Origin of the sequence: Streptomyces similanensis (genome assembly GCF_039543625.1) — a bacterium.
In the GTDB taxonomy this organism is placed as follows: domain Bacteria; phylum Actinomycetota; class Actinomycetes; order Streptomycetales; family Streptomycetaceae; genus Streptomyces; species Streptomyces similanensis.
This window is the reverse complement of record NZ_BAABKC010000009.1, coordinates 1-56,069: the sequence shown is the minus strand read 5'-3', so window position 1 is coordinate 56,069 and position 56,069 is coordinate 1. Positions and strand designations below refer to the sequence as shown.

The window sequence follows — 56,069 nt, the reverse complement described above, 5'->3', positions numbered from 1 at the left end:
GTCGGACCCGCAGATCGCACTGGACGTGACGCGCACGATCACGTCGCCCGGGTGCTGGATCCTCGGATCGTCGACGTCCCGCACCGCCACCTCGAAGGGCTTCTCATAGACGACGGCTTTCACCTTCGGTCACCTCCGCGTCGAAGCACCGGCCTTCACGGCGACGACGGGCCGCTGCCAGGGGGGACGCGCGGTCGGGCGGGGGCCGCCGGACCGTGCCGTGACCCCGGGGCGGGCTCTCGCCGCACCGCCGGACAGTTCCAGGTAACGCCCCCGGGCGAAGGCCCGCAACCCACCGCCCCCGCCCTCCGGCACACGTGACCCATGTCACACCTGCACGACCGGCTCCCGGGTGAACAGTGCCCCCAGACCGGGTGCGTTGACGCGCCGGTCGGTCAGCCGCAGCGCCTCCCACACGGTCACCTGGTTCGCGGTGAGGACCGGCTTGCCCAGCTCCTTCTCCAGGTCGGCGACGTGGGAGGCGGTGTGCAGCGCCGTGCACGGCACCAGCAGCGCCTGCGCGTCCGCCGTGTCCGCCGCCCGCGCCAGCCCCAGCAGCTCCCGCTCGCCCCAGCCGGCCACCTCGGCCGCCGTGGCCTGTCCGGCGCTGTGCGCGGCGGTCACCTCGACCCCGCCGGCCCGCAGGAACTCCGCGAACCGGCCGGTCACGTCGTCCGTGTAGGGGGCGGCGACCGCGACCCGGCGCACGCCGATCTCCTGCGCCGCGTGCACGAACCCGAAGGAGGTGGAGGAGGCCGGCATGCCGGCCGCCAGGGCCAGCTCGCGCACCTGCGCGTGGGCGTCCGCCCAGCCCTGCTCGAAGCCGCCGCGGGTGTCCGCCCACACCACCGCCTCCGCGCCGGACAGCCGCAGCGCCTCGACGCTCCGCTCCAGCCACCCGGCGCGGTCGCCGGCGGTCCGGTCCAGGTCGTCGTCGGCGCCGATCAGATCCACCCGGATGTCGCTGCCCAGGAGCTGTTCGATGCGGGGGTAGTCGTCCTCGGCGAAGTGGCCCGGGTAGAGGATTCCGAGTGCGGTCATGACCAGCCTTCCTGCGCGTGGTTGCTGCGGCCCTGTCCGTTCGGGTACCCAGCGCGGCCGCGGATTTCCTCGGCATAACCCGAATGCGTCTGGGTAGCGGCGCGCTCATGCCTCCACCTCATGCACATGACGCACCTGGGAACGTCAGACGGACACCCGGGCCCCGCCCCGCCCGCCGGTCGCTGCTCGCGGGGGTGGCGGCGCTCGGCGCGGTCGGCGCGGCCGGCGCTGCGGGGTGCAGCCGGGTGGCCACCGCGTCCGCCGGCGGCGGCGCTCTCCTGGACCGGCTCAGGGCCCAGGGCGTCGTACGGCTCGGCATCGCGGGCGAGATCCCGTTCGGGTACATCGACCGGAACGGCGAGCTGACCGGCGAGGCGCCGGAACTGGCCCGGGTGATCTTCAAGCGGCTCGGCGTGCCCGAGGTGCAGCCCGTGCCGACCGAGTTCGGCTCCCTGATCCCGGGCCTCAACTCCCAGCAGTTCGACGTCGTCGCCGCCGGGATGTACGTCAACGCGGACCGCTGCGCCCAGGTGATCTTCGCCGACCCCGACTACCAGATGCTCGACTCCTTCATCGTCCGCAAGGGCAACCCGAAGGGCCTGCACGACTACCGGGACGTCGTCGCGAAGAAGGCGCGGTTCGCCACCGGCACCGGCTACGCGGAGATCCAGTACGCGGTGGACGCCGGGTACGCGGAGAGCGACATCCTGATCGTCCCCGACCAGGTGGCCGGTCTGAACGCCGTCGAGGCCGGCCGCGTGGACGTCTTCGCCGGCACCGCCCTCACCACCCGCGAGGTGGTGAGGAAGTCGTCCAAGGCGGAGGCCACCGAGCCCTTCGAGCCGCTGGTGAAGGGAAAGCCGCACGTGGACGGCGGCGCCTTCGCCTTCCGGCCCACCGAGACCCGGCTGCGGGACGCCTTCAACACCGAGCTGCGCAAGCTGAAGAAGAGCGGCGAACTGCTCCGCCTCCTGCGGCCCTTCGGGTTCACCGCGGCCGAGATGACGGACCTGACCGCGAAGGAGCTGTGCGCCGGATGACCGCCGGACTGTGGGAACTCGTACTGCGGGGCCTGTGGACCACGCTCCAGCTGCTGTTCTTCAGCGCCCTGCTCGCCACCGCCGTCTCCTTCGCGGCCGGCGTCGCCCGCACCCACCGGCTGTGGATCGTCCGCTTCCTGGCGGGCTTCTACACCGAGGTGTTCCGCGGCACCTCCGCGCTGGTGATGATCTTCTGGGTGTTCTTCGTGCTGCCGCCCGCCTTCGGCTGGCAGCTGGTGCCGATGTGGGCGGGCACCCTGGCGCTCGGTCTGACCTACGGCGCGTACGGCTCGGAGATCGTGCGCGGCGCGCTGAACGCGGTGGACCCGGCGCAGCGCGAGGGCGGCATCGCGCTCAGCTTCACGCCCTGGCAGCGGATGCGGCTGATCCTGCTGCCGCAGGCCGTGCCCGAGATGATCCCCTCCTTCTGCAACCTGCTGGTGGAGCTGCTCAAGGGCACCTCGCTGGTGTCGGTCATGGGCATGGGCGACCTGGCCTTCAGCGGCAACCTGGTGCGGCTCGCCCTCCAGGAGAGCGCCGAGATCTACACGTACCTGCTGATCGGCTACTTCCTGATCGCGTTCGCGCTGACCCGGCTGATGCGCGGGCTGGAGAAGCGGCTGAAGCGGGGCATCGGCAAGGACCCGCTGGACGAGGCGGGGGCGCGGGCGGTGAAGCGGGCCGCGACCAGCGGCGTGGCCGCGCGCACCGCGACGACCGCCGGTGCCAGGACCGCGCGCACCGCGGCCGGCGGCGTGGAGACCGCGGAAGGCGGTGCCCTGTGACCTGGGACTGGGGCGCCGTACGCGCCTTCATGCCGCACTTCTGGGACGGACTGCTGGTCACCCTCCAGGCCCTCGCGCTCGGCTCGGTGATCTCCTTCGCGCTCGGACTGGTGTGGGCGCTGCTGATGCGCGCGCCCACCCGCTGGGTGCGCTGGCCGGTGGGGGCGGCCACGGAGTTCGTCCGCAACACCCCGCTGCTGGTGCAGCTGTTCTTCCTCTTCTACGTGCTGCCCGAGTGGGGGCTGACCTTCTCGGCCCTGACCACCGGCGTCTTCGCGATCGGGCTGCACTACTCGACGTACACGATGCAGGTCTACCGGGCCGGCATCGAGGCGGTGCCGGCCGGCCAGTGGGAGGCGGCGACGGCGCTGAACCTGCCCCGGCGGCGGACCTGGACCGCGGTGATCCTGCCGCAGGCGATCCGCCGGGTGGTGCCGGCCCTCGGCAACTACGTCATCTCGATGCTCAAGGACACGCCGATGCTGATGGCGATCACCGTGCTGGAGATGCTCGGGCAGGCGCGGCTCTACTCCCAGCAGCACTTCCAGTTCACCGAGCCGCTGACCGTGATCGGCGTGGCCTTCATCCTCGTTTCCTCTCTGGCCTCCTTCCTCCTGCGAGCACTGGAGCGACGTCTTGTCCGTTGACACCGCCAAGAACCCCGACCACGCCCCCGTCCCCGCCGCCGGCCCGGAGCTGGTCCGCCTGGAGAACGTGACCAAGCGGTTCGGCGACCACACGGTCCTCGACGGGCTCGACTTCCGCGTCGACGCCGGCAAGCACGTCACGCTGATCGGGCCGTCCGGCTCGGGCAAGACCACGATCCTGCGGCTGCTGATGACGCTGACCACGCCGGACGAGGGCACCATCACGGTGGCCGGGGAGCGGCTGTTCCCGGCGCCGGCCAAGCAGGTCCGGGAGATCCGCAAGAAGATCGGCATGGTCTTCCAGCACTTCAACCTGTTCCCGAACATGACCGTCCTCAGGAACATCACCGAGGCCCCGGTCACCGTGCTCGGCCTGTCCCGGGACGAGGCGGCGGAGCGGGCGCGGGAGCTGCTGGAGCTGGTGGGCCTGGCCGACAAGTGCGACGCGCACCCGGGGCAGCTGTCCGGCGGGCAGCAGCAGCGGGTGGCGATCGCCCGGGCGCTGGCGATGCGCCCGCAGGTGCTGCTGCTGGACGAGGTGACCTCGGCGCTCGACCCGGAGCTGGTGGCGGGCGTCCTGGACGTGCTGCGGGACATCGCCCGCTCCACCGACATCACCATGCTCTGCGTCACCCACGAGATGGGCTTCGCCCGCGACATCTCCGACCAGGTGCTGATGTTCGACGCGGGACGCGTGGTGGAGTCCGGACCGCCGGAGAAGATCTTCGGCGACCCGGAGCAGGAGCGGACCCGGGAGTTCCTGAGCGCGGTGCTGTGACCCCGGCGCGGGCCGACCGCTTTCGGCCACTCCGTCCGGGCGCCGGTGCCGCTGGCGCCGGCGATCCGGCTCACGGGCGGGTGGTCACGAGCACCCCTGAGCACCGGGTAGTATTTTCTTCGTCGCCGACCGCGAGAGCGGACGGCGGGAGTCATGCGCCGCTAGCTCAGTTGGTTAGAGCAGCTGACTCTTAATCAGCGGGTCCGGGGTTCGAGTCCCTGGCGGCGCACAGTGACGATGGCCCTCGCGGAAGCGGGGGCCATCGTCGTATGTCACGGGCGCGCCCCGGACGGGGCGGGGCCTCACGGCATGAAGTCGTCCGTCGCCGAGAAGATCATGTGGGCGACGGCCATGAAGGTCAGACAGAGGGCGATGAACACACCGAGGAAGGCGAAGACGCAGCCCTGCTCGGCGGCGAGCCGACCGCGGCGCGCCGGGGTGTGCGCCGTCGCCTCCTCGGGGCGCTCGGCCCGGTAGTGCACGGTGACGACGTCGCCCTCCAGGACCGTCCCCGGCCCGCCCGTCTCCTCGAACCGCACCCCGCGCCCCTCGCGGGTACGGAACTCGTACACGTGGTGCAGCGTGGTGCTGACGGAGGTGTCCGCGCCGCCGCCGCTGGTCGTGGTGTACGTCCGCAGACACCGTGCCTCGGCCGTCAGGCCGCTGTCCCAGGCGCCGCGCACCCGGCGCGCCCGCCGGGCGGCCGAGACCAGTCCGAGGACCGCGAAGGTGATCATGAGCACGGGCACGGCGTAGAACAGCGCTTCCATGGTTCCCCCCGGAACTCCCCCGCCCGGCCCCGATCGGCCGGCGTGGCAGGAACCTACCCACGCCGGCCGTCCCGGCGGCTCAAGCAATGCTCAGAGATCGTTCCGGGCCGGGAGAGCCCGCCGGGTCAGAACGTGACGTCCGAGCAGGCGTAGAACGCGTTGCCCGTGTCGGCGATGGTCCACACGCCGACGATCACGTGGTGGCCGCTCAGCCCGGACGGCAGGGTGCCGCTGTGGCTGAGGGTGGCCGGCGGCTGCTTGCCGCCGTAGGGGACCGTCAGGAACGGGGTGGTGTTCAGGTCGGCCCGGGTCAGGGCGTGGTTCTGGTTCCAGCCCTGCTTGGTGGCGTAGTACTTGAAGTCGGTCGTGGCGTGCCGGGCCGTGAACTGCCAGCGGAAGGTGTAGCTCTGGCCGCCGGTGACCTTGGTGGTGGGCCAGGCGCCGCCCGAGGGGGCGGTCGGGCTGTTCAGGGAACCGAACTCGCTGTGGTTGCCCGAGCAGATCTGCCCGTCCGCCGGCCCGGACGCCGGGAAGCCCTTGGGGCCCTCGACGCTCTGCGGCTCGTACTGGATGGAGCCGCAGCCCTTCACCGTGCCGTTGGCGCAGAGCAGTTGCCTGCTGATGGGGAGGTCGGTGTAGCCGTGGCTGCTGGCGCCGCCGGTGGAGAGGACGAACGCTCCGGCGGTGGTGAGGCCCAGCACGGCCGCGTACAACTTGGCCTTGGTCCGCATGTGGTCGCTCCTGGTGAACGTGTGGGGAGGTTCGGTGAGCCGGACTGTGCTGCGTGCGGTGGTGCATGCGGTGCGATGCGGCGCTCGCGCGCGATGCTTGGTGCGCGATGCTTCGTGTGCAGTACTTCGTGCGCGATGGTCCGCATGTTGGTCTAGACCAAGTCTCAGATTATGAGCACTCTTTGAACATGTCCATACCAATCACGGGCTGGTTTCCCGGCGTCCGGCGCAGAACGCCACCGTCAGGTCCCGCACCAGGACCTTGCGCTCGCCGGCGTCGAGATCGACCAGCCCGCGCATGGTCAGCCGGGTCACCGTGTCCTCCACCGAGTCCACCACCGAGGTGAGCGCGCCGGCCCGGTCCCGGGCGTCCAGCGCGGCGACGCTGCGCCGGTGCATGGCGTCGGCGACCTCGGGGGCGTACTCGACGCGGGCCGGCCGCACCGAGTACACCTCCAGGCCGACCGCCGCCGTCTCCCGCGCCACCAGCCGGGTCAGCGCCTCGCCCGCCGCCTCCGCCGCCCCGCGCGAACCGCCCGGCGCCGCCACCCGCACCCGCGCGAGGGCGGCCTCCACGCACGCGCGCAGATACGCCTCGTGGTCGTCGATCCCGAGCGCGGCGCGCGCCGTGTCCCGCACCCGCCACACCACGAGGACCGCCACCCGCAGCGGGACGCCGTTGGCGTCGGCGGCCGGCATCGGCTCGCTGCGCCAGTGCCGCAGCCGTACGTCGATCCGGCGGCGCGGCGTCAGCGGGTTGATCCACAGCAGTCCGGTGCGCCGGACCGTCCCCTGGTAGCGGCCGAACAGCCCGAGCACCCAGGCCCGCCCGGTCCGGCCCTGGGCCAGCCCGCCGAAGCCGGCCAGGGCGAGCGCGCCCGCGCCGGCGTACGCCGCCCACTGGAGCGCTCCGAGACCGGCGCCCGCGCCCGGCGCGGGCGGCAGTGCGCCCGCCCACCAGGAGGTGGCCGCGCAGCCCGCCGCCCCGCACACCCCGGCGAGCACCCCCACCGCCGCCGGCAGCACCAGAGCCGGCCGCGCCGTCAGCGCCGGTTGAGGCTCCGGCGCCGCGTTGGCGGGCGCGGGCGCGCGGCGGCGGGGGCGCGCCTGCTCGCCGGCGCCCCGCCTGCTGCCCACCACGGCGGGCCCGAGGGCGATCGGGGCGGTCCGGGGCTCCCGGCGGCCGGGGTCGGGATCGTCGCGGAACAGGAGGTGGACGGGGATCTCGGTGGTGATCTCGTTCTGGATCAGCCGCGAGACGGAACGATTCGCCAGGTCGGCCGGGGCATCCATGCGATCCACGTCACACTCCATACGGACTTGTCCGGATCTGTGCACGGTGATCCGTGTCACAACGCGGCTGAGAATAAGCCTGTCTGACGACCAGAAGGACGTATCGGAGTCGCCTGGGGGGGGGGACGGACGCCGCGGCGCCCGCCTCCCGCTGGTCACGACCACCGCCCGCGGTCCGGTAAAGTTCTCCGTGTCAGCAGGCGCCGCTAGCTCAGTTGGTTAGAGCAGCTGACTCTTAATCAGCGGGTCCGGGGTTCGAGTCCCTGGCGGCGCACCGACAGCAAAGGCCCCTCGCGCGAGCGGGGGGCCTTTCGCGTGCCGCGGATCTCCGCCGTACGCCCCGCTCGCCGCCTCCCGCAAGCCGCCTCCGCCCCCGCTCGCACTCATGTGCGCCCTCGCGTCTTGCGTACATCTGGGCGGTTAGCTCCGCATTTCGTGTGTTGCGATCATGCTGGACACCGTAGAACCTTGGTTGCCAAGTTGCTTCCTGTTCAGGGTGGTTGGGGGTGCAAACGCCTCGAATGGCTGTTTGGGGATGACGCGTGACTACGACTACGAGCACTACAGCCGCCTGGCCGGACCGCTCACCCGGCCCGACCCCGACCGGCCCTACCGGGTGCGCTACCGCTCCCTGCTCTCCCAGGAACCGCACCGCCTGCGGGTCACGCTGATGCTGGCCGCCGCCCCGCTGCTCTCCCTCATCCTGCTGGGCTGGCTGATGCGGCCGGACCACTGGACCGAGCGCGACCACCCGGCGTACGGCTTCCTGCCGGCCCTCGACGTGGTGATGCTGGTCTCCATCGGGCTGATCGAACTGTTCCGCTGCCTGAACGTGCTGTCCAACGCGCACGCCACCCTGGTCGCCCGCGACCCCGTCCCGGTGGTGCCCGAGACCGGTACCAGGGTCGCCTTCCTCACCAGCTTCGTGCCCGGCAAGGAGCCGCTGGAGATGGTCACCCGGACCCTTGAGGCGGCCGTGCGGCTGCGTCACCGGGGCGTCATGCACGTCTGGCTGCTCGACGAGGGCGACGACGAGGAGGTGAAGGCGGTCTGCGCGCGCCTGGGCGTGCACCACTTCACCCGCAAGGGCGTCGCGCGCTGGAACCGGCCCGAGGGCCCGTACCGCGCGAGGACCAAGCACGGCAACTACAACGCCTGGCTCCAGGCGCACGGCGACGCCTACGATGTCTTCGCCTCCGTCGACACCGACCACGTGCCGCTTGCCAACTACCTGGAGCGGATGCTCGGTTACTTCCGCGACCCGGACGTCGGCTTCGTCGTCGGCCCGCAGGTCTACGGCAACTACGACACCTTCGTCACCAAGGCCGCCGAGTCGCAGCAGTTCCTCTTCCACGCCCTGATCCAGCGGGCCGGCAACCGCTACGGCGCGCCGATGTTCGTCGGCACCTCCAACGCGGTGCGGATCGCCGCCGTCCAGCAGATCGGCGGCCTGTACGACTCGATCACCGAGGACATGGCCACCGGCTTCGAGATGCACCGCACCAGGAATCCGGCGACCGGCCGCAAGTGGCGGTCGGTCTACACCCCGGACGTGCTCGCCGTCGGCGAGGGGCCGGCGGCCTGGACGGACTTCTTCACCCAGCAGCTGCGCTGGTCGCGTGGGACGTACGAGACGATCCTCACGCAGTACTGGAAGGGCTTCGGCACGCTGCCGCCCGGCCGCCTCCTCAACTACACCATGATGATCGTCTTCTATCCGATGTCCGCCCTCAACTGGATCCTGGCCGCCCTCAGCTGCGCGCTCTTCCTGGGCCTGGGCGCCTCCGGCGTCGACATCGACCCGACGGTGTGGCTGATGCTGTACGGCAACGCCTCGGCGCTCCAGATCGGCCTGTACGTCTGGAACCGCCGGCACAACGTCTCCCCGCACGAACCCGAGGGCTCCGGCGGGGTGGCCGGCATGATGATGTCGGCCCTGTCGGCGCCGATCTACGCCCGCTCGCTCGCCGACGCCGTGCTGCGCCGCCGCAGCCGGTTCGTGGTGACCCCGAAGGGCGACTCGGCGAGCCCGGACACGCTGTTCGGCACCTTCCGGGCGCACTGGTTCTTCGTCCTGGTCTTCGGCGGCTCGATCGCCGCCGGCGCCGCCCTCGGTCACCCGCACCCGGCGATGCTCACCTGGGCCTCGCTCGCGCTGCTCATCACCGCCTCGCCGATCCTGCTGTGGCGCTGGACGCTGCGCGGCGACCGGCGCGCCCGCGCGAGCGCCGCCCACGTCATGCGCCCGGGCGCGGCGGGGGGTCGTGAGGGATGAGGGGGCGGCAGGCCGGCTTCCGCCGGGCGCGCCGGGTCGGGATCGGCGCGGTGGCGGTGCTCGCGCTGGCCGGGATGAACGGGCCGTGGCTCTACCGCTTCGGCGCCGCGCGCTACCACCAGTACAAGATCAACGAGTCCGGGTACAAGGCCGCCAACGGCCACTGGGACATCGTGGAGTTCCCGAAGGAGTACCGGCAGGACACCATCCACGCCGTGCTGCTGCACACCGGCAAGGTGCTGCTGGTGGCCGGCTCCGGCAACAACCAGGCGAACTTCGACGCCCGGCGGTTCGACTCCCGGCTCTGGGACCCGGTCGCGGGCACGGTCGAGAGGGTGCCCACGCCCGACGACCTGTTCTGCTCCGGCCACACCCAGCTCGCCGACGGCTCCGTCCTGATCGCGGGCGGCACCAAGCGGTACGAGAAGCTGAAGGGCGACGTCACCAAGGCCGGCGGTCTGATGATCGTGCACAACGAGAACCCGGACCAGCCGGTCACCCTGCCCGCCGGCACGACGTTCACCGGCCGGGCCAACGGCAAGACGTTCGTCTCCAAGGACCCGGTGCTGGTACCGCGCGCCGAGAAGAACTTCGACCGCGGGACCGGCAGGTTCCTCGGCAACACCCCCGGCCTCGGCCGGATCTACGTCGAGGCGCTCAGGAGCGGCACGGCGTACGAGACCGGCGCCCAGGACAACTACCGGATCAGGGGCCTGACCGGCGCGGATGCCCGCAACACCTACGGCATCGCGCAGAAGCTCGCCCTGGACAAGAAGGACTTCCAGGGGATCAGGGACGCCTACGAGTTCGACCCGGTCGCCGAGAGGTACGTCAGGGTCGATCCGATGAACGAGGCCCGCTGGTACCCGACGCTCACCGCCCTGAGCGACGGCAGGGTCCTCGGCGTCTCCGGCCTCGACGACATCGGGCAGCTGGTCCCGGGCAAGAACGAGGTGTTTGACCCGAGGACGCGGAAGTGGACGTACACCCCGAAGACCCGTCAGTTCCCGACCTATCCGGCGCTGTTCCCGACGCTGGACGGCCGGATCTTCTACTCCGGTTCGAACGCCGGCTACGGACCGGCCGACGTGGGGCGCGACCCCGGCCTGTGGGACCTGGCGAGCAACCGGTTCACCAAGGTGCCGGGGCTCCGTGACGCGGCCCTGACGGAAACCTCGGCGACGGTGCCGCTGCCGCCCGCGCAGGACCAGAAGTACCTGGTCGTCGGGGGCGGCGGGGTCGGCGAGTCTAAACGGTCCAGCCCGAGGACCCGGCTGGTGGACCTGACGGCGAAGCACCCGCGCTTCACCGACGGCCCCTCCCTGGAGAAGGGCACCCGCTACCCGCAGACCTCGATCCTGCCCGACGACTCGGTGCTGGTCTCCGGCGGCTCCCGCGACTACCGGGGGCGCGGTGACTCCGACATCCTCCAGGCCCGGCTGTACGACCCGCGCGCCAACACGTTCACCCGCGTCGCCGACCCGCTGGTGGGCCGCGACTACCACGCGGGCTCGCTCCTGCTGCCCGACGGCCGGGTGATGTTCTTCGGCTCCGACCCGCTCTACGGCGACAAGGCCGGCACCAGGCCGGGCGTCTTCGAACAGCGCATCGAGATCTACTCGCCGCCCTATCTGTACCGGGGCCCCCGGCCCACGCTGTCGGGCGGCCCGCGCACCGTCGCGCGCGGCGCCTCGGCCACGTTCACCTCGCGGCACGCGGCGGCCCTGCGCACGGCCCGGCTGATCCGGCCGAGCGCCTCCACCCACGTCACGGACGTCGACCAGCGCTCCATCGCGGTGGCCTTGCGGACCTCGGGCGACCGGGTCACGGTGACGGTGCCGAAGAACCGGAACCTGGTCCCGTCGGGCTGGTACATGCTGTTCGTGGACGACGAGAAGGGGACGCCGAGTACGGCGCAGTGGGTGAAGGTGCCGTAGCGGCGGCCGGCTCGGGGCGTCGTACGGGGTACGGGGTACGGGCAGCAGGCGTCCCGAGCCGGTCGCCCCCTCGCCTACTCGCTCGCCGCCGCGAGCCCCAGCGCGTACTCCGCCCACCAGTCCCCCGCCTTCGGGCCGCCCTTGCAGGCGCCGTCGGACTCGCCGGGGCGTTTGACCCAGAGGTAGGCGTCCACGAGGGGGTCGGCGGTCCTCGTCGTGGGCGGCTCGCCGAGGGCGCGGCCGGGCGGGTTGCACCAGCGCTCGGCCGGATCGCCGTCCGTCCAGGGGCCGTTGCCGTTGCGGCTGGTGTCGATGACGAAGTGCTTGCCGCCGACCTTCGCGGACAGCCGCCTGCCGTAGGCGAGGGAGTCCTCGGTGGAGTAGAAGTTGGCGACGTTGACGGCGAAGCCGTCGGCCTTCTCGACGCCGGCGCGCCGCAGCGGTCCGTAGATCTGGTCCGGCCGGCCCCAGCCGGCGTTCCCGGCGTCCAGGTAGACCTTGGTGCGCGGCAGGGACTTGAGCCGGACGACGGCGCCCGCGAGCAGGTCGTAGCGCTCCTCCCGCACCTCCTGGGGGGTGCAGCCGTCCACCAGGTGCAGCACGGCGTCCGGTTCCAGGACGACGGTGGCGGCGCGGTCGCCGACGCCCCGGGCCACGCCGTCGATCCAGGCGCGGTAGCCGTCGCCGTCGGCGGCGCCACCCCGCGAGTACTGGCCGCAGTCGCGGTGCGGGATGTCGTAGAGGACGAGCAGCGCGGTGCGGCCGGCCTTCGCCGCGGCCTCGGTGAAGCCGCGCGCCTCCCGCTCGGGGTTCTCCGGGCCGATCCACTCGCCGGTCGGCTGCTCGGCGATCCGCCGGACGCGCGCGGCGTCGGCCGTCCGCCCGGCCTCGGCGTACGCGGCGAGCTGACGGGCCGCCCTGCTGTCCGGGTCGACCCAGTACGGGTCGCGGTCCCCGGGCCGCTGGGTGACGGCCGCGTTCACGCCGCCGCCGTGCCCGCCGTCGTCCGCGCCGGAGGAGGAGCAGCCGGTGAGCAGCAGGGCCGCGCCCAGGAGCGTCGCGGCCGCCCGCGTCGTGCCGTTCACGCCGTTCGTGCCGTTCGTGCCGTTCACGCCGTTCACGCCGTACATGCGGTTCCCCCCGTGCTGCGCTCGGGTGTGCGGCACGCGTTCATGCTGCCAGGCGGCGCCGGCTCAGGGGCCGGTTCCGATCAGGTGCACCGAGGCGGGTGACGGGGCGGCGGGCACGGGACGGGCGCGGGACGGTGCGGCGGGGGGCGTCGGCCCGGTCCGGTCGGGGCGGCCGGCGGCGGCCATGTCCCCGGTGGCCGGGCCGGCCGGGCGCTGCGGCACGTCGGCCCGCCGGCCGCCCCACAGCCACAGTCCGAGCAGCAGCACCAGCCAGGCGGTGCCGGTCAGGAGACGGCCGGCGCCGTACCGGCGTTCCTCGAAGCCGGGGGCACCGGGAATGCCGGAGGTGCCGGGCGTGTCGGGGGTGTCGGGCATGGCTGATCGCTCCCTCAGTCCGTTCCCCGGCGCGTCCGGCGCGTCCGGTCCCGGCCGACCGCCCGGGACAGCAGGACGACCGCGACCGCCGCGACCGCCGCGAGGACGAGTCCGGTCACCGCGTGCGCCGTGCCGGGACTCTCCGGCACGGCCTGCGCGGACGCGGACGCGGATGCCGACGGCGCCGGCCGGACCGGCGTCGGCACGACGGCGAGGCCGCCGCCGCTGGGGTTCGCTCCGGTGGGGCTCCCCCCGGTGGCCGGGGGCGACGAGGTCACCGCGGCCCGGCGGTGGCCGGCGCCGTCCGCCCGGTCCGCCGGGCCCGCGGCGCCGGCGGTGTCGATCACCGGGGCGACCGCGCCGGCCACCAGCAGCCCCGCGCAGACGGTCAGGCGCAGTGAACCCATCGTGAGACCTCCGCTGACAGGAGACCTCCCGCGGGCCGCCCCCGCATCCCGCGACGGCCCTCACTGCTCCGAACGAGTGAGCGACGGCGGGCGGCGGCGGCCGGGGCCGGGGCCGGAGCCGGGGCCGGTGCGGTCAGATCCGGTCGACGAGGTCCGCGATCGAGTCGATGACCTCGGAGGGCCGGAACGGGTAGCGGTCCACGTCCTTGGGCTGGGTCACCCCGGTCAGGACCAGGAACGTCCGCATCCCGGCCTCCAGACCGGCCAGTACGTCGGTGTCCATCCGGTCGCCGATCATCGCGGACGTCTCCGAGTGGGCGCCGATCGCGTTCAGCCCGGCGCGCATCATCAGCGGGTTGGGCTTGCCGACGAAGTACGGCTTGCGGCCGGTCGCCGCGGTGATCAGGGCGGCGACGGAGCCGGTGGCGGGCAGGTCGCCCTCGACGGAGGGGCCGACGTTGTCGGGGTTGGTGGCGATGAACCGGGCCCCGTCGTTGATCAGCCGCACCGCCTTGGTCAGGGCCTCGAAGGAGTACGTCCGGGTCTCGCCGAGGATCACGAAGTCGGGCTCGTGGTCGGTGAGGATGTAGCCGATCTCGTGCAGCGCGGTGGTCAGGCCGGCCTCGCCGATGACGTAGGCGCTGCCGCCGGGCCGCTGGTCGTCGAGGAACTGGGCGGTGGCCAGCGCGGAGGTCCAGATGTTGTCCACCGGCACGTCCAGGCCCATCCGCAGCAGCCGGGCGTGCAGGTCGCGCTGGGTGTAGATGGAGTTGTTGGTCAGCACCAGGAAGGGCCGGCCGGAGTCCCGCAGCTTCTTGAGGAAGGCGTCGGCGCCGGGGATCGGAACGCCTTCGTGGATCAGGACACCGTCCATGTCGGTGAGCCACGACTCGATGGGCTTGCGGTCTGCCATGTCTGTGCGTCTCCTGGCGTGCGTGCGGTCGTACGGGCGGGGGCGCCGGAACCACGGCGTACCGACGCCCCCCAGCCTAATCAGCGCCGCGGTCGAGCCGCCGGGCAGCCGCCGCGCTCGTCAGCTGCCGGTGGCGGACTTCCAGGACTCGACGTAGGACGGCAGGTTGGTCTCGATGTCCTTCCAGTCGGGCTGGAAGACCTCCACGCCGGTCATGAGCTTGGCCAGCGCGACGGCGTCGGCGTCGGTGGCCTTGACGTCCTGGCGGGCGCTGAAGCCGCCGCCGATCTCGCTGACCTGCTGCTGGGTGCGCCGGTCGAGCAGGAAGTCGAGGAGCTTCTCGCCGTTGGCGCGGTGCGGGGCCTTGGTGACCAGGCCGGCGGCGTAGGGCAGGGCGAAGGTGGTGCGCTTGCCGTCCGGGCCGGCCGGGAACCAGATGCCGAGGTGGGGCATGGTCTTGGACTGGGCGTAGTTCATCTGCACGTCGCCGTTGGCGACGAGGAGTTCGCCCTTGTCGACCTTGGGGGCGAGCTTGCCGGTGGAGGCGGACGGGCCGACGTTGTTGGCCTGGAGCTTCTTGAGGTAGGCGAGGGCCGCGTCCTTGCCGCCGAAGTCGTGGATGGCCTTGATCAGCACGGCGGTGCCGTCGCCCGCGACGCCCGGGGTGGAGTACTGGAGCTTGTTCTTGTAGGAGCCCGCGAGGAGTTCGTTCCAGGTGGCGGGGGCCCGCTTCAGCTCCTTCTTGTTGTAGACGAAGCCGAAGTAGTTGTTGACCAGGGCGGTCCAGGCGCCGTCGGCGGCCTTGTCGGCGGCGGCGACCTGGTCGGCGCCCTGGGGGGCGTACTTCTGGAGCAGGCCCTTGGCGTCGGCCTGCTGGATGAACGGCGGGAGCGTGACCAGCACGTCGGCCTGCGGGTTGCTCTTCTCGCGGACGGCGCGCTGCACCACCTCGCCGGAGCCGCCCTCCACGTACTTGACCTTGATGCCGGTCTGCTTCTCGAAGTCCGCGAAGGCGCGGTCGTACCAGCCGTCGCCGTTCTCGCCCTTGAGGCCGTCCGCGCTGTAGACGGTGACGACCTTGTCGTCGGCGGCCGCGGACTCGCCGCCGCAGGCGGACAGCAGCGGGGTGGCGAGCAGGGCGAGGGAGAGGGCGAGGGCGGGCTTGACGCGGTTTCCGGGCAGGGCGGGGTTCCTGGGCATGGCGGGACGGACTCCTTGCGGTGGAGAGGGTTCGGTGGTGCGGGGAGCGCGCCGGGTCAGCGGTAGGAGGCGCGGGTGCGGACGCGGGAGACGGCCAGCAGGACGAGGAGGGTGGCGGCCATCAGGACCACGGCGACGGCGGAGCCGGTGAACAGGGCGCCGCGGTCGGTGGCCGCGAAGATCAGCACGGGCAGCGGTGTCCAGTCGGGCGGGTAGAGCATCATCGTGGCGCTCAGCTCGCCCATGGACAGGGCGAAGCAGAGGCCCGCGGCGGCGGTGAGCGAGGGCAGCAGCAGCGGCAGCCGCACCCGCCACAGCACGTAGGCGGGCCGGGCGCCGAGGGAGGCGGCGGCCTGCTCGTAGCCGGGGTCGAGGCGGACGATAGCGGCCGAGACGGACTGGTGGGCGAAGGCGGTGACCAGCACGGTGTGGGCGACGATCACGATCGAGCCGGTGCCGTTGAGGAGCAGCGGCGGCTGGGAGAACGCCACCAGGACGGAGAGGCCGACGACCACCGACGGGACGGCGACCGGCAGCACGAACAGGGCGTCCACCACCCGGCGGTGGCGCTTCTTCAGGGCCGCCGCCGCGAGTGCGGCCCAGGTGCCCGCGGTCAGCGCGAGCAGGCTCGCGGTGAGCGCGGTGACCAGGCTGGTGGTCAGCGCCTGGAGCGCCTCGCCGCGGGTGGCGGCGCGGTAGTTGCCGGTGGTCAGGCCGGAGGGCAGGACGCCGGACCAGTGGGTGGCGAAGGACGCGCCGAGGACGACGAGCAGCGGAAGGGCGAACAGGGGCACGAAGAGGACGAGGAAGATGGCCCACAGGGCCCAGCGGGCCCCTCGGCTATGCACCAGCACGACGGCTCACCACCCGGTAGAGGCCGTAGAGGCCCACGGAGATCAGGACGTTGACGACGGCGACCACGCACGCGCCCGGATAGTCGGACTCCAGGATCGCCTTGCCGTAGACGAGCATCGGCAGGGTGGTGACGCCCTTGGCGCCGGTGAACAGCACGATGCCGAACTCGTTGAGGCAGAGCACCAGGACGAGGCTGCCGCCGGCCGCGAGCGCGGGCAGCGCCTCGGGCCAGATCACCTGCCGGACGATGCGCGGGGCGCGGGCGCCGAGCGAGCCGGCCGCCTCCAGCTGCGCGGTGTCCAGTTGGGCGAACGCGGCGAGCAGCGGGCGCATCACGAACGGCGTGAAGTAGGTGACCTCCGCGAGCAGGACGCCCCAGGGCGTGGTCAGGAACGCGAAGGGGCCGTCCGGGGCGCCGGTGGCCCCGGTCCACAGGCCGTTGGCGAGGCCGGTGCGGCCGTAGACGAAGAGGAGGGCGAGGGTGATGAGGAAGGAGGGGAAGGACAGGAAGACGTCGATGAACCGGGCGACCGCCCGCGCCCCGGGGAACGGCACGAACGCGATGACCAGCGCCAGCAGGAACCCGAGCACCAGGCAGCCGGCGGTCGAGGCGAGCGCCAGCCAGACGGTCGTCCACAGCGCCTCGCGGAACGCCGGGGAGGCGAACACGTCGGCGTACGGCTTCAGGGAGACGCCGCCGGTGTCGGGCTGGACGGACTGGCGGACGACGAGGGCGAGCGGGTAGAGGAAGAAGACGGCGAGCAGGGCGACGGGCGGCGCCGCCCACAGCAGCGGCGCCGCTCCGCGCAGCCGGCGCCCCCGGCGGGCTCCGGGCCGCGCCGCGTGGACGTCCGGAGTCGTCGTGGGGGCGGTGCACGGGGTGAGGTCAGTGGTCATCGCCGCCCACCCCCGCGGCCAGCAGCACCGCGTCCTCGGGGGCGAAGTGCAGGGCGACCTCGGCGCCGTGCGCGGGCGGGTCGCGCAGCTCGGGCAGGTCGGCCATCACCGGGTGTCCGGCCACCTCCACGTGCAGGCGGTGCGTGGAACCGCGCCACTGGATCTCGCGGACGGTGCCGGTGAGCCGGTTGGGGCCGTCGCCGAGGCCGACCAGGTGCGGCCGGACGCACAGGGTGGCCCGCGCGCCCGCCGCCGCGCCCGCGGTGTCCACCGTCAGCTCCGCGCCGCCGAGGGCCGCGCCGGAGGCGGTGACGGTGACCGGGAGCAGGTTGGCGTTCCCGACGAAGGAGGCGGTGAACGCGTCGGTGGGCGCCCGGTACAGCTCGCGCGGTGTGCCGCAGGCCCGCAGCCGGGCCTTGTCCATCACCGCGATCCGGTCGGCCAGGGTCAGCGCCTCCATCTGGTCGTGGGTGACGTAGAGGATGGACACGTCGGGCAACTCGCGGTGCAGGCGCGCCAGTTCGGCGAGCATGCCGGAGCGCAGCCGGGCGTCCAGCGCGGACAGCGGTTCGTCCAGCAGCAGGACGGCGGGCCGGACGGCGAGCGCGCGGGCGATGGCAACCCGCTGCTGCTGCCCGCCGGACAGCTCGCGCGGGTAGCGGCGGGCGTAGGCGGCCATGCCGGTCATCTCCAGCGCCTCGGCGACCCGCCCGCGGATCTCCGCCCTCGGGGTGCGGCGCGCCTTCAGGCCGAAGGCCACGTTGTCCTCGACCCGCAGGTGCGGGAAGAGGGCGTACTGCTGCACGACCATGCCGATGCCCCGCCGGTGGGGCGGCAGGTCCGTCACGTCCCGCCCCCCGAGCAGCACCCGCCCCGACGCGGGCCGCACGAACCCGGCGACCGCCCGCAGCGCGGTGGTCTTGCCGGACCCGGAGGGCCCGAGGAGCGCCATCACCTCGCCGGGCGCGACGGTGAGGTCGAGCGAGTCGAGGACGACGTTGCCGTCGTAGGCGACCGTGACGGAGTCGAAGCGGATGCTCATCTCATCGTTCTCCTCGGAGCAGGGCGGGAAGGGCGGCCACGGAGGGCAGGACATGGGTGGCGCCGGCGGCGCGCAGCTCGGGTTCGGCGTGCGCCCCGGTCAGCACTCCGGCGACCAGGCCCGCGCCGGCGCGTACGCCGCTGAGCGCGTCGTAGCTCGTGTCGCCGGCGACGGCGATCTGGTGCACGGCCTCGGCGGCCCGGGTGCGCAGCAGGGCGGTGAGCACCATGTCCGGGTAGGGGCGGCCGCGGCCGCCCGCGTCGGCCGGGCACAGGGTGAGCGGCACCAGGTCGCGCCAGCCGAGCGCGTCGAGGATGGCGTCCTGGGTGACCCGGGCGAAGCCGGTGCTCAGCACGACGGTGCGGCCGTCGGCCCGCAGCTCCTCGATCGCCGCGCGGGCGCCGGGGATCTCGGCGACGAGCCCGCCGTCCACGAGTTCGCCGTACGCCCGCTCGAAGGCGGCGTTCGCCTGCTGGGCCAGGTCCTCGGCGCCGAACAGGTGGCGGAAGACGGAGATCTTCGACTCGCCCATGGTGGCGCGGACGTAGGCGAGCTTGTCGGCGTGGTCGGCGGAGCCGGGCTCGACGCCCAGCTCGGCCGAGGCGGCGGCGAACGCCCGCTCGACCAGGCCGCCGTCGGCGACGGTGGTACCGGCCATGTCGAGGACGACGAGCCGGATGTCCCGCGCGTCGGGGGTGTCGGGGGTGTGCTTGTCGGTCATGTTCCTTCTCACCAGCCCAGTTCGTCGGCGGTCTGTTCGGCGATCGCCGGGGAGCAGGTCATACCGCGCCCGCCCGGCCCGGTGACCAGCCACACCCGGTCGCGCACCTGCTGCCGGTGCACCACCCGGGCGGGGTCGGTGCACTGCGCGTACACCCCCGCCCAGCGGCGGCGGACCTTGGGCAGCGGGCGGCCGAGCAGGGACTCGACGACCCCGGTGAGGTGGTCGTAGGGGTCCTCGACGGTGTCGAAGGCGAACGGGTGCTCGTACTCGTGGGTGTCGCCGATGGTCAGTCCGCCGTCGGCGCGCTGCACCATGAGCAGCTGCATCCGGTGCGCGGCGGCGGTCTCGGGCTGCGGCTGCGCCGCGTTCAGCTCGTCCAGCGCGCCGGAGGCGTACGCCGGGTAGTAGCGGAAGCTGTCGGCGTCCGCGACCGAGGTGGTCAGCGGCTCGCCCAGCGGGTCGGTCTGCATCATCTGGAGCCGCACCCGCCGCACCGGCAGGCCGGGGCCGGCCAGCTCGCGCACCAGGCCGCCGAGCCAGGCGCCCGTGCACAGCACCACCACGTCGGCGTGGTGCACGTCGCCGTGGTCGTCGCGGACGGCGCCCGCGCCGACCACCTCGCGGACCTCGCGCCCTGGCAGGAAGGTGTAGTTCGGATGCCCGAGCAGCTCGGCGCGCAGGGCGAGCTGCGCGGTGCGCGGCTCGACGGCGGCGTCGCGCTCGCAGTACAGGGCCGCGTCGAACGCGCCGCGCAGCGCCGGGTTGAGGGCGCGGGCCTCGGCCGGGGTCAGCAGCTTGTGGCCGCGGGCGGCGGCGTCCGGGCGGGCCACCGCGGCCTCGGCCACGGCCAGCTCCCGGGCGCCGCGTACGGGGGTGAGGGAGCCGTTGGCGCGGAAGCCCAGCTCGGGCACCCGGGCGCCGATCTCCTCCCACAGCTCGCGGGCCCGCAGCGCGGTCTCCAGCTCCGCGCCGGCCGCCCGGCCGCTCACCCAGATCTGGCCGAAATTGCGCAGCGACGCGCCGCGCGCCTCGGCCTCGCGTTCGATCTGCACGACCTCGTGGCCGCGTTCTATTGCCTGCCAGGCGTGCATGGTGCCCACCACGCCGGCTCCGACGACTGTCACTTTCACGACGGCAACGCTCCTCGCTCACGGAGAACCGGAAGAGTCCGGCTGACAACGAGAGCCTGAACGAGCCATCACGATTGGGCTAGACCCGTTACCTTTTCGTGATGCGATTCGCGGGGCGGGAGTGGCGTTTCTCTCAGCGATCGGGGGGAGCGGTTTCAGCCACGCAGATGGGCGCTGAAGGAGAAGCGGTCGCCCCGGTACAGGCTGCGCACCCGCTCCAGCGGCCGGCCGCCGGTGTCCCGCGAGGCGCGGTGGATCAGCAGCATGGGCAGCGCGGGCGGGGTGCCGATGAGCAGCGCCTCGCGCGGGGTGGCGAGCACCGTCTCGATGCGCTCGTCGGCGTCGCCGAAGGCCAGGCCGAGGCCGCGCAGATAGGCGTAGAAGGAGGAGTCGGGGTCGAAGTCGGCGTCCAGGCGCGGCACCCGGGCCACGGCCACGTAGGTGCTCTCCAGGCCGACCCGCTCGTCGTCCGCGAGCAGCACCCGCTCCAGGTGCCAGACCGGCTCGCCCCGACTGAGCCCCGTCTCGTCGGCGAGCGCGTCCGGGCACGGGAAGCGGTCCAGCGAGACCAGGGTGCGGCCGGGGGTGCGGCCCTGCCGCCGCACGCCCTCGGTGTAGCTGGCCAGCGACAGCGGCTGCTCCAGCTTGGGGCCCGCGACGACCGTGCCCCGGCCCTTGCGCCGCAGCTTGCCCTCCAGCACCAGCTCGCGCAGCGCCTGCCGCACGGTCTCGCGGGCGACGCCGTACTCCTCGGACAGGTCGCGTTCGGTGGGGATCGGGCGGCCCTCGCCCAGGGCGCCGACGAGGCGGTCGATCCTCGCCTTCACCGCGTAGTACTTCGGAATCCGGCCGTGCTCCGGGATGCCGGAGCGGACCGGGGCGCCGGGGGCCTGGTCGTTCGGGTAGTCCACCCGGGGATCGTCGCAGACCGGAGGCGCGGCACTCCAGTCGTGGCCGGTTCGGTCGTGGCCGGTTCGGCCCCCTGAGGACCCCGGTCACCTGGCGTTCTCCTCAGCCCTCGCCCCGTCCGAACACCGGCGCCAGCAGCAGCTGGGCGGCGCCCTCGGCGACGGTGCGGGCTCCGCCCGGTACGGCGCGGACCGGCACCGCGTCCCGCGGCAGCCCCTCGCGCACGGCCCGCGCGGCCACCCGCTCCCCCACCCCGGCCGCGAACACCCCGGGCGCCGCCGCGACCGTACGGCCGCCCAGCAGCACCAGGTCGATGTCCAGCAGCCCCACGAGATTGGCGGCCCCGACGCCCAGCACCCGCGCGGCCTCCCCGACGTCCCCGCGCGCCACGGCCGCCAGGCACAGCGCCTCCAGGCACCCCCGGTCACCGCATCCGCACGGCGGTCCGTCCAGCTGGATCACCTGGTGCCCGAACTCCCCGGCCCCGGTCCGCGCCCCCCGGTGCACGGCGCCGCCGATCACCAGTCCGGCGCCCAGTCCCGTACCGAGATGGACGTAGGCGAAGGAGCCGGCCCCGTCCTCGGCGGCGGTGAGCGCGAGGCCCAGGGCGGCCGCGTTGGTGTCCTTGTCGACCGCGACGGGCACGCCGAGCCGCCGGCCCAGGGCGTCGCGCAGCGGGAACCCGTCCCACTGCGGGAATCCGGTGACCCGGTGCAGCACCCCGCCGCGGTGGTCGAGCGGCCCGGGCAGCGCGACGCCGACGCCCACCAGGGACGCGGCCGCCGCCGCTCGCGGTGACTCCGCCCCGAGCACCTGGCCCACCAGCGCCTCGGCCTGCGCCGCCACCGCTTCGACGACCTCCTCGGCGCCCGCCCGCGCGGCCAGGTCCAGCGGCCGCGTCCGCTCCCCGACCACCGTCCCGTTCAGATCGGTCAGGACGGCCCGCACCTCGTCGCGGTCGAGGTGCACGCCCACCGAGTGCCCGGCCTCGGGCACCAGGCGCAGCACCGTGCGCGGCTTGCCCCCGGTGGACGCCCGCCGGCCCGCCTCGGCGGCGAGGCCGCGCTCGCGCAGCCGTGCGGTGATCTTGCTGACGGCCTGCGGGGTCAGCCCGGTGCGCTCGGCCAGCTCCAGCCGGCTGATCCCGTCGGCCCCCGCCCGGCGCAGCAGGTCGAGCACCAGCGCGGTGTTGTGGCTGCGCAGCCCGAGGAGGTTCACGCCGCGTCCCGCACGCGTCTCCGCCCCCGCACCCGCGCCCGCCCCTGATCCGGACCCGGCCTCTGTCCCCGATCCCGGCCCGGACCCGGTTTCCCCGGACCCGGTCCGCCCGGCCCCGGTCTCCGCCGTCACCGCGTCCACCCCGCCTTCCGCACCGCTCACTCCCTCACCTGGCCACCGGCGCGTTCACGCGTCCGCGCCGCCGCTCACTGCGTTCATTCTCCCCCGCGCTTGCACTTTGGCAACAGCGTTGCCAAAGTGGAGTGCATGACTGGCCCCAAGACCGGCACCGAGTCCGGTGCCCCCCTCCGCGTCGGCCTGATCGGCTACGGCCTCGCCGGCTCCGTCTTCCATGCCCCGCTGATCGCCGCGACCGAGGGCCTGGCCCTCGACACGGTCGTCACCTCGAAGGAGGAACGGCAGGCACAGGCCCGGGCACAGTTCCCGGACGTCCGCACGGCCGCCGACGCCGACGAGCTGTTCGCCCGCGCCGGCGAACTCGACCTCGTCGTCATCGCCTCCCCGAACAAGACGCACGTCCCGCTCGCCACCCGGGCCCTGGAAGCGGGCCTGCCGGTGGTCGTGGACAAGCCGCTGGCCGGCACGGCGGCCGAGGCGCGCACCCTCGCGGACCTCGCCGAGGAGCGCGCACTGCTGCTGTCCGTCTTCCAGAACCGCCGCTGGGACAACGACTTCCTGACCCTGCGCGAGCTGATCGCCAAGGGCGCGCTGGGCGACGTATGGCGCTTCGAGTCCCGCTTCGAGCGGTGGCGGCCGCGGCCCAAGGGCGGCTGGCGCGAGTCCGGCGACCCGGCGGAGATCGGCGGTCTGCTCTACGACCTCGGCAGCCACGTCGTCGACCAGGCCCTGGTCCTGTTCGGCCCGGTCACCCAGGTGTACGCCGAGGCGGTCGTGCGCCGCGCGGGCGCCGAGGCCGACGACGACACCTTCCTCGCGCTGACCCACGACAGCGGCGTCCGCTCCCACCTGTACGTCTCCGCGACCACCGCCCAACTCGGCCCGCGCTTCCGGGCGCTGGGCTCGGAGGCGGGCTACGTCAAGTACGGCCTCGACCCGCAGGAGGCGGCCCTGCGCGAAGGGCGCCGGCCGGGCGCCGAGGGCGCTGCCTGGGGCGAGGAGGAGGAGTCCCTGTGGGGCCGCGTGGGCGCGGGCGAGTCGCCGGTGACCGGCGGCGGCGACCCGGTGCCGACCCTGCCCGGCGACTACCCGGCGTACTACGCCGCCGTGGCCGCCGCCCTGCGCGACGGCGCGCCGAACCCGGTGACCGCCCGCGAGGCGGCCGCCACGCTGGACGTCCTGGAGGCGGCCCGCCGCTCGGCCCGCGACGGTGTGACGGTGACGCTGTGACGGCGCCCGGGGCCGCCCCCACGATCGAGGAACTCGAAGCACAGGAGGACCGCCTGGTCTTCGACCGCTTCACCCATGACGACGCCTGGGCGCTGGGCTCGCTGCTGGTGGAGCTGGCGCGACAGCGGCAGGCGCCCGTCGCCGTCGACATCCACCGCGCCGGCCAGCAGCTCTTCCACGCGGCGCTGCCCGGCTCCACCCCCGACAACGACGCCTGGATCGCCCGCAAACGCCGGGTGGTGGAGCGCTACGGCTGCGCCTCCTACCTGGTCGGCGCCCGCTTCCGGGCCAAGGGCACGACGTTCGAGGAATCCTCCCGGCTGGACGCCGACGCCTACGCGGCGCACGGCGGCTCCTTCCCGATCACCGTGGCGGGCGCCGGCGTGATCGGCGCGGTGACGGTGTCGGGCCTGCCCCAGGTGGCGGACCACCGGCTGGTGGTGGAGGCGCTGGAACGGTTCCTGGCGCGGTAGCTCCGCCGCGGCGCACGCGAGGGCAGCCCGGAAATACCGTCGCCCTCCCTCCGGTTGGGGTTGGCTGTGTACGCGACGATCAAGCGCGCGTGATGACCACGGCGACCCCGCCCGGAGGGATGGAACCGATGAGCGACACGGCAGCCCCACTGAAGGAGACGGTCGGCCGGTACGGCGTGTGGAACGCCGGCCTGCGCGCGGAGGACCCCGCACGACGCGGGGAGATCGCCGAGGCCGCCGCCGAGCTGGAGGAGCTGGGCTTCGGCGCCGCCTGGCTCGGCAGCAGCAGCGCCCCGCGGCAGGCGCTCCCCCTCCTGGAAGCGACGTCGACGCTGACCGTCGGCACCAGCATCCAGAGCATCTGGCAGTACGAGGCCGAGGAGAGCGCCGCCGCCTTCCATGAGGTGGACGCGGCGCACCCGGGCCGCTTCGTGCTCGGGCTCGGGGTGAGCCACGCCAAGCTGGCCGAGCACTACCGCCGCCCGTACTCGGCGCTGGTCGCCTACCTCGACGCGCTGGACGCGGCGAAGGTGCCCGCCGAGCGCCGGGTGCTGGCCGCGCTCGGCCCGAAGACGCTGGAGCTGTCCCGCGACCGGGCGGCGGGCGCGATCCCGTACCTGGTCACCCCCGAGCACACGGCCCGCGCCCGCGAGATCCTGGGCGCGGAGCCGCTGCTGGCACCGGAGTTCAAGGTGGTCCTGGAGGAGGACCCGGAGCGGGCCCGCGCGATCGCCCGCGACGTCCTGGCGATGTACCTCACGCTGCCGAACTACACCAACAACTTCCTGCGCCTGGGCTTCACCGAGGACGACGTCCGGGGCGGCGGCAGCGACCGCCTGATCGACGCGGTGTTCGCCTGGGGCGACGAGGACCGCGTCCGCGCCCGGATCGAGGAGTTCCGCACGGCCGGCGCGGACCATGTGGCCCTCCAGGTGGTGACGGGCACGGGCGACCACGACGAACTCCCCAGGGAGCAGTGGCGCCGCCTGGCCGCCGTCCTCAGCTGACCCGGGACGGGGTGGTGGGGGCGTGGCCGGTGTCCGGCCGCGCCCCCGCCCGCAGCACACGAAGCGGCGTCAGCAGATACGCTCCGCCTCGACGGGAATGTTGCTGAACGCGTCCAGCGCGGCCCAGGTGTTCGGGCCGACGATGCCGTCCTGCGCGAGGTTGAAGCAGCCCTGGAACTTGAGCACGGCGTTGTACGTCAGTCCGCCGAAGACGCCGTCGATCGCGAGGTCGGGGCCGGACATGTTCTCGTTGAGCTGGCACTGGAGGGCCTTCACCGACGCCCCGGTGTCGCCGTAGTCGAGCTCCGGCTCGGCAGAGCTGTACTGCCTGCCGCAGTACAGGTAGTTGGGGGCCGCGGAGGCGGCGCCGGCGCCGGCCACGCCCGCACCGAGGATCAGGGCGGCGGCGGTGACGAGGGTGACGAGTCTCTTGCCCATCGGGGGACACCTGTTCGTGCGAAGGGATACGGGATACGGAGAGGTTCAGCGGGTTCAGGCGGGGGCGCTCCGGGAGACACGCGGCGAAGTCCGCGCACCGAGCCGTGAGAGACGCCGGAATGTCCGGCTCCCCGCGTGGGGCCCGGGCCCGAGGGCACCGGGGGCGAGGGCGCCGGGTGCGAGGGCACCGGTCGCCGTCCGCGCTGTGGTCAGGACTGTTCCACAGCCGCGGTCCACGGGACAACAGCGCACCGTCCCAGGGTGGTCCGAGCAGCGTCCCAGGACTCTGACCTGCTGTTACTCCCGCGCTCGACGGTGATTCCGGGACGGTCGGCCCACACCACCGCGACCCGGCCCGCCGGACGACTCCCCTGCCCGCCGGACGACTCCCCTGCCCGCCGGCAGATGTGCCGCCCCGCTCCGCCGCGGGCGCCGCACACCGTCCCTTCTCTCCACTCAGCCGCAGGTCAGCGGCCTGGGACGTCCCATGGTGTCCCAGGCCGCCGTCCGGGCTGGTGGGACGGCGGCGTCGTGTCCAAGGATGGTCGTCGCCGGCCGGCACCCCCCACCACCCCATCCGTCCCTCCCCCGGGCATGTCCCGGGACATCAGGGAGAGAACCCACGTGTCCACAACGATCCTCCGCATGCCCGGACGGGCGGGCGGCGCGCCCGTCACCTCACTGGTGCTCGCCCTCGCCGCCGTCCTGCTCGGCCTGTTGCTCGGCCCGGCCGCGCCGCAGGCCCAGGCGGCGACCGACGTACGCCTGCTCCAACGCGACCTGGCCGGCCTAAGCTACGCCCCGCTCAGCGCCGTCGACGGCGTCTACGGCAGCCAGACCACCGCATCGGTGCGTCACTTCCAGAGCGACAACGGCCTGGACGTGGACGGCGACGCCGGCCCCGCCACCATGAGCGCGCTCACCGCGAAGGTGAAGCAGGTGCAGAGCAAGGCCGGTACGTCGGCCGACGGCGACTACGGCTCCGGCACCCTCGGCGCGGTGAAGTCGTACCAGAGCGCGCACGGCCTCGACGCCGACGGCATCGCCGGCCCGCTGACCATGGGCGCGATGAACATCGACCGCATCACCTCCAGCGGCACCGGCGCCAGCAGCGACACCAAGCTGTTGCAGCGCAACCTGGTCGGCCTCGGCTACCTGGCCGCCGGCGGCGTGGACGGCGTCTACGGTCCGGCGACCAAGGACGCGGTGCTGTCGTTCCAGAGCGACAACGCCCTGGACGTCGACGGCATAGCGGGCCCGCAGACCGACGCCGCGCTGACCGCGAAGGTCAAGCAGGTGCAGAGCAAGGCCGGCACCCCGGCCGACGGCGACTACGGCACCGCCACCCTCGGCGCGGTCAAGTCGTACCAGAGCGCGCACGGCCTCGACGCCGACGGCATCGCCGGCCCGCGGACCATGGCGGCCATGGGGATCGCCCGCGAGCTGGGCGGCGGCAACCCCGGCGGCGGCAGTGGCGGCAGCGGCGGCACGCCCAGCGTCCCCCCGCTGTCCGGCAGCGCCCGGGACAAGATCGTCCAGGCCGCCGGCTCCCAGCTCGGCGTCCACGAGTGGGGCAACAACTGCAACCCGTACGGCCCGTGCGAGGCCTGGTGCGCCCTGTTCGCCAGCTGGACCTGGCGGCAGGCCGGCGTCAACTTCAGCACGGCGTTCAGCGGTGACTTCTACTACTACGGACGCGACCACGGCACGCTGCACAGCGGCCTGAGCAACCCGCAGCCCGGCGACGCCATCGTCTTCGGCAGCGGTCCGCAGAACACCAGCACCAGCGTGCACGTCGGCATCATCGAGAAGGCCAACGCGGACGGCACGGTCGACACCATCGAGGGCAACTCCGACGACCAGGTGATGCGCCGCCACTTCAGCCCGGCCGCGCGCGGCGCCTACGCGATCGTCTCCCCCGCCGGGGCGTGACCCCGCCCTGATGCCCGGTCCGGGCCCGCCCCGTACCGGGCATCAGAACCCGCCCGCCCCACCGGTCCACCGACCGCCCACCCGACCGGTCGACCGACCCACCGGCCGACCGATCCACCGATCCACCGAAGGGAAACACCCATGCGCGTGAGACTCGCCGCCGCCGCGACCACCGGACTCCTGCTGATCACCGGCCTCGGCATCGGCGTCGGCGGCGCGACCAGCGCCTCCGCCCTCTCCCGGGGCAACTACTGCGGCGGCGTCTACACCTTCGACGAACCCGAGGTGAGCTACGGCGACCGGGGCACCGCCGTCAAGGCCGTGCAGTGCGCGCTGAACCGCAGTGTCCGCAACGTGAATCTCGCCGAGGACGGGGCCTTCGGCCAGCTCACCTACAACGCCGTCGTCAAGTTCCAGGGCTGCGCCGGCCTCGCCCAGGACGGCATCGTCGGCCCGAAGACATGGAAGGAGCTGGACAACTGGAGCACCTGGGACACCAGCGGCTTCTGGATCTGCTGAGGCGCCCGGTGCGCGCCCCCATCACTGACCACTCACGGAAGAAGGACCCACTTCACCATGCCCAGGATCCGGTCCCGCAAGGCCCTGTCCGCCCTGTCGCTCGCCGTGACCGCGGCCGGCTCGCTGCTGCTGGCGGCGCCCTCGGCCCACGCCGGCGACTATCTCGACTCCTGCCTCAACAGCGTCGGTAGCCGCACCTCCCCGAACGGCGTCTGGACCATCCCCGCCCGCACCTTCTCCCAGGGCTCGTCGGGGGTGTGCGTGCAAGAGATCCAGTTCGACGTCTCCTCGGTCATCGGGCTCGACCCCGCCGACTTCCCCGGCTTCGTCGACGGCCGCTACGGTCCGAAGACCGACGACTACGTGCGCCGGTTCCAGCGTGCCTTCGGCCTCCAGGTCGACGGCATCGTCGGCCCGCAGACCTGGCAGCTGCTCATCGCCCGGACGACGGACTGATCCACGATGACCGGAGCGAACGGACGGGCCGCGCGCGGGCGTTGCGGCCTCGCCGCCCTCGTGCTCGCCGCGTCGGCACTGCTGGCGGCCGGGACCGCGCCCCCCGCCCAGGCCAGTTGGGACGGCGACCTGCGGACCTGCGAGAACCAGTACGGCCACGAGCACTACCTCGGCTGGGACATCCCCACGGTGCTCCTCGCCCGCGGCTCGACCGGAGTGTGCGTACGGGAGTTGCAGGAGGAACTGGTCGAGGTCGGCGTGGTCCCGGCCGCCGATCAACCCGGCTTCGTCGACGGCGACTTCGGGCCCAAGACGTACGGCGCGGTCGTGACGTACCAGAGCCGGTACGCGGTTCCGGGCGGCGCCGACGGCGTCGTGGGGCGGAACACCTGGCACAGCTTGATCTCGCACGTCTACTACGAGTAGTCGTACCGCCCGGCTGCTGAACGGGCCGGGAAACACCGCCGCCGCGACGTGCGCCGCCGTGGCCGCGCGTCGCGGCGGCAGTATGCTTCCCCTCGACTTTCAGACCGGAGCACCGGCCTGAGGCGGGGGGCAAGTCCATCAGCGGACCGGCAGGGGTGCCGGTCCGCCGCTGTGTCCTCGGCTGGGGCCGGTGGTCCATCAGCGAACGGGCCCACAGTGAGCGACAGCGACAGAGTTCTCCCCGTATCCCCCTCCTCGCCGGACCCCGCTGCCGGACTGCACGCGGAACTGCTCGCGCTGAAGCAGCGGTCCGGGCTCAGCTACTCCCGGATCAGCGCGCTCACGCACTACTCGAAGTCGTCCTGGGAACGCTGGATCAACGGCAAGCAGTTCCCGCCCCGCGGCGCCGTGGAGAGCTTCGCCCGCGCCGCGCGGACGGACGCCGGGCCCCTGCTGGGACTGTGGGAGCGGGCCGAGCGGGCCCGCGGCGCCACCGCGGAAGGGGACGGACCCGCACCCGAGCCGACCGCACCTGAAGCCGAGTCGATCGCCGCTGCACCCGAGTCGACCGCAGCTGACGTGCCCGAACCCGCGCCGGACGCGGCCGAGGACCAGGCCGCTCCGGCCGCCCCAGCCGCTGCCCCCGCCACCGACACCGAGAACCCTCGGACCCCTCGGACCCCTCGGTCCGCTCGGTCCGCTCGGACCCCGGGGCGTCGCCGGGCCCCGTTCCTGATCGCGGCCGCCGTGGCGGCCGCCGCCGCGCTGACGGCCGCCGGCCTCACGATCAGCCACTACGTCTCGGACGGCCGCGAGGAAAGCCCGGCCGCCGGCGGCCGGGCGGCCGATGCCGCCGCGGCCGCGCGCACCGACCCGGTCGGCTGCACCCAAGCCGGCTGCACGGGCAAGGACCCGGGGGCCATGGGCTGTGCCCGGGACGGACAGACGCTCGCCCTGGACCGCAACGGGGACATGGTGGTCGAACTCCGGTACAGCAGGACCTGCGGCGCCGCGTGGGGACGGATCACCTACGCGAAGCCCAAGGCGGTCGTGGACGTGAACAACTCCAGCGGCACCGCCGAGGCGACGCCGGTGCACTGGGGCAACGACGTCTACTCCCCGATGGCCGAACTGAGCGGCGAGCAGACCGCCTGGGCCTGCGGTACCCAGCCGGGTGGCAAGAGCCGGACCTGCACCGTCCACAGCCCGGTCCCCGCCGAGCACTGAGCGGCCGAAACGCCGTGCGGGAACCGCGCCCCGGCCGCCACACCGCCGCTGCCGGGGGCGCGGTTCCCCGCCGTCGCCTGCGGAGCGCCTACGCCTCCTTCAGCTGCTGCCGCTGCCTCCCCAGCCCCTCGATCTCCAGCTCGACCACGTCCCCGGAGCGCAGGTACGGCTTCGGCTCGGGCTGCCCCATGGCGACCCCGGCGGGCGTGCCGGTGTTGATGACGTCGCCCGGGTACAGCGTCATGAACCGGCTGACGTAGCGGACGACTTCGGCGACCGGGAAGATCTGCTGGGCGGTCGAACCGTCCTGCCGCAGCTCGCCGTTGACCCACAGCCTCAGCGACAGGTCCTGCGGATCGGGCACCTCGTCGGCGGTGACGAGCCACGGCCCGAGCGGGTTGAACGTCTCGCAGTTCTTCCCCTTGTCCCAGGTGCCGCCCCGCTCGATCTGGAACTCCCGCTCGGAGACGTCGTGCGCGATCGTGTACCCGGCGACGTGCGCGAGGGCGTCCTCGTCCGTCTCCAGGTAGCGCGCGGTGCGCCCGATGACGACCGCGAGCTCGACCTCCCAGTCCGTCTTCACGGACCCGCGCGGTACGAGCACCGTGTCGTTCGGGCCGACCACGGTGTCCGCCGCCTTGAGGAAGACCACCGGCTCGGCCGGCGGCTCGGCCCCCGCCTCGCGGGCGTGGTCGTGGAAGTTCAGCCCGATGCACACGACTTTGCCGATGCGGCCGAGCGGCGGTCCGATCCGCAGGCCGTTCGCGTCCAGCGCGGGCAGCTCCCCGGCGTCGGCGGCGGCCCGGACCCGGCCGAGCGCGGCGGCGTCGGCGAGCAGCGCGCCGTCGATGTCGGCGACGACTCCCGACAGGTCGCGCAGCGTCCCGTCGCCGTCCAGCAGCGCGGGCCGCTCCGCCCCGGCCGTACCGACTCGCAGCAGCTTCATGGTCCCAACTCCCTCGTCAGCAGGCAGTCCACCGGCGTCCACGGCTCGGGTGCGGCGGCCGCGACGACCGGGGGACTTGTCCGATCGTCCAATCCCGCGGTCCACTCCGCAAGACCCGGTTCACGTACTGGACCGTAGGGTCACCGCTCAGCGCAGCAGCACCGCCCGCTCGACGGCGGTCCAGGCGGTGCTGGTCACCACGTACAGCGCGGCGGCCAGCGGCACGACGGCCACGGTGACGAGGGTGCCGAAGGACAGGAACGGCGCCACCTTGCCGCCGAGCGCCGCGAGCCCGCGCAGGGGCTCACCGCCGCCGAGGCCGGGGTCGGCGTCCGCCGCGGCCCGCCTGACCCGCAGGAAGCTGAAGGCAGCGACGACGGCCACGACCGCGAACAGCCCGAGGTACACGACCCCGGCCGCCCCGAACAGCCCGCCGTCGGCGAGGGCGTCGGCCCAGTGCCCGCCGAGCGGAGCGGCGAACAGCCGGTGCCCGAGCAGCCCGTTGGCCTCGCCGGCGATGGTCGTGCTGGAGAACAGGTGGTAGAGCAGAAAGAACGCGGGCATCTGGAGCAGGTTCGGCAGGCACCCCGACAGCGGCGACACCTTTTCCTGGGCGTGCAGTTCGACCAGCGCCCGCCGCAGCCGGGCGGGGTTCTTGCGGTGCTTCCTGCGCAGCTCGGCGATCCGCGGCCGCAGCACCGCCTGCGCCTTCTGGCCCCGGGCGGCGGCCCGCGCGAGCGGATGGACGAGGAGCCGTACGAGCGCGGTGAACAGCACGATCGCCGCGGCGGCCGAGGAGGCGTGGAAGACGGGCTGGAGCAGCTCGGCGAGGTGCTCGACGAGCCGGGCGAAGAAGGGGAAGAGCGAGGGGAGCGAGAAGGGCGAGAAGGGGGAGAAGGCGAAGGAGGAGAGTACGGACATGGCTGAGCCCTCCGAGGGGTCTCGTCGCGATGCGGACAGGGCGGCGCGACGACCCGCGCGGGGCACCCGGCGGTACGGAAACGAGACGAGAGGAGTGCGGTGCCCTACGCGACGACGGTCGTCGTGAGGGCACGTCCGGGCGCTCGGGGCCGGCGCCGTCCCGCGGCGTCGGGGTCCCGTTGCGGCAGGAAGGCCGTACGCCGGTCCCGGTCGCGGATGGCCGTACGCACCCGGGTGGGCGGCACGGCGGGCGCGCAGCGCGAGAGCAGCAGGGCGCAGACGACGAGGGCCGAGGCGGCCGCGGTGGTCGCGGCCGCGGCGAGCGCGACGGCGGCGTGCGGGCCGCCGGCGTGCAGCAGGGCGAGCTGGAGGAGCACGAGGGAGAGCAGGAACAGCGCGGCGAAGGGGCGCGTCCCGGCCCGGTCACGCATCACGACCGCTTCCCCCTCCCCCGCGAACACGACGACTCTCACCCTCTCTTATACAGGACCGCGCCCGGTACGGGGCCGCGTACGTCAGTGGCCGAGGCCGAGCCAGGCGAGGGCGGCGACGGCCAGGGCGCTGACGCCGGTGTCCAGGGTGGGCTGGACGACGGGGGCGAAGAAGGGGCTGTGGTTGACCGGGATGTCCTGGTCGACGGTGCCGGCGGCGACGGCCTCGGCGTACCGGTCGGGGTCGATGCCGCCGATGGCCCAGTAGGTGAACGGTGCCCCGAACGCTCGCGGGATCTTGCTCATGTCCTCGCTGGCGGTGTGCAGGGGAACGGTGTGCGCGTCGTCGCCGAAGTGGGCGGCGAACGCCTCGGCGACGCGACGCGTGGTGGCGTCGTCGTTGACCGTGGGCGGGAAGGTGGCGACCCGTTCGAACTCGGGTTCCTCGGGCGCGCCGGACGCCTGGCACTCGGCGCGGACGATCCGCTCGACCGCGTGCAGCACCTGGGAGCGGGTGGCGTCGTCGTAGGTGCGGACGTTGAGCTGGAGGACGGCGCTGTCGGGGATGACGTTGGGGCTGGAACCGGCGTGGATGCTGCCGACGGTGACGACGGCCGGGGTGGTGGCGGCCAGTTCGCGCGCGACGACGGTCTGCAGGCGGACGACGATCATCGCGGCCATCACCACCGGGTCGACGGCGTTCTGCGGCGAGGAGCCGTGGGCGCCGCGGCCGTGGACGGTGACGCGCAGGCTGTCGGCGGCGGACAGGAACGGCCCGGAGCGGGTGCCGACGTAGCCGGCGGGCAGCGGCAGGACGTGCTGGGCGAGCACCGCGTCGGGCGCGGGCGCGCGGGAGGTCAGCCCGTCGTCGACCATGGCGTCGGCGCCGTCGCCCTTCTCCTCCGAGGGCTGGAACAGCGCGACGAAGGTGCCGCGCCAGGCGTCCTTGGCCCCGGCGAGCAGCCGGGCGCAGCCGACCAGGCAGGTGACGTGCATATCGTGGCCGCAGGCGTGCATCACGGGCTGCTCGGTGCCGTCGTCGCCGGTGGTGGTGGCGGTGGAGGCGTAGGGCAGGCCGGTCGCCTCGCGCACCGGGAGGGCGTCCATGTCGGCGCGGGCCATGACGACCGGCCCGTCGCCGTTGGCCAGCACGGCGACGACACCGGTCCCGCCGACGCCTTCGGTGACCTGGTACCCGGCCGCGCGCAGCGCCTCGGCGGCCTTGCCCGCCGTACGGTGCTCGCGCAGCCCGAGTTCGGGGTGCCGGTGCAGGTCCTTGTAGAGGTCCTCCAGCTCGGCGCGGATCGCGCCGAGGCCGGCGAGCACGGGGCGGGCGGCGTCGGTCATGGCAACTCCGTAGTGGTCCGTAGGTGGTGGGCCAGCCGGAACCCGCGTCCCCGGCAGCCCCGTCCCCGGGAACCGCCGCGGCCTACGACGGGCGGACCTCAACCGAGCGTAACCGCTCCCTACGACCGGGCCACCGGAGCCGGCCGGCGACCGCGCCACCGGGCGGCCACCGGAGGACGGGGCAGGCACTGCGCCGGACAGGGGCAGGCGCTTCGGGTCCTGGGGCGGTCCCCGCGCGGGCGGCCGGCCGGCGGATACCTCCTTTTTGTCACCGACCGGCGCTACGGTGTCCCCCATGCGCCCCGACACGCCCGCCCACGCCGCCGCAGCCACCGAGAACGCCGAGACCGCCGGAAACGTCGAACACGCCGCCGAGGCGGCCCGCCTGGAGCGGACCGCCGGCCTGTACCCGGAGGACGCCGAAGCCCTCCTCGTCCAGGCCGCCGCCCACCTGGAACTGTCCGGCGACCGCCCCGCCGCGGCGACGCTCTACGACCGTCTGCTCGCCTCCCCCGACACCCTGGAGAACGCCTCGCTGGTCCGCGCCCTGAAGGCGGCCAACCTCTGGGAGTTCGACCACGAGGCCGAGGCCAGGGCCATCATCGAGGGCATCCGCGTCACCGCCCCGCGCGACGCGGCGCCCTGGGTGATCATCGCGGAGTCCCTGGAGGCCCACGACGAGCTGGAGGCGGCGCACAAGACGTTCACGGAGGCGGTGGACCTGCTGCTCACGGACGTCCCGGAGCCGCCGTACGCCACGCACCCCCTGCTCTACGGCCGCCACCGCGTCCGCCGCATGCTGGGCGCGGACCACGACGACTGGGACACCCTGGCCGACGCACTGCACTCGGCCCCGGTCTCCCTGGACGAGCTGCACGACCCGAAGCGGGTGTGGTCCCTCGGTTCGGAGAACCCGGCGGAGCTGAAGGCGGAGATCACCCGCCTGAACGCGGAACTGGGCGCCTATCGCGAGGCCCTGTCCCGCCCGTTCCCGGTGGCTGTCCTGCACTGGCCGGCCGCCGAACTGTCCGAGCTCCTGACGGCGTACCCCGACCTCACCACGGAGTACCCGACCCACGAGACCCACCTCGCGACGATAGAGGCATCCCTGCGCGAACTCTCCGCCTCCGGCACCCCGAACCTCGGCATCGTCACCGGCACAGTCCCCTCCTACGAGGCCTTCGCCGCCTCGGAATCCACCTCCCCCTCCGACCCGACCCTCCTCCCCCAGTACGCGACGACCCTGGCAGCCCGCGGCCGCGCGGTGGCTTGGCCTCCGCAGCGGGGGGCGGGGTGCTGGTGCGGGTCATCTGCCGCATACGGCGAGTGCCACGGACGCTGACGTCCCCATCCGGCCGGCCAACGATCAGCGGTGGCGCTGCCGAGCCAGACAGCGGGGGTGTGCTCGGCTGGTCTCGGTGCTGCCCGTTTCGGTTGGAGGCGTAGGCGGTGGCACGCACGGAGTACTACGACGATCCCGATGCCCCGGAACCCAACAGCCTGGTGGTCGCGTACTCGGACGGTGAGGTCAGACGCCAGTTCAACGTGTGCTTCACCGCCCGCGTCACCGGAGGCGAGCTAGCCATCTCCGACGAGTCGACGGAACTGCGGTTCGTCGATCCCCGGGAACTGAAGTCGTTGCCCATGCACCACACGCAACGGCTGCGACTACGCCACTTCCTCCAGCAGCGGAGCGCCCCTTACCTCAGGTAGGGCGGGCTCCGCGTCCCAGCGTTGTCAGTGCCTCGTAAAGACGCACGTCGAAGCAAGAGCAAGGGGGTGCACTGCTGCTCCACCCCAGCGGTCGAGTCCGAGTCCCGCCTCGCCTCCGACGGGACGGGGGCCGGGTGACGTCGCCGTGCTCTCCTCCTCGGTCGCATCGCAGTCGTCGGTGGCGGTCGCCCATGGGTGGTCCCGTACGATCGACTCGGGCCGGCGAGGGGCAGTCCCCATCACCCGAGACGACGTTTCTTCCCGAGGTGCGACAACATTGGACGACGTGAAGCCCTCCTCCCCCGGCGTCTCGGCACGCATGTCCCGTCAGGCCAGCAAGGACACCAACGCCGAACTGGCCGTACGGCGTCTGCTGCACGCGGCCGGCCTGCGCTATCGCGTGGAGTACCCGGTGCCCGGCATGGCGCGGCGGCGCATCGACGTCGCCTTCACCCGGGCCAAGGTCGCCGTCCTGATCGACGGATGCTTCTGGCACGGATGCCCACAACACGCTACGCAGCCGAGAGCCAACGCGGAGTGGTGGCGTACGAAGCTGGACCGCAACATGGCTCGCGACCGGGAGACGACAGAACATCTGACCGCGGCCGGCTGGACGGTGCTGAGGTTCTGGGAGCATGAAGATCCGCACGTGGTGGTCGCTCAGGTCGCAGCGGCCGTGGGACGGCGTCCGGCGGAACGGACGGGAAGGCTGGAGGCGTGGGGAGGCTGACCTTCGTGGACGTGTGCTCCGGGGCCGGCGGTCTCGCCCTCGGCCTGGAGCAGGCCGGTTTCGAACCGCGTCTGCTCCTGGACGACGACGATGACGCCGTCACGACCCTGCGGGCCAATCGGCCTCACTGGAACGTGCTCCGCACCGACCTGCTCGACTTCGATCCGGCCGAACACCCCGAGAGCTACGACGTGGATCTCCTCGCGGCGGGCCTGCCTCGGGTCAAGTCGAGCGCGACCGTTCGACGTGCGGAATCGGATGTGGAGGAACGGCTGTTGGAGGCCACGGTCTACCTGGCGCACGCCATCAGACCGCGAGCGGTGATCATCGAAAACGTTCCCGATCTCGCTCGCTCGGACAGGTACCAGCGCTTCCGCGACTTCGCCCATGCCGAACTGGCACATCTCGGTTACGAGTTCAGCTGGTTCATCGTGAACGCCGTCGACTTCGGAGTGCCACAGAACCGCAGGCAGGGCGTGCTGGTGGCCGTCGAGCGGCATTGGGCCCAGGCATTCCGATCGCCGACACCCACGGTGCAGCAACCGATGACGGTCGGTTCCGCCCTGGGGCCGTCCATGGCCGCGCGGGGCTGGGGAGACGCCGCCCTCTGGGCCGCACAAGCCGATCAGCCCGCCCCGACACTGGTCGGAGGCTCGAAGAACCGAGGCGGTGCTGATCTGGGGCCGACCGGGGCCAAACGGAAGTGGGCGACCATGGGCGTCAACGCCCACACGGTGGGCAACGAGGTTCCCGGCCCCGACTTCGTCTGGGATCCCCTGCTCGGCAAGGACAACATGGTGAAAATCACGGTGGAGCAGGCGGCTCTGCTTCAAGGTTTTCCTGCGTCCTGGGGGATCACCGGCCTCAAGACGGCCCGATATCGGCAGGTCGGGCACGCAACGCCGCCGCCCGTCGGTCGGGCGCTCGGACGGGCTGTGGCCGAAGCGCTGCGCAGGGAGCCGTCGGCTCCAGCGGCCGGATAGGCTTCCGCCGCCTCACCGGCCCATCCCCGACAAGCCCTTTGCCCTCGATCTCTTCGCCGCTCCCGGCGGGTCGGACATGGCCGGGGACCTGCTGGGTGGCCCGAGCCTCGGCATCGAATGGGACCGGAGTGCGTGTCTCACGCGGTATGCGGCCGGCCTGGCGACCCTCCACGCCTACGTCAGCGCGACCCGCGGGGAGTCCCTCGATGCGCTCTCGCCGGAGATCAACGTACTCGCGGGTGGCCCCCCGTGTCGGACGTACTCGGTGGCGGGACGTGGTTCCGGGTGCAAGGCGTTGGAAGAGGTCAAGAGCTGCATCAGGCGAATCATGGCGGGCGAGGCGGGCGGCTCCGCCGCGAAGGTCGCCAAGGAGCCCGAACCGGGGGCCCGACCTCACGATGTCATCGTCCTGGAGCCGGTCCCCACCGTAGAAGCGTCATGGGGGCGCGCCGAGATAGGGATTCGGCGAGCCTTCGCCACCCGAACCGACCCACCACGCCTACGCGGCGAAGGAATGGAACCGCAGCAGCGGCGGCGCGACCTCCGCACCAGGAACCGTAGCGGCGGGCCAAGTTGCGGAGCCACAGCTGCGCGACAGCGAACGACCGCACCGCCCGCTGTCCACGCCGCCCCGAGGAGCAGGCGCGGTCGCGCAAGAAGACGTCGCAGCGGTGATCGGAGATCGTCGGGTCAGTCCTCGCCCTTCCTGCCCCTGACCGGAGCGGTCTCGAACAGGTCGGCGAAGTAGTCGGTGAGCACAGCCAGGGACTGCTCGGGGACGGGCTCCTCGTCCGGCCCCTCCGGAAGGACATGGCGCGAGACCGGTGGGGCCGTCTCCGCCTCCGCGATCCAGTCCCGCAGACGAGCGGGGTCCCTGGGCTCGTCCGGTGCCAGGACGTCGTAGATCAAGGTCGCTCCGGCCGCGTTGACGGCGATACTCAGTCCGTTGACATCACGGCCGGTGGTGATCTTTCCATCCTTGAGAAGGCGTACCAGCGCCTGGGCCGTGGGACGGTGGTCGATCAAGTCGTTCCGAAGAACGGTGTGGATGAGATCCTGGTTGCCACAGGCGATCTCGACCGGTTCGTAGTCCGGCCCGTTCCTGAAGAGTTCGGCCGCCCACCACAGACGGGAGAAGCACTGCCGGTCCGCAGGGCCGCGGAAGCGCTCCGCGGCAACGCGTCGTGCCGGCTCCGCCAGGTGACGCCACACGACATAGTCGGGGGCGACAGCCAACGCCAGGTGGTTCCACAGACGCTTGTCCGCCGCTTCCCGCCTCGTCAGACGCAAGGTGGCGTGGAGCCGCGGCGCGAGCCAGGCGTCGGCCCGGGTCCGGTCCTTGCCGAACTCGAACATGGCGTCCTCCACCAGGCTGCGGATCGGCTCGACCCACCACCTGGCGTCGTCCTCGGGGAGCGGCTCGACGGCCTTGGCGAGATCTATGCCGCTGTGGACCTGTTCACCGCTGAGCAGCCCCTCGGTGAGGAAGGTGTCGACGGCCGGGCCGGAGAGCAGCGCCAGACGCTCCGGTACGTGGTGAGGCTGGGTGATCACGTCTCGCTCTCCCTGTTGGTCCGTTCCAGACTGCGGATGACGTAGCCCACCGCCCTGGCCGCCTCGGCACGCCGGACCGCCGCGTAATGGATTCGGGTCTGGAGTTCGCCCCAGCCCGACTCGCCGGTCCGCCGGCGGTGAACCAGTCGCAGGGCCTCCTCCACATGCGCACCGGGGACGACGTCCGGGAGCATCTCCCGCAGCACCTCGCCCTGCCAGTCGGTGGGGAAGACCGGACCGCCGTCCGGTTCCGTCTCCAGGTCGCCGATGGCGGCATGGAACACCGCCGTCCACACGTCCGTGGCCATCTGGGCGACGAGGAGGTCGCGCACCCTGCTGTCCACACCGGATCCGCTGCTGTCCAACAGGCCGACGATCCCGTCGATGTCGGTGTTGACGAACACCGTGGGGACCCGGGCCGTGGTGTCCACGAGCCAGGGCGCGTCGGCGTAGGCGTGCAGCCATTCCCTGGAGCTCTTGCTGAACGACGCCTTCCGGACGTCCAGGCGCAGGCCCCTGACCGGCTCGTCGGACACCGTGTCGACGACCCAGCTCCTATCGGTCTCGGCGATCGACCTTCCTTCGACCCCGTCGACCGTGCCGACGGCGTACACGCCGAGGGAAGCCCGCCCCAGATGGTCGTCGCGGAGCACCTCCAGAGAGCCCGACCAGTCGCGGCTGTCCTCCGTGTCACGGGTGAGGGACGTCGAGGTGCGGACATTGGTCTCGCCGTCGGTCGAAACGGCGAGGACGCGCAGACCGGACCACGCCGCGTCGGGGGCGTCGGCGCCGGGCGGCAGGGTGGCCGAGAGACCGATCGTGGCGCTCACCCAGTCCGTGCGGCCCGCGACGCCGAGGGCCACGACCTGTTCCTGAGTCGAGTAGGCGCTGGTGTCCAATGGGTCACGGGTGCCGTCGGGGAGCTTCAGGGAGACCGACGTCACCCGAAGCGTGATCGGACGATTGAGCCGCTTGTACGGATAGATCTTCACGTGTCACGCCCCCTTGCCGGCACGCAGTTCGAGGACGAGGCGGGTGAGCGTGGTCCTCACAGGATGGCTGGAGACGTCGGTGGCTCCCCGGAACTTCGCACGGCGTGTGCCGGGCGGGAAGCGCAGGGTGCCGTCCTCCACCTCGCAGCCCTCGACAGCCACGAGTTGCGCCCAATCCAGCCTCGGGCGCCCCCCGGAACGGACATCCATCTGGGCGATCGGCACCATCGGAACGATCTCGTCGCCGCGCGGGATGCTCACTTCCGCGGTGATCAGCCACTCCCCGTGGTCACCGACCGTCGCATCGAGCCCGTCCAGCACCGGGACCACCGGGCCAGAGGGCGCCTTCGCCTTGGGACGGCTCTTGACGGTCAGCGCCTTGCGCAGTGCCTCGCCGCCTTCGCCTCTGCCGCGTCTGGGGCGGGCGACGAGTTCCCTGACCGCACTGTTGACTTCGGTGGTCAGATTGTTGATCCGCCGATAGGCGGAGGGGGACCAGCGAAGAATCAGCTCCTCCGTCTGCCCCCACCGGTCGTGCTCCGGCGGTTCCGCCGCCCGCAGGAACTCCTCGGCCTCTTTCGCGAAGGGCGCCGTCTCCCCGGCGGCCTCCCCCACGAGGAGAACGGCCTGGAAGGGATTGGTGCCCAGCGGCAGGTTCTGGACCGTGGCCTTCTTGACCGTCATGCGGTTGCCGCGCAGCGAGTGCACCTGGTTCTTGGGGGTGTCCTTGTCGCTCGCGGCCTCGGTGACCAGCAGGACCGCCTGATGGGTGCCGAGCGTCCCGCGGGTGCCACCGGCCAGTGGCAACTTCAGCGGCACGTTCCTGATCGCCACCTGTCCGGCCTCGGTGAGCCGATCCACCGTGGTGCCCTCGTAGTGAGCCCGCAGGGCACGGGTTCGGGAGGGTTGCTCGACGGACGGGTCCACCATCGTCTCCGGTACGACCTCGTCGCCGTTGCGCAGAGCGCGGACCGAGACCTCCAGCAAGGGGAGTCGGCCGCCACCACCGATCATGGCGGCCCAGAAGTCGCGGCCCAACGCCTCGACCAGGCGCTCGTGCATCCTCTCGATGTCGCGGGTGTCCTCGGAACCCTCCTCGTCGCGAGGCTTCTCGTCCTGATCGGCCGAGTCCCCTTCGAGACTGGCCACGTCGTGCGCCCCCACGATGAGAAAGGACGTACCGGGTTCCTCGCCGTCTCGGCCCAGATGCAGGCGGGCCACGGTGTCCTCGTCCGCCCACCAGGAACGGGCGACCTCGGCGCCCGGTGAATCCGGGTCAGGACGTCCGAACCAGGCGGGTCCCGCGTAGGGGCGTCCGTCGACCTCCCGCCAGGGCAGTTCGAGACGACCGATCATCCGTCGTTCGGTCCGCCCCTCGTGCGGCACCGACAGAGTGGAGTTGATGAGCACGAGGCCGAGCGCACTGGTCGCCCACAGGGTCGCCTTGCCCAGACCGTACGAACCACCCGCGCCGGGACCGGACTTCAGACTTTCGAGCTGGCGCCGGACCACGGCGGCGAACTTGCCGTCCGCGTAGTCGTCACCGGTGAGCCCGGAGGCGTTGTAGTCGTCGACCCGCAGGAGGACCAGGCGGCCCTTCTCGTACATGTCGCGCACACCGGCGTCGACGACCCGACCGACCTTCTGGTTGCCGGCCAGCTCCGAGACGGCGGAGTAGTGCGGGAAGAGGTCGTTCCAGAGGATGGCCTCACGGAAGGCGTCCAGGTGCTCGCCGGTCAGCTCGTGCAGGGTGTAGCGGACACGGACGGGACGGCCGTTCTCCGTCAACCGCTCGTCGAGACTGTTCTGACACGTCTCGCGGGCGAGGACCTGGACGTCGGCGTCGAAGGCGAAGGCCGCGGCATTGCCCAGGTCACGTCCGCCGTCGGAGTAGCCGGGGCGGTGGTACCAGGTGACGGGGAGGCCGGCTTGGGTGTCGGTGGTACGGGTGTGGACCGTACCGACGTCCGTACCCAGCGCCTTGGCGATGTCCGTCATCACCGTCGGACGCGGGGTCGACCGTCCGGCGATCCACGCGGAGACGGCGGCTCGGGTCAACCCCAGTTCCTTGGCCAGTTCGGCCTGTGTCTTCCCCGCGAGCCTGAGCTGCCGGGACAACCACGGCCCGAACTCCTCACCTGTCTCCACGCGCCACCTGCTCTTCCTCAAGTCGTACGAGGAAGGCTAATTTGACGATCGCGATCACGTCAACCAAGAGTTAACCGGACGGGATCCCCGACCAGCTCCATCCGCCTGCCCGAATCATCCGGTTCGCAACCTTCGCCCCCTTCTGTGTCCACCTCGAAAACGCGAGACTCTGAACTCCTGTGCATCGAACGGCTGTTGGGGTTGCCGACCCCACGGAACCCCGCTATGGTCACCGACGTTGGGAAATCCGACTCGCTCGCGAACCAGAAATCTGGAGGCCGGGCGACAAGGGGAGGAGTGCATCCACACGGGGTCGACGGCCTTGCGTGGAAACATTTTTGGGAAGTACTGGCGGCCCGGATGGTGGACCCGCTAGCGTGATCAACGGGAGTGAATCCCACAACAGAAGCCATCTTGCTTCACGGGGGCGTGGCCCGATGACACCCCTGTGCAATTACCAGGACATGACTTGACAGGGGCGGGGCCTCAGTGAATGAAGACGACTGTTTTCCCTTACTGCTCTCTCAGCGGGAGCGGAGTGCGATAGAACTAGCCTTTCAGTGGGCGACGAGCAAGGCCGTCGCTGCGGAGATTCAGAGCCGACATGAACTGTCGGATGACGATTTCCTCGCGGGGTTCCCCGACCTGGCCGAGGCCGTCCAGGAGTTGCCGGACGAGGACCCCCCTGATGACCCTCCTGATGTCTGACGCCGGGTGCCCCACCCCACATGACCAGCGTTTCCTCGACCATCGGTGAGACGCTCCGGCCACCGGCACGCGATGAATCATGCATGGGCCGGCTCGAGCACAGCCGGCGAGCCGGCCCATCACCCAGACTTTCACCCACCTTTGACATCAGGAGCGCAGCAATCGTGCCGTCCTCGTCCTCCGCGGTGATCGAAACCGTTCTCGAACAGTCCGCCCGAGTACTGCAGACGTATGCCGTGGATCCCGGCCTCGTGGCCGAACACGCCAATGGGGAGCGCCGTATCACGCAGGGCGGATACGGCGACCGTCAGCTTTTCGAACTCGTGCAGAACGCGGCCGACGAAATCGCGAACGCGCCTGGAGGGCGTGTCCAGGTGGTTCTCACGGAGACGCACCTTTACTGCGCCAACGAGGGAACTCCGGTCACCCCGGAAGGGGCGGAGACCATTCTTCGGATGAGTATGTCGAAGAAGCGCGGCGGGCAGATCGGGCGGTTCGGTGTCGGGGTGAAATCTGTTCTCGTGGTGACCGACGCACCGGAATTCTTCAGCAGCACCGGGAGTTTCGGATTCGACCGCGCCTGGTCCTACGAGCAGATCAAGGCCGTGCCCGGTGTGACGGAGCGCTACGGCCCGGAGTTCGACGCCCCCGTCCTGCGGATGGCCCGCCCGCTCGACATGCAGGCCGAACGCGCCTCCGATCCCGTGCTGGACAAGTTGTTGACCTGGGCGACCACGGTCGTCCGGCTCCCGCTGCTCCCCAAGGCCGACGACCGGCTGGGGAAGGACATGCACGGCAGTCGTGGCAAGGACCACGGTGAGCCCCGCGAGGAGTTCCCGGTCGGGTTCCAGCTCTTCTCACCGCACGTCGCCACGGTCGTGCTGGAGGACCACCGCCCCAGGCCCTTGGCGCGTCGTACGCTGACCGCCCAGCAGGCCGGCGACCTGCACACCGTGACCGAGGAACGCACGGGGAAGGCCCTCTCCACGGAGCGATGGCGCGTGTTCACCACCACGCACGAGCCGGGCCCTGCCGCCCGCGCGGACGCCGGAGAGCTGCACGACCGGGTCTCGCTCGACCTGTCCTGGGCCGTTCCCACGCTGGAGCGGGACCCCGAGAGCGGCCTGTACGTCAGATCGTCCAGCTCGCGCCGTCGCGGCAAGTTCTGGTCCTTCTTCCCCACCAAGTACGAGATGTCGCTGAGCGGCATTCTCAACGGCGCCTGGAAGACCAACGAGGACCGCCAGAACCTGCTCGACTCCTCCCCTTTCAACCAGGAAATGATCCGGATGTCGGCGAAGCTCGTCGTCGACTCTCTCCCCGCGCTGACCCCGGCCGAGGACCCGGCCGCCTACCTCCCCCTGCTGCCCGGCCGTGTCAGGGAATCGATCAGTTGGGCCGACGAGTTCCTGACCCGGGAGATCTGGGCCCGCACCGCCACGCACCCCTCGCTGCCCGACCAGGACGGCGTCCTGCGCGTTCCCGGGCAATTGCACGTCCACCCGCGACTGGACAAGGATCTGAAGCAGCTGACGCGATGGCTGCGGATGTGGCACGAGTGCCCCGGACGTCCTTCCGACTGGCTGCACCCGAGCGTCGAGGCCGACGCCCTGCGCTCCGGCAAGGTCGAGCACATCCTCCTCGCCGCCGGACACGAACGGGCCGAGGTGCGCGACTGGCTGGAGGCCCTCGTCGCGGACGGCACCGCCGAGGGGTCGGCGGTGGCCGTCCGCATCCTGGCCGACATGATCGAGAAGCGCTCCCCCTTCGCCGACGAGGCACGCAAGGCCCACATCGTGCTCACCGAGGAGCACGGGCTGGTCGCCCCCGTACCCGGCAAGGTGTTCCGCCGGGCCGAGCATCAGGACGGGCTGCGCGAGTCCACGGTGTACGTCGTCGACGAGCTGGCCCAGGACCCGTCCCTGGCGCACGCGCTCAATGTCCTCGGCGTCCGCGAGGCCGACGTCGAGGGGCGATTCGCCAGCGTCCTCGACCAGGGATTCGACCACTACGGTGAGTCGGACTGGGAGCGTTTCTGGGAACTGTTCCGCCAGGCCGGCATCCGTCGGCTGGCCCACAAGGTCCTGGAGCGTGTGCCCGATCCGCGCTCGACGCTCCGGGTACGAACCACCGACAAGCACTTCCGGCCGGTCGGGGACTGCATGCTGCCCGGCGTCGTGGTCGACGCCGAACGCGATCCGGGTGTCGCCGTCGACATGACGTTCCACTCCGACGACACGTCCTTCTTCTCCCTGATCGGCCTGCGGGACCGGCCGGCCGGCGGCGTGCAACCGCAGGCGGACGAGGCGTGGTTCGAGGAGTACCGAGCAGCCGTCCACGCGTCCTACCTGCGCACCCTGGACAGCCACGCCCCCCGCCCTTCGCTGAACCGGATGAAGGTCGAGGGTGCCGCGATCGGTGGTCCTCTCCATCTCTTCCGCAATCTGTCCGAGGAGTCCCGCGCCGCCTTCCTGAAGGCGCTGCCCGACGACGCCGTCGTGGACAACTGGACGCGACAGTTCGGCGCCCAGACCAGCACTCGGCAGGCGGTGATGTCACCGATCCGGTGGATGCTGCGCAAGCACGGCAGGGTCGCCACCTCCCAGGGGATCAAGCCGCTGGCGGAGGCCGTCGGTCCTCAGCTCGCCGCCTACCGCGATGTACTGCCGGTCGCCGACATCTCCCCCGAGAAGGCCCGCAAGCTGCGGCTGCCGATCACCGTCGAGGAGGTCCCCGCCGACCGCTGGGACGCTCTTCTCCACGAGGTGTCCCGCAGTGAGGACGACGCCTTCGTCGGCGCCACCTACGTGATGCTGACCCGGTTCGGGGCGGACTTCCCCGAGGACTCGCTGACCCGTTGCCGGATCGGTGACACCTGGGGCACCCGTCCCGACGACGAGATCACCCTCGCCGTCGGCGCCGCCGAGTACCGGGCTCTGCGTGCCGAACAGCTCCCCGCCCTGCTCGTGCCGACCGCCGAGGACGCCGAGCTGATGGTCGAGAAGTGGGGCATGCTCCGCTACTCCGACGTGATCAGTCGGGAGACCCGCGAGGTGGTCGAGGGCGACCCCGTGCCCCTCGTCGAGCTGTTCCCCGCTCTGCGGCAGCGCCTGAACAGCGGAAACCGGAACAGCATGGTGCAGCGGTGCACCGAGCTGGAGGAGGTCACGCGCACGCCCAACGGCACGCACGCCTCCCCCCTGGACGCCGTGCGCCAGGACGGCACGGTCAAGATCCGCGTGCCGCGGGAGCCGGAGCCCATGCTGCGGCTGATCGACCGCGAGCTGGGCCTCGGCCTCGGCGCGGCCGGTTGCCGCGCGGTGCTGGAGCACCAGGACCGCATGGCCAAGGACAGCGCGCTGAAGGCCGCGCAGAAGGCTGTGCGCGAAGCCGAGGACGTCGTGGTCAAGCTCGAACTGCTGATCGGCGCGGAGGCCCTCAGGGCCGGCCTGCCCGAAGGACTGATGGACGCCGAGCTGCAGGCGACCGGCGGCGCGGAACCGTCCGGACGCCGCATCGCGCAGATGGCTTTCAACGCGCACGGCGACGGGGTGCTCCAGCAGCACGCCCGGGACATCCAGGCACGCTTCCCCAACGCCCCGGTCGCCTACGGTGGTTCGTCGGCGGCCATCGCGTTCGTCTCCGACCTGCGCCTGCCCGTCACGTTCGCCGGTTCCAGGACTCCCTCGCCGCCTCCCTTCGAGACCGTCGAGGGCCCCCGTGACTTCCCCAGGCTCCACGACTACCAGGAGGACCTGGTCCGGAACATCTCCACCTTGCTCGACCGGCTCGCCCCGCAGCGCGGCATGCTGTCCCTGCCCACCGGCGCCGGCAAGACACGGGTCACCGCCGAGGCCGTGATCCGCTGGGTGAAGCGGGTCGGTGACCTCAAGGGTCCGCTGCTGTGGATCGCGCAGACCGAGGAACTGTGCGAACAGGCCGTGCAGAGCTGGAAGTTCGTCTGGAACAAGGTCGGTGCCGAGCGGCCGCTGACCATCAGTCGACTGTGGAGCAGCAACGAGGTCGGCAACGTCGTCGATCACCCTCACCTGGTGGTGGCCACGGACGCGAAACTGGAGCGGTGCCTGGGCACCGACCAGTACGCGTGGTTGCGCGATCCCGCACTCGTGATCGTGGACGAGGCGCACACCGCCATCTCCAAGCGGTACACAGAGATTTTGAGCCTGTTGGGCCTGACCCAGTACGAGACCCACCGGCATCTGCTCGGCCTGACCGCCACTCCGTTCCGCAACACCAACGAGGACGAGACCCGCCGGCTGGTCACCCGTTTCGGCAACCGGCGCCTCGACGAGGGCGTGTTCCCCTCCGGTGACCCGTACCGCGACCTGCAGGAGTGGGGCATGCTCGCCCAGGTCGAGCACCGCACCCTGGAGGGTGGTCGGATCGTGCTGAGCCAGGACGAGAAGACGCACGCCGAGCGCATGGCGATGCTGTCCCGTGCCGCCGAGCAACGGCTGGCCGACGACCACGAGCGCAGCCTGCGCATCGTCGACTCGGTGGCCGACCTGCCGCCGGACTGGCCGACGCTGCTCTTCGCGACCTCCGTCGACCACGCCAAGTATCTGGCGGCCATGCTCAACGACCGAGATGTCCCGTCCGCCGCCGTGGACTCGACCACCAGTGCGCAGGACCGTCGGACGCGGATCGAGAACTTCAGGACGGGCCGCATCCGTGTGCTCACCAACTACGGTGTCCTCACCCAGGGGTTCGACGCGCCGGCCACCCGGGTCGTGGTCGTGGCACGACCGGTCTACAGCCACAACGTCTACCAGCAGATGATCGGACGCGGCCTGCGCGGCCCCAGGAACGGCGGCAAGGACACCTGCCTGATCCTGAACGTCAGTGACAACATCTCCAACTTCGACACCAAGCTCGCCTTCACCCAGTTCGAGCACCTCTGGAGCCGTAAGTGACCGACGTCTACCTCGACAGTCCGCCGCTCACCGCCGAGCAGCGGACCGTCGTCGAGCAGCCCTGGGACGCACGGGTCCTGGTCACCGCCGGGGCCGGCGCGGGCAAGACGCACACGCTGGTGCGTCGACTCGACGCGTTGTGCGGCCACGAGGATCCGGAGGAGGCACTGGAGGCCACCGACATCCTCGTGCTCACGTTCTCCCGGGCGGCGGCCCGCGAGTTGCGTGAGCGCATCACCCGGCACGGGGACCGGGCCCGCCGGGTCCGCGCCCAGACCTTCGACGCCTGGGCGTACGGGACGCTCGCCCACGCCTACCCGGACCGGGACTGGGCCACGACCTCCTTCGACGAACGGATCAAGGCCGCGGCGGAAGCCGTCGAGCAGGGCGCGTTGGAGTCCGGCGACTCGATCCCGCCGTCCCATGTGGTGATCGACGAGGTACAGGACCTGCTGGGCGACCGCCGGGAACTGGTGGAGGCCCTGCTCGACCGCTACCAGGACAGCTGCGGCTTCACCGTGGTCGGTGACGCCGCCCAGTCCGTGTACGGCTTCCAGATCGAGGACCCGGCCGAACGCCACGACGAGACCGGACGGTTCTTCGAATGGTTGCGCCGCTCCTACCCCGACGACCTGGTGGAGCTGCAACTCACCGAGAACTTCCGAGCCGTCACCCCGGAGGCGCGGATCGCGCTGCCGTACGGGCCCCGGCTCCAGCAGGTCCGGGACGCGGACGAGGCCGCCACGCTCTACGAGGAACTGCGCGACCTGCTCCTGGACCCGACGAACGCGCTGGGCGACCTCACCGACGAGTACACGCTCCAGGGTCTGCGAGACCTCGACGACACCTGTGCCGTCCTCACCCGCGACAACCGACAGGCCCTGGTGGTCTCCCGGTTGCTCCACGAGAACGGCATCGGGCACCGGTTGCGTCGTCCTCTCGAGGATCACCCGGTGCCGTACTGGGTCGCCGAGCTGTTGCGCCGTACCGAGGCGACGGGTCTGACCGAGGACCGGTTCCGTTCTCTGCTGGAGGAGATACCGCTGCCCCACGAACCGAATGCCGGCGTCCTGTGGACGGTGCTGCGGCGCGCCACCCGCTCGCCCGGGCGCACCGCGCTGGATCTGGACCGGCTTCGCCGCCTGGTCGCCGACGGCCGGTTCCCCGACGAGGCGACCGACCCGGAGACCGCGCGGATCGTCGTCTCCACCGTGCACCGGGCCAAGGGGCTGGAGTTCGACCGGGTGGTCGTGCTGACTCCACCGACCGTCGCCGAACTACGGAAGCAGTACGGCGACGAGGCGGACCTTCCCGCGGAGGTCCGGGCCCTGTACGTGGCGATGACCCGCGCGCGGCAGGATCTCTACCACGTCCACTCCCCCGACCTGCCGATCATCAGGAGGGCGGGGAACCGCAAGAACGGTCGGCGCTACGTCGGTGGATGGCGGTCGTACGACAGGTACGGCGTGGTGGCCGAGGCCGGTGACGTCTGCCGGGACGACCCGCCCGGTCACGCGACCGACGCCGTGGCGACCCAGGCCTATCTCCTGCGGGAGGCCGAACCCGGTCAGGAGGTGCTGGTGCGCAAGCTTCACGACCTGCCGGCGGGCGAGGCGCAGAGCCCGCCGTACGCCCTGTTGCACCGGGGACGGGAGATAGGCGAGGCGTCGGAGCGGTTTCGACAGGAGCTGTTCCGGGTGCAGAAAGTGAACCGGACGTGGGACCCCTGGTGGCCCGACGAGATCCACGGCCTGCGGATCGACACCCTGGAGACGGTGACGGGCAGCGTCGCGGCCGGTGCCAACGCCGGCCTCGGCGACCGAGGTGTGTGGATCGCGCCGAGGATCACCGGCATCGGCATGTTCCGGCGGGCCGACGACGAAGAGGAGCAGGGCGTATGACGCACGTGGCAGGTCGGCACTCCGAGCACTACCGGGTGCGGGACGAGGAGCTCCTCGTCGGGCTGTGCAGGGAACTCTTCGGCCCCACCGAGGAGTCCGAGTCGGAGGACCGGGCAGAGGTCCTCGCTCAGGACGCGCCGATCGACCGCTATCTGACCGGTGTGCTGTATCCCCGTGCCTCGCGGGAGCGGAGGGCCGAGAACGCTGCCGAACAGGACGGTTCGGACATCGTGCCCGTTCTCCCTCGGGAGGACGCCGAGGAGTCCGGGGCCGCGCAGGAAGCCGGTGTCTCGGGCGACAAGCGCCCGTCCTCCATGGGGCTGACCTTCGCGGTCGCCCCCTCCATAAACGACACGATCGTGGTCTCGACGCGCGCTGCGGTCTACGAGCCCACCGACGCCGACGGCAATCCGGTCCCGGTCCGCCGTGCCGAGGCCCGGACCGTCACGGAGCAGAAGGAGCGGTGGCGGCGCAAGGAACTACAGCTTCCGGAACAGAGCATCGACGTCACCGTCCCCACCCCGGGCGACCTGATCGACCTCGTGCCGGAAAAGGTCGCGCTGCACGTCATCGTCCGCCGACCTGATCCGATCACCGGCACGGTGACCATCACGGTCACACTGATCAACAGGCAGAAAGTCGGCGAGCGGGACCTCCAGGACGCCTTCGCCCTGTTCCAGTGCGGGCTCACGATCTGGGCCGCCGACGGTTCCAGCGCGTTCGTCGAGCGCCCCGCCCCGGCTGCCGCGCACGACCCGGAGATCGCCACCGGTCGACTGCTGCACCGTCATGCCCCGACCTTCGCCATCGGTCACGGCTGCGCCGCCGCCTGGGACTGGATCCCATCACCGATCGGCGTGACCGATGCGGAGAAGGCCGCCGTCCCGGAGGTGCGCAGCGAGTTCCTGCCCAGTGTGGAGGTGCTGCTGACCGACTCGAACCCGGAGATCGACAGCTCGTCGCTGTCGATGCTGGGCCTGGCAGAGAAGTCCGATGCCGCGGTCCTGGCCGCCCTGGAGGCGCTGGCCACGGGGTACGAGGACTGGATCGCCCGCAAGTCGGCCGAGGCCGACTCTCTGGCGGGCGGTCCTCACGGGCAGCCCGCGCGGGACCAGGTGGACGCCTGTCACGAGGCACTCGGCCGGATCCGCGAGGGCATCGGACTGCTGCGCGACAAGCCCGACCTGATGCGGGCGTTCCGACTCGCCAACCGTGCCATGGCCGACCAGCGGGCCCGCAGCGCGTGGGTGAAGAGCGGGTGCGTCGGCAGTCCCGACCCGTCCGCCGGGCGCTGGCGCCCCTTCCAGATCGCCTTCGTGCTGCTCTGCACGGCCGGCATCGACGACCCCGAGCACGACGACCGGAAGATCTCCGACCTGCTCTGGTTCCCGACCGGTGGTGGCAAGACGGAGGCTTACCTCGGGCTGATCGCCCTGACGTCCTTCCTGCGCCGTATCCGCAGGGGCGCCGACGGCGGCGGCGTCACAGTCCTCATGCGCTATACGCTCCGGCTGCTCACCCTTCAGCAGTTCGAGCGTGCGGCGATCCTGCTGTGCGCCATGGAACACATGCGGCGCCGCACGCCCGAGCTGGGCGACGAGCCGTTCTCCGTCGGTATGTGGGTGGGGCGCTCGGCCACACCCAACACGCTGGCCGAGGCCGCCACCAGACTCGACGACCTGCGCGCCGACCTCGACAAGCGGCTCGCCACCGAGAACCCCGTCCAGTTGCACGCCTGCCCCTGGTGCGGGACCCGACTCGATGCCCGGGACTACGAGGCCGACGAGGACGCGAAGCGGATGTACATCCGCTGCCCCGGAACGGACTGCGAATTCGCCGGCGGGCTCCCCGTCCATCTGATCGACGAGGCGGTGTACGACGCGCGGCCGACGCTGGTGATCGCCACCGTCGACAAGTTCGCCTCGATGCCGTGGCGCCCGGCGACCTCGGCCCTCTTCAACCTGAACGACCCGACGGACGACACTCCTCCCCCGGAGCTGATCGTCCAGGACGAACTCCATCTCATCTCCGGCCCTCTGGGAACCCTGACCGGCCTCTACGAGACCGCTGTGGACGCGCTGGCCGACCGTCCCAAGGTGATCGCCTCCACGGCGACCATCCGTCGCGCGGCCGACCAGGGCCGCCATCTCTTCGCTCGTGAGGTACGACAGTTCCCGCCCGCCGGCCTGGACTCGCGCGACTCGTGGTTCGCCGTGGAGACCGCGCCCGAGGAGAAGGCGAGCCGCCGCTATGTCGGTCTCCTGGCCCCTGGAACAAGCCAGTCGACGCTGCTGATCCGCACGTACGCCACGCTGCTGCACCGGGCCATGCACGCGGACACCGACGACAAGGTGCGCGACGCGTACTGGAGTCTCGTCGGCTACTTCAACAGTCTCCGGCTGCTCTCCGCGGCCGAACTCCAGGTCCACGACGACGTGGTGGCGTACTTGGGGCTGCTCGCCGAGCGCGAAGGCGTTGCGGTGCGTTCTGTCGCCAACTACTCGGAGCTGACCAGCCGGATCGACGCCAGCGAGATCCCCACGCGGCTCAAGGGCATCGAGAAGAGGCTCCCCGACGAGGACACCGTGGACGTCCTGCTCGCCACCAACATGATCGCGGTGGGCGTGGACGTGGACCGGCTCGGGTTGATGGCCGTGATGGGCCAACCACAGACGACCGCCGAGTACATCCAGGCCACGAGCCGCGTCGGCCGTGCCCATCCCGGTCTGGTCACCGTCATGCTCAATGCGGCGCGAGCCCGGGACCGTTCGCACTACGAGAACTTCCAGCACTACCACTCGGCCCTCTACCGCGAGGTCGAGTCCACCTCCGTGACCCCGTTCTCCGCCCGAGCGCGTGAACGCGGGTTGCACGCGGTGATCGTCGCTCTCGCGCGCATCCTGATCCCGGCCGCCCGCCCCAACGAGGCCGCCGGGCAGGTCGAGTCCTACGAGCATGTCCTGCGGGGCCATATCCGGTCCCTGCTCCTCGACCGCGTCCTCGCGGTCACTCCCTCGGAGGCCGAGGCAGTGGAGCAGCGCTTCGACGAGTTCGTCGATCGGTGGTGCAAGGAAGCCGACATCCACGGCGAGTTGCTCTTCGAGCGGAAGCGGGGCCACCGTGCTCCGTCTCTCCTGAAGTCGTACGACGACGAGTCCACGGACCACGAGGCGTGGTCCACCTTGTGGAGCCTGCGCGACGTGGACGCCGAATCCGCCCTGTTCATGGAGGGAACCCGATGACCCCGCCTCCCGGCCGCCGCCGCCGGACCGCAGCCGACGGCAACACCCCGGCCCACAACTTCCCCCGCCGGGGCACGGTCCGCCGTGCGCAGGCGATCACGACGTACGGTGTCGGGTCGCTCATCGCCGTCGACCACGAGTCCTTCATCGTCTCGGGTCTGGACGAGGCCGACCGGAGCTGGAGCAAGGGCGAGTCGAAAGTCGTCCATGAGCGACGTCTGGCCCGTCTGCTCGACGTCGACCACTTCCGGCTGCCACCGGCGTCCGAGGACACCAGCAAGGACGGCCTCCGAGTACGCCGCTTCCCCCTGATGCACTCGTGTCCCGAGTGCAACGAACTCCAGCCGCACCGCGACTTCTCCCCACCGGCCGGCCGAAGCGTCTGCGGCACCTGCGAGGTGGACCTCGTCCCCTCCCGCTTCGTCGTCGCCTGCGAGGCCGGACACCTCGACGAGTTTCCCTACTGGCAGTGGGTGCACCGCTCGCGCGACCGGGATGCCGCGAGGATCGGCAGGTGCGGCGGCAAGCTCAGGATGCGCACGACCGGACGCACCTCCTCGCTCCGGTCCATCGTCGTGTCGTGCACCTGCGGTCAGGTGCACGAGGTCTCGATGGAAGGTTCCTTCCGCAGGAACGCACTCAAGGACCTGCGCCTCACCTGCCGAGGCGCCCGGCCGTGGCTCGGCCTCTCCGCCACGGACCCGGCCGGGTGCGGGCTTCCCCTGCGCGCCCTGCAGCGCGGTTCCTCGTCGGTGTGGCAGCCGGTGCTGAAGTCGGCGCTCTCCATCCCGCCGTGGAGCAACGGCCGTGCGGATCCGCTCGCGGAGCACTGGGACGCTCTCCGTCAGTTCGACAACCCGGACCACATCGCGATCTACCTCAAGGGTGCGTTCAAGGGCGAGTGTCCGCTCCCGCTGGACGAGGTCATGGCCCTGCTCGACGCGGAACGCGAGGAGGACCCGGACGGCGAGGCGGCGCCCGGCTTCGACCACCGCTACCGCGCCCTGCGCAACAAGGAGTACGAGCGCCTGCGGTCCGGCAACGACGAGAGCGAGCATTCTCGTGACGAACAATTCGTCTGCGAGACGCCGCTCGGCGACCCGAGGATGCTCCAGCCACTGGGCATCACGGGCCCGATGCTGGTCAAGAAACTCCGTGAGGTGCGGGCTCTGAAGTCCTTCACCCGCCTCGTCGACGCCGAGTCGACGACCGACGTGAAGGAGATGTCCCTCTCCCAGAAGCCTCTGCGCTGGCTTCCGGCCATGGAGGTCCAGGGCGAGGGCGTCTTCCTGCGTCTGGACGAGCACCGACTGGACGCCTGGGAGAAGACGACAGCGGTGACGGCCCGGGGGGAGCACATGCGCAGCGCCCATCAGCGGGTGCTCGAGCAGCGGGCCGACGACCCGAGTCGGGCCGTGCCGTCTCCGGCCACTCCCCGCATGGTGCTGCTGCACACCTTGGCTCACGTCCTCATCAACGAGTGGAGCCTCGAGGCGGGCTACCCGTCCGCCTCCTTGCGCGAGCGTCTGTACGCCGCGGACGACATGGCCGGGGTGCTCGTCTACACGGCGACGAGCGACTCGGCGGGCAGCCTCGGCGGTCTCGTCGCCCAGGGCGAACCGAAACTCCTGGACCGCACGGTGCGCTCGGCGATCCGCCGGGCCGAGTGGTGCTCCTCGGACCCCCTCTGCATGGAGGCCGAGGCAGCCGGCTCGGCCGGGACGAATCTCGCCGCCTGCCACGCCTGCGTGATGCTTCCGGAGACGAGCTGCGAGCACAACAACATCCTGTTGGACCGTGCGCTGCTGGTCGGGACGCCCGAAGATCCCGCACTGGGGTTCTTCGGGGCCGTCCTTGCCTCCTGACATGCGCCGACCCGGGCTTCGCGAGCCGACCTCCAGCGCCCGGGTCTCGAACTGTCCGAGCAAGGTCGGACGGGCACCCATCGCGCCGGGACGCGACACTCACCGTTTCGACGGCCCCTCGTGGCACGCGTTCGGGGCGGTCTCGCAGTGCGCGTCCTCGTGGGACTGCGCCACGTATCCCCCGAAGAGGGCGAGAGACACCACGGCCGCCACGACGCTCTGGCTCGCGACCGTCACGTAGGCCCTGGCGCGGGCGGCGATCGCCGTCGCCACGACGGCGAGGGCGCCGACGCCGCCGACGGCGGCCAGGTAGCCCCAGAGTGAGTCGGCCCTCACCGTCGTGGCCGGGTCCAGGTTGAAGCCGGACAGGAACCAGAGGCCGAAGACGACCGCCAAGGCCAGGATCTCCAGGAACACCAGGGCGCACCCGATGCCGATGTCGGCGCCCAGGTCGGCGCGGTCCTGTCGCCGGGGGCCGGTCGTCGCGTCGAACGCCGGTGGCGCGGTGGGCAGGTTCATGCTGGCCACGATGTCTGTGCGGGCGGGGTGGGCGCATGAGTACGAGGGCTCAGATCGGTGCCGGTTTCCCGTACCGGCCCTCGGTCCTCGACGCTCGTCGGTTCGTGTGCGGCGTCAGCCGAACATCCCCGGCCGGTAGTCGCCCGCCGGCTGCTGGATGGTGACGTTCACGCGGTTGTAGGCGTTGATGAGGGCGATCAGGGAGACCAGGGCGGCGAGTTGGTCCTCGTCGTAGTGCTTCGCCGCGTTCTCCCAGGCCTCGTCCGTGACGCCGCCCGCCGCGTCGGCGATGCGGGTGCCCTGCTCGGTCAGTTCCAGGGCCGCGCGCTCGGCGTCCGTGAAGACCTTCGCTTCCCGCCAGGCGGCGACCAGGTGCAGGCGCTGGGCCGTCTCGCCGGCGTGCGCGGCGTCCTTGGTGTGCATGTCGGTGCAGAAGCCGCAGCCGTTGATCTGGCTGGCGCGGATCTTCACCAGCTCCTGCGTGGCGGCCGGCAGGCCCGAGTCCGTGAGCACCTTGCCCGCCGAGTTGATGTGGCGCAGGAACTTGGCGGCGACGGCGTTCTGGAAGAAGTTGATACGGGGTTCCATCGAAGGCTCCTTGGTCGTACTGGTCGTCTCGGCCGTTCTGGGCGGCCTGTTCGGTGGTGGTACCGGTACGACGGAGCCCGGCGGGGATGTGTGACAGCGCCGAGGGGGATGTGTAGGTGACCTGCGTCTCATGCGGTCGCCTCCGGCGGCCGCGGGCTCGCGGGGGTGGCCGCCGGGTGCCGCCCTGTGCGGGTTAGCCTCACTTTGTTCGGCTTCTGTTCGGTCTCTGCGGGAGGCAAGTGATGGCGAAGGTTCCTACGGCGGTGATCGCCGCGAGCGGGCTCGTCGGCGGGTACGGCGTGGCGCGGTGGACGAAGAAGCGGCAGCTGGGCGGGGCCGTGCTGGCCGTCGCCGGGGCCGCCGCCGCACAGCAGTGGCGCCGGCAGGCGGGCGGGAAGGCCGCCGGTGCGCTCACCGCCGGCTACGTCGCCGCGTTCGCCGGGTCGCACCCGCTGGCCAAGAAGGTCGGCGCCTGGCCGTCCGTGTTCGGCGTCGCCGGGGCCGTCGCCCTCGCTTCCTGGGCCGTCGCCGACCGACGCGGCGCGTGACCGGTCGCCGGGCCGCCGGGCCGGCGACCGAGGGCCGGGGCGCGGTGTCCGGACTC

Annotated in this window: 51 protein-coding genes and 2 tRNA genes (1 of these 53 running past the window's edge); 26 read left to right on the top strand and 27 right to left on the bottom strand. The window is 71.9% G+C overall.

Features of this window, described 5'->3' with window-relative positions:
• Together ABEB07_RS03035 and ABEB07_RS03030 are read right to left on the bottom strand one after the other, a co-directional pair.
• Positions 1-123, bottom strand: the beginning of a protein-coding gene (locus ABEB07_RS03035) for a glutathione-independent formaldehyde dehydrogenase (RefSeq protein WP_176149099.1). The gene continues 1,032 nt to the left of window position 1, outside the view; the window shows 123 of its 1,155 coding nt (coding positions 1-123); its start codon is at positions 121-123; its stop codon lies off the left edge, out of view.
• 204 nt (positions 124-327) lie between these two features.
• Entirely contained in the window at positions 328-1,041 is a 714-nt protein-coding gene (locus ABEB07_RS03030) for a maleate cis-trans isomerase family protein (RefSeq protein ID WP_345666895.1), read from the bottom strand.
• Positions 1,042-1,148: 107 nt separating this feature from the next.
• Between ABEB07_RS03030 and ehuB the strand changes: the two genes are divergently transcribed.
• The 5 genes from ehuB (at position 1,149) to ABEB07_RS03005 (ending at position 4,520) form a co-directional block, all read left to right on the top strand.
• Positions 1,149-2,081, top strand: a complete 933-nt coding sequence (gene ehuB, locus ABEB07_RS03025) for an ectoine/hydroxyectoine ABC transporter substrate-binding protein EhuB (RefSeq protein WP_345666894.1) — start codon at positions 1,149-1,151, stop codon at positions 2,079-2,081.
• A complete protein-coding gene (gene ehuC, locus ABEB07_RS03020; RefSeq protein WP_345666893.1) occupies positions 2,078-2,866 on the top strand; it encodes an ectoine/hydroxyectoine ABC transporter permease subunit EhuC in 789 nt (262 codons plus the stop codon). The genes ehuB and ehuC overlap by 4 nt, the downstream gene beginning before the upstream one ends.
• The gene (gene ehuD, locus ABEB07_RS03015; protein ID WP_345666892.1) at positions 2,863-3,513 is read left to right on the top strand and encodes an ectoine/hydroxyectoine ABC transporter permease subunit EhuD; all 651 of its coding nucleotides are present in this window, start codon (positions 2,863-2,865) and stop codon (positions 3,511-3,513) included. Before ehuC ends, ehuD begins: the two co-directional genes overlap by 4 nt.
• Positions 3,503-4,291 (top strand): ectoine/hydroxyectoine ABC transporter ATP-binding protein EhuA, encoded by a 789-nt coding sequence (ehuA, locus tag ABEB07_RS03010; RefSeq protein WP_345666891.1) that lies wholly within the window; start codon positions 3,503-3,505, stop codon positions 4,289-4,291. Before ehuD ends, ehuA begins: the two co-directional genes overlap by 11 nt.
• 155 nt (positions 4,292-4,446) lie before the next feature.
• Positions 4,447-4,520: transfer RNA gene (locus ABEB07_RS03005), tRNA-Lys, on the top strand.
• Positions 4,521-4,593: 73 nt separating this feature from the next.
• Here ABEB07_RS03005 and ABEB07_RS03000 read toward each other — a convergent pair.
• The 3 genes from ABEB07_RS03000 to ABEB07_RS02990 all read right to left on the bottom strand — a co-directional run bounded on the left by ABEB07_RS03000 (position 4,594) and on the right by ABEB07_RS02990 (position 7,085).
• Positions 4,594-5,061: a DUF3592 domain-containing protein gene (locus ABEB07_RS03000; RefSeq protein WP_176149105.1), complete on the bottom strand. Its 468-nt coding sequence runs from the start codon at positions 5,059-5,061 to the stop codon at positions 4,594-4,596.
• A gap of 125 nt (positions 5,062-5,186) precedes the next feature.
• On the bottom strand, positions 5,187-5,792 hold the full coding sequence (locus ABEB07_RS02995) for a lytic polysaccharide monooxygenase auxiliary activity family 9 protein (RefSeq protein WP_164588287.1): 606 nt from the start codon (positions 5,790-5,792) through the stop codon (positions 5,187-5,189).
• A gap of 201 nt (positions 5,793-5,993) precedes the next feature.
• Positions 5,994-7,085 carry an SPFH domain-containing protein gene (locus ABEB07_RS02990; protein WP_345666929.1) on the bottom strand — a complete coding sequence of 364 codons (1,092 nt, stop codon included), beginning with the start codon at positions 7,083-7,085 and terminating at the stop codon, positions 5,994-5,996.
• 200 nt (positions 7,086-7,285) lie between these two features.
• On the opposite strand from ABEB07_RS02990, the gene ABEB07_RS02985 reads away from it, so the two are divergent.
• The 3 genes from ABEB07_RS02985 (at position 7,286) to glxA (ending at position 11,297) form a co-directional block, all read left to right on the top strand.
• Positions 7,286-7,359, top strand: a tRNA-Lys gene (locus tag ABEB07_RS02985).
• Between the two features lie 261 nt (positions 7,360-7,620).
• Positions 7,621-9,360 (top strand): glycosyltransferase family 2 protein, encoded by a 1,740-nt coding sequence (locus ABEB07_RS02980; RefSeq protein ID WP_345666890.1) that lies wholly within the window; start codon positions 7,621-7,623, stop codon positions 9,358-9,360.
• Positions 9,357-11,297 carry a radical copper oxidase GlxA gene (gene glxA, locus ABEB07_RS02975; protein WP_345666889.1) on the top strand — a complete coding sequence of 647 codons (1,941 nt, stop codon included), beginning with the start codon at positions 9,357-9,359 and terminating at the stop codon, positions 11,295-11,297. The genes ABEB07_RS02980 and glxA overlap by 4 nt, the downstream gene beginning before the upstream one ends.
• Positions 11,298-11,371: 74 nt before the next feature.
• Here the strand turns inward: glxA and ABEB07_RS02970 are convergent, their stop codons facing one another.
• The 12 genes from ABEB07_RS02970 to ABEB07_RS02915 form a co-directional block, all read right to left on the bottom strand.
• Positions 11,372-12,427 (bottom strand): glycoside hydrolase family 6 protein, encoded by a 1,056-nt coding sequence (locus ABEB07_RS02970; RefSeq protein WP_345666928.1) that lies wholly within the window; start codon positions 12,425-12,427, stop codon positions 11,372-11,374.
• A gap of 63 nt (positions 12,428-12,490) precedes the next feature.
• Entirely contained in the window at positions 12,491-12,802 is a 312-nt protein-coding gene (locus ABEB07_RS02965; RefSeq protein WP_345666888.1) for a hypothetical protein, read from the bottom strand.
• Positions 12,803-12,816: 14 nt separating this feature from the next.
• Positions 12,817-13,209: a hypothetical protein gene (locus tag ABEB07_RS02960; protein ID WP_345666886.1), complete on the bottom strand. Its 393-nt coding sequence runs from the start codon at positions 13,207-13,209 to the stop codon at positions 12,817-12,819.
• Between the two features lie 133 nt (positions 13,210-13,342).
• A complete protein-coding gene (locus tag ABEB07_RS02955) occupies positions 13,343-14,122 on the bottom strand; it encodes an HAD-IIA family hydrolase (protein ID WP_164587296.1) in 780 nt (259 codons plus the stop codon).
• Between the two features lie 120 nt (positions 14,123-14,242).
• Positions 14,243-15,322, bottom strand: a complete 1,080-nt coding sequence (locus ABEB07_RS02950; RefSeq protein WP_345666884.1) for a 2-aminoethylphosphonate ABC transporter substrate-binding protein — start codon at positions 15,320-15,322, stop codon at positions 14,243-14,245.
• A gap of 56 nt (positions 15,323-15,378) precedes the next feature.
• Entirely contained in the window at positions 15,379-16,176 is a 798-nt protein-coding gene (locus ABEB07_RS02945; protein WP_345666883.1) for an ABC transporter permease, read from the bottom strand.
• On the bottom strand, positions 16,163-17,074 hold the full coding sequence (locus ABEB07_RS02940; protein WP_425588940.1) for a 2-aminoethylphosphonate ABC transporter permease subunit: 912 nt from the start codon (positions 17,072-17,074) through the stop codon (positions 16,163-16,165). Before ABEB07_RS02940 ends, ABEB07_RS02945 begins: the two co-directional genes overlap by 14 nt.
• Positions 17,064-18,116 (bottom strand): ABC transporter ATP-binding protein, encoded by a 1,053-nt coding sequence (locus ABEB07_RS02935; RefSeq protein ID WP_176149111.1) that lies wholly within the window; start codon positions 18,114-18,116, stop codon positions 17,064-17,066. The genes ABEB07_RS02940 and ABEB07_RS02935 overlap by 11 nt, the downstream gene beginning before the upstream one ends.
• Position 18,117: 1 nt before the next feature.
• On the bottom strand, positions 18,118-18,837 hold the full coding sequence (locus ABEB07_RS02930; RefSeq protein WP_345666881.1) for a phosphonatase-like hydrolase: 720 nt from the start codon (positions 18,835-18,837) through the stop codon (positions 18,118-18,120).
• 8 nt (positions 18,838-18,845) lie between these two features.
• Entirely contained in the window at positions 18,846-19,970 is a 1,125-nt protein-coding gene (locus ABEB07_RS02925; RefSeq protein ID WP_345666880.1) for a TIGR03364 family FAD-dependent oxidoreductase, read from the bottom strand.
• A 155-nt stretch (positions 19,971-20,125) separates the two neighbouring features.
• Positions 20,126-20,881 (bottom strand): GntR family transcriptional regulator, encoded by a 756-nt coding sequence (locus tag ABEB07_RS02920; RefSeq protein ID WP_164582833.1) that lies wholly within the window; start codon positions 20,879-20,881, stop codon positions 20,126-20,128.
• A gap of 100 nt (positions 20,882-20,981) precedes the next feature.
• Entirely contained in the window at positions 20,982-22,229 is a 1,248-nt protein-coding gene (locus ABEB07_RS02915) for an ROK family transcriptional regulator (RefSeq protein WP_425588944.1), read from the bottom strand.
• Between the two features lie 135 nt (positions 22,230-22,364).
• On the opposite strand from ABEB07_RS02915, the gene ABEB07_RS02910 reads away from it, so the two are divergent.
• The 3 genes from ABEB07_RS02910 (at position 22,365) to ABEB07_RS02900 (ending at position 24,945) form a co-directional block, all read left to right on the top strand.
• On the top strand, positions 22,365-23,465 hold the full coding sequence (locus ABEB07_RS02910) for a Gfo/Idh/MocA family oxidoreductase (protein WP_345666878.1): 1,101 nt from the start codon (positions 22,365-22,367) through the stop codon (positions 23,463-23,465).
• Positions 23,462-23,938, top strand: a complete 477-nt coding sequence (locus ABEB07_RS02905) for a heme-degrading domain-containing protein (protein WP_345666877.1) — start codon at positions 23,462-23,464, stop codon at positions 23,936-23,938. Before ABEB07_RS02910 ends, ABEB07_RS02905 begins: the two co-directional genes overlap by 4 nt.
• Before the next feature lie 128 nt (positions 23,939-24,066).
• On the top strand, positions 24,067-24,945 hold the full coding sequence (locus ABEB07_RS02900) for an LLM class F420-dependent oxidoreductase (protein ID WP_345666876.1): 879 nt from the start codon (positions 24,067-24,069) through the stop codon (positions 24,943-24,945).
• A gap of 69 nt (positions 24,946-25,014) precedes the next feature.
• Here ABEB07_RS02900 and ABEB07_RS02895 read toward each other — a convergent pair whose 3' ends face one another.
• Positions 25,015-25,383 (bottom strand): peptidoglycan-binding domain-containing protein, encoded by a 369-nt coding sequence (locus ABEB07_RS02895; RefSeq protein WP_176149116.1) that lies wholly within the window; start codon positions 25,381-25,383, stop codon positions 25,015-25,017.
• Between the two features lie 624 nt (positions 25,384-26,007).
• Here ABEB07_RS02895 and ABEB07_RS02890 point away from each other — a divergent pair.
• The 5 genes from ABEB07_RS02890 (at position 26,008) to ABEB07_RS02870 (ending at position 29,943) form a co-directional block, all read left to right on the top strand.
• Positions 26,008-27,315 carry a peptidoglycan-binding protein gene (locus ABEB07_RS02890; RefSeq protein ID WP_345666875.1) on the top strand — a complete coding sequence of 436 codons (1,308 nt, stop codon included), beginning with the start codon at positions 26,008-26,010 and terminating at the stop codon, positions 27,313-27,315.
• Positions 27,316-27,456: 141 nt separating this feature from the next.
• Positions 27,457-27,834, top strand: coding sequence for a peptidoglycan-binding domain-containing protein (locus tag ABEB07_RS02885; protein WP_345666873.1), 378 nt, complete (start codon positions 27,457-27,459; stop codon positions 27,832-27,834).
• A gap of 57 nt (positions 27,835-27,891) precedes the next feature.
• Positions 27,892-28,290, top strand: coding sequence for a peptidoglycan-binding domain-containing protein (locus ABEB07_RS02880; protein WP_176149119.1), 399 nt, complete (start codon positions 27,892-27,894; stop codon positions 28,288-28,290).
• 6 nt (positions 28,291-28,296) lie between these two features.
• Positions 28,297-28,716, top strand: coding sequence for a peptidoglycan-binding domain-containing protein (locus ABEB07_RS02875; RefSeq protein ID WP_345666872.1), 420 nt, complete (start codon positions 28,297-28,299; stop codon positions 28,714-28,716).
• A 216-nt stretch (positions 28,717-28,932) separates the two neighbouring features.
• Positions 28,933-29,943: a helix-turn-helix domain-containing protein gene (locus tag ABEB07_RS02870; RefSeq protein WP_345666870.1), complete on the top strand. Its 1,011-nt coding sequence runs from the start codon at positions 28,933-28,935 to the stop codon at positions 29,941-29,943.
• Positions 29,944-30,031: 88 nt separating this feature from the next.
• On the opposite strand, the gene ABEB07_RS02865 is transcribed toward ABEB07_RS02870, so the two are convergent.
• The 4 genes from ABEB07_RS02865 to ABEB07_RS02850 form a co-directional block, all read right to left on the bottom strand.
• A complete protein-coding gene (locus ABEB07_RS02865; protein ID WP_345666869.1) occupies positions 30,032-30,889 on the bottom strand; it encodes a fumarylacetoacetate hydrolase family protein in 858 nt (285 codons plus the stop codon).
• A gap of 147 nt (positions 30,890-31,036) precedes the next feature.
• Positions 31,037-31,810: a YidC/Oxa1 family membrane protein insertase gene (locus ABEB07_RS02860; protein ID WP_345666868.1), complete on the bottom strand. Its 774-nt coding sequence runs from the start codon at positions 31,808-31,810 to the stop codon at positions 31,037-31,039.
• 104 nt (positions 31,811-31,914) lie between these two features.
• Positions 31,915-32,241, bottom strand: coding sequence for a DUF6412 domain-containing protein (locus ABEB07_RS02855; protein WP_345666867.1), 327 nt, complete (start codon positions 32,239-32,241; stop codon positions 31,915-31,917).
• Positions 32,242-32,325: 84 nt separating this feature from the next.
• Entirely contained in the window at positions 32,326-33,588 is a 1,263-nt protein-coding gene (locus tag ABEB07_RS02850; RefSeq protein ID WP_345666865.1) for an amidohydrolase, read from the bottom strand.
• Between the two features lie 295 nt (positions 33,589-33,883).
• Between ABEB07_RS02850 and ABEB07_RS02845 the strand changes: the two genes are divergently transcribed.
• The 5 genes from ABEB07_RS02845 to ABEB07_RS02825 all read left to right on the top strand — a co-directional run bounded on the left by ABEB07_RS02845 (position 33,884) and on the right by ABEB07_RS02825 (position 37,762).
• Entirely contained in the window at positions 33,884-34,930 is a 1,047-nt protein-coding gene (locus ABEB07_RS02845; protein ID WP_345666864.1) for a tetratricopeptide repeat protein, read from the top strand.
• A 107-nt stretch (positions 34,931-35,037) separates the two neighbouring features.
• The gene (locus ABEB07_RS02840) at positions 35,038-35,301 is read left to right on the top strand and encodes an NUDIX hydrolase (RefSeq protein WP_345666863.1); all 264 of its coding nucleotides are present in this window, start codon (positions 35,038-35,040) and stop codon (positions 35,299-35,301) included.
• 319 nt (positions 35,302-35,620) lie between these two features.
• Positions 35,621-36,031 carry a very short patch repair endonuclease gene (locus tag ABEB07_RS02835; protein ID WP_345666926.1) on the top strand — a complete coding sequence of 137 codons (411 nt, stop codon included), beginning with the start codon at positions 35,621-35,623 and terminating at the stop codon, positions 36,029-36,031.
• Positions 36,019-37,014, top strand: coding sequence for a DNA cytosine methyltransferase (locus ABEB07_RS02830; RefSeq protein ID WP_345666862.1), 996 nt, complete (start codon positions 36,019-36,021; stop codon positions 37,012-37,014). Before ABEB07_RS02835 ends, ABEB07_RS02830 begins: the two co-directional genes overlap by 13 nt.
• A 76-nt stretch (positions 37,015-37,090) precedes the next feature.
• On the top strand, positions 37,091-37,762 hold the full coding sequence (locus ABEB07_RS02825) for a DNA cytosine methyltransferase (RefSeq protein ID WP_345666861.1): 672 nt from the start codon (positions 37,091-37,093) through the stop codon (positions 37,760-37,762).
• Here ABEB07_RS02825 and ABEB07_RS02820 read toward each other — a convergent pair.
• Genes ABEB07_RS02820 through ABEB07_RS02810 form a run of 3 tightly spaced genes read right to left on the bottom strand, consistent with a single transcriptional unit; the run spans position 37,705 to position 41,708 of the window.
• Positions 37,705-38,568 (bottom strand): DUF6339 family protein, encoded by an 864-nt coding sequence (locus tag ABEB07_RS02820; RefSeq protein ID WP_345666860.1) that lies wholly within the window; start codon positions 38,566-38,568, stop codon positions 37,705-37,707. The two genes, ABEB07_RS02825 and ABEB07_RS02820, sit on opposite strands and share 58 nt — an antisense overlap.
• Positions 38,565-39,560, bottom strand: a complete 996-nt coding sequence (locus tag ABEB07_RS02815) for a hypothetical protein (RefSeq protein ID WP_345666859.1) — start codon at positions 39,558-39,560, stop codon at positions 38,565-38,567. Before ABEB07_RS02815 ends, ABEB07_RS02820 begins: the two co-directional genes overlap by 4 nt.
• Before the next feature lie 3 nt (positions 39,561-39,563).
• Positions 39,564-41,708 carry a helix-turn-helix transcriptional regulator gene (locus ABEB07_RS02810; protein WP_345666858.1) on the bottom strand — a complete coding sequence of 715 codons (2,145 nt, stop codon included), beginning with the start codon at positions 41,706-41,708 and terminating at the stop codon, positions 39,564-39,566.
• Between the two features lie 872 nt (positions 41,709-42,580).
• Here ABEB07_RS02810 and ABEB07_RS02805 point away from each other — a divergent pair.
• Genes ABEB07_RS02805 through ABEB07_RS02790 form a run of 4 tightly spaced genes read left to right on the top strand, consistent with a single transcriptional unit; the run spans position 42,581 to position 54,358 of the window.
• Positions 42,581-47,350: a DEAD/DEAH box helicase gene (locus ABEB07_RS02805; protein ID WP_425588939.1), complete on the top strand. Its 4,770-nt coding sequence runs from the start codon at positions 42,581-42,583 to the stop codon at positions 47,348-47,350.
• Positions 47,347-49,251: a UvrD-helicase domain-containing protein gene (locus ABEB07_RS02800; protein ID WP_345666857.1), complete on the top strand. Its 1,905-nt coding sequence runs from the start codon at positions 47,347-47,349 to the stop codon at positions 49,249-49,251. Before ABEB07_RS02805 ends, ABEB07_RS02800 begins: the two co-directional genes overlap by 4 nt.
• Complete coding sequence (locus ABEB07_RS02795; protein WP_345666856.1) at positions 49,248-52,493, top strand: helicase-related protein; 3,246 nt, start codon at positions 49,248-49,250, stop codon at positions 52,491-52,493. Before ABEB07_RS02800 ends, ABEB07_RS02795 begins: the two co-directional genes overlap by 4 nt.
• The gene (locus tag ABEB07_RS02790) at positions 52,490-54,358 is read left to right on the top strand and encodes a DUF1998 domain-containing protein (protein WP_345666854.1); all 1,869 of its coding nucleotides are present in this window, start codon (positions 52,490-52,492) and stop codon (positions 54,356-54,358) included. Before ABEB07_RS02795 ends, ABEB07_RS02790 begins: the two co-directional genes overlap by 4 nt.
• Before the next feature lie 99 nt (positions 54,359-54,457).
• On the opposite strand, the gene ABEB07_RS02785 is transcribed toward ABEB07_RS02790, so the two are convergent.
• Positions 54,458-54,877 (bottom strand): DUF6234 family protein, encoded by a 420-nt coding sequence (locus tag ABEB07_RS02785; protein ID WP_164585189.1) that lies wholly within the window; start codon positions 54,875-54,877, stop codon positions 54,458-54,460.
• 114 nt (positions 54,878-54,991) lie between these two features.
• The gene (locus ABEB07_RS02780; protein WP_345666853.1) at positions 54,992-55,465 is read right to left on the bottom strand and encodes a carboxymuconolactone decarboxylase family protein; all 474 of its coding nucleotides are present in this window, start codon (positions 55,463-55,465) and stop codon (positions 54,992-54,994) included.
• A gap of 242 nt (positions 55,466-55,707) precedes the next feature.
• Here ABEB07_RS02780 and ABEB07_RS02775 point away from each other — a divergent pair, with 242 nt between their 5' ends.
• On the top strand, positions 55,708-56,013 hold the full coding sequence (locus ABEB07_RS02775) for a hypothetical protein (protein ID WP_345666852.1): 306 nt from the start codon (positions 55,708-55,710) through the stop codon (positions 56,011-56,013).
• Positions 56,014-56,069: the final 56 nt, after the last annotated feature.

What these genes read in the sequence shown, in the direction of transcription:
- ABEB07_RS03030 (WP_345666895.1), bottom strand. Translation starts at nt 1,041, where the DNA reads ATGACCGCACTCGGAATCCTCTACCCGGGCCACTTCGCCGAGGACGAC.
- ehuB (WP_345666894.1), top strand. Translation starts at nt 1,149, where the DNA reads ATGCCTCCACCTCATGCACATGACGCACCTGGGAACGTCAGACGGACA.
- ehuC (WP_345666893.1), top strand. Translation starts at nt 2,078, where the DNA reads ATGACCGCCGGACTGTGGGAACTCGTACTGCGGGGCCTGTGGACCACG.
- ABEB07_RS03000 (WP_176149105.1), bottom strand. Translation starts at nt 5,061, where the DNA reads ATGGAAGCGCTGTTCTACGCCGTGCCCGTGCTCATGATCACCTTCGCG.
- ABEB07_RS02995 (WP_164588287.1), bottom strand. Translation starts at nt 5,792, where the DNA reads ATGCGGACCAAGGCCAAGTTGTACGCGGCCGTGCTGGGCCTCACCACC.
- ABEB07_RS02990 (WP_345666929.1), bottom strand. Translation starts at nt 7,085, where the DNA reads ATGGATGCCCCGGCCGACCTGGCGAATCGTTCCGTCTCGCGGCTGATC.
- ABEB07_RS02980 (WP_345666890.1), top strand. Translation starts at nt 7,621, where the DNA reads ATGACGCGTGACTACGACTACGAGCACTACAGCCGCCTGGCCGGACCG.
- glxA (WP_345666889.1), top strand. Translation starts at nt 9,357, where the DNA reads ATGAGGGGGCGGCAGGCCGGCTTCCGCCGGGCGCGCCGGGTCGGGATC.
- ABEB07_RS02970 (WP_345666928.1), bottom strand. Translation starts at nt 12,427, where the DNA reads ATGTACGGCGTGAACGGCGTGAACGGCACGAACGGCACGAACGGCGTG.
- ABEB07_RS02965 (WP_345666888.1), bottom strand. Translation starts at nt 12,802, where the DNA reads ATGCCCGACACCCCCGACACGCCCGGCACCTCCGGCATTCCCGGTGCC.
- ABEB07_RS02960 (WP_345666886.1), bottom strand. Translation starts at nt 13,209, where the DNA reads ATGGGTTCACTGCGCCTGACCGTCTGCGCGGGGCTGCTGGTGGCCGGC.
- ABEB07_RS02955 (WP_164587296.1), bottom strand. Translation starts at nt 14,122, where the DNA reads ATGGCAGACCGCAAGCCCATCGAGTCGTGGCTCACCGACATGGACGGT.
- ABEB07_RS02950 (WP_345666884.1), bottom strand. Translation starts at nt 15,322, where the DNA reads ATGCCCAGGAACCCCGCCCTGCCCGGAAACCGCGTCAAGCCCGCCCTC.
- ABEB07_RS02940 (WP_425588940.1), bottom strand. Translation starts at nt 17,074, where the DNA reads ATGACCACTGACCTCACCCCGTGCACCGCCCCCACGACGACTCCGGAC.
- ABEB07_RS02935 (WP_176149111.1), bottom strand. Translation starts at nt 18,116, where the DNA reads ATGAGCATCCGCTTCGACTCCGTCACGGTCGCCTACGACGGCAACGTC.
- ABEB07_RS02930 (WP_345666881.1), bottom strand. Translation starts at nt 18,837, where the DNA reads ATGACCGACAAGCACACCCCCGACACCCCCGACGCGCGGGACATCCGG.
- ABEB07_RS02910 (WP_345666878.1), top strand. Translation starts at nt 22,365, where the DNA reads ATGACTGGCCCCAAGACCGGCACCGAGTCCGGTGCCCCCCTCCGCGTC.
- ABEB07_RS02900 (WP_345666876.1), top strand. Translation starts at nt 24,067, where the DNA reads ATGAGCGACACGGCAGCCCCACTGAAGGAGACGGTCGGCCGGTACGGC.
- ABEB07_RS02895 (WP_176149116.1), bottom strand. Translation starts at nt 25,383, where the DNA reads ATGGGCAAGAGACTCGTCACCCTCGTCACCGCCGCCGCCCTGATCCTC.
- ABEB07_RS02885 (WP_345666873.1), top strand. Translation starts at nt 27,457, where the DNA reads ATGCGCGTGAGACTCGCCGCCGCCGCGACCACCGGACTCCTGCTGATC.
- ABEB07_RS02880 (WP_176149119.1), top strand. Translation starts at nt 27,892, where the DNA reads ATGCCCAGGATCCGGTCCCGCAAGGCCCTGTCCGCCCTGTCGCTCGCC.
- ABEB07_RS02875 (WP_345666872.1), top strand. Translation starts at nt 28,297, where the DNA reads ATGACCGGAGCGAACGGACGGGCCGCGCGCGGGCGTTGCGGCCTCGCC.
- ABEB07_RS02865 (WP_345666869.1), bottom strand. Translation starts at nt 30,889, where the DNA reads ATGAAGCTGCTGCGAGTCGGTACGGCCGGGGCGGAGCGGCCCGCGCTG.
- ABEB07_RS02860 (WP_345666868.1), bottom strand. Translation starts at nt 31,810, where the DNA reads ATGTCCGTACTCTCCTCCTTCGCCTTCTCCCCCTTCTCGCCCTTCTCG.
- ABEB07_RS02855 (WP_345666867.1), bottom strand. Translation starts at nt 32,241, where the DNA reads ATGCGTGACCGGGCCGGGACGCGCCCCTTCGCCGCGCTGTTCCTGCTC.
- ABEB07_RS02850 (WP_345666865.1), bottom strand. Translation starts at nt 33,588, where the DNA reads ATGACCGACGCCGCCCGCCCCGTGCTCGCCGGCCTCGGCGCGATCCGC.
- ABEB07_RS02845 (WP_345666864.1), top strand. Translation starts at nt 33,884, where the DNA reads ATGCGCCCCGACACGCCCGCCCACGCCGCCGCAGCCACCGAGAACGCC.
- ABEB07_RS02835 (WP_345666926.1), top strand. Translation starts at nt 35,621, where the DNA reads ATGTCCCGTCAGGCCAGCAAGGACACCAACGCCGAACTGGCCGTACGG.
- ABEB07_RS02825 (WP_345666861.1), top strand. Translation starts at nt 37,091, where the DNA reads ATGGCCGGGGACCTGCTGGGTGGCCCGAGCCTCGGCATCGAATGGGAC.
- ABEB07_RS02795 (WP_345666856.1), top strand. Translation starts at nt 49,248, where the DNA reads ATGACGCACGTGGCAGGTCGGCACTCCGAGCACTACCGGGTGCGGGAC.
- ABEB07_RS02790 (WP_345666854.1), top strand. Translation starts at nt 52,490, where the DNA reads ATGACCCCGCCTCCCGGCCGCCGCCGCCGGACCGCAGCCGACGGCAAC.
- ABEB07_RS02785 (WP_164585189.1), bottom strand. Translation starts at nt 54,877, where the DNA reads ATGAACCTGCCCACCGCGCCACCGGCGTTCGACGCGACGACCGGCCCC.
- ABEB07_RS02780 (WP_345666853.1), bottom strand. Translation starts at nt 55,465, where the DNA reads ATGGAACCCCGTATCAACTTCTTCCAGAACGCCGTCGCCGCCAAGTTC.
- ABEB07_RS02775 (WP_345666852.1), top strand. Translation starts at nt 55,708, where the DNA reads ATGGCGAAGGTTCCTACGGCGGTGATCGCCGCGAGCGGGCTCGTCGGC.